We start from the raw sequence: 57,671 nt of genomic DNA, 5'->3' as shown, positions 1-57,671 counted from the left end.
ACCTCTGAGGCACTGTCACTCCACACTTCTATGAGTCCTGCTTCGTGGATGTCTGATGCAGGTATCTCTGCACCTGTGGATGGATCGAATGCTGTGATCATTATCCTTGCAGTGGAATTAGGTGCCACTGTAGGACTGAACCATCCCATCTTGTTCACGGGCTCTCCGTGCACGAAGAGATCCTGTACTGTGATACTCCTTCTTGCTGTGTTCCAGCCGGAGATGTTGACCTTGAGGATCGTGTCATAGACGCCGTTCTCTGCAGGTGCTGTGAAATTAATGATCGTAAAGGAATCTCCAAGATCCTGTTCGATCTCGTCCTGTATGTCGGTCGGTACTTCCAGATACTGGTAGAAGGATGTAGCGTTCATCAATGACCAGCTGGTAGTATGGTCATCTCCTGTGCTGTCAGTGATGTTCAGCAGGAAATTTGCTGTGTCAAGTCCGGTAGTAGCTTCAAGATCAAGACTTTCTCCAGTGCTAAGGTCAGTTCCGGCAATTATAAGGAATGCTTCTTCGCCGGGTGCGAAACCGTCACTTTCTCCTTTGTTCTTGGATGCTACCTTCAAAAAGAGATCATATGCTTTGATGTTGTAATATGTGTATGCTTTCTGTGTCTGGCTGCCTGAAGAAGCTTCATATTCAATATAATATGTGTCTGTCTCAGCGCTGCCGGGAATAGTATAATTGGTAATGTATGCACCTATGCTACTGTCGTATGCAAGGTCGAGTTCATTGAGATATGAGCCGTTCTCCTTACTTGTTATGGTTGCAGTCACCGTTGCATCGTCCATTGGTGAGCCGGAACTGAGGTTGTTGAGGTATACAACAGGTACCATTACCTCTCCTCTGGCAAAGGTGTGTTTGGGAAGGTTCTCTGTGGATAATACGTCCCCGAACATTGTCATTGTATTAACAACGAATGATATGTGTCCTATGTCCTCTGCAACAAGGTGGTATGTTCCTCCGGTGCTTTGGATCTCGAACTCTGTTGTATTGATGCCATTGGCATCGGTCATAACTTCAGTTGTGGTCACTGCAGTACCGTTCTCTCTCAGATACTCGATACCTATGGTGTCCTGCACAGGATATCCTGTAGCGTTAAGTGTCATAACGGTGACATTGACCGTTTCTCCGCCTGCGAATGTGGGAGCTATTGTTCTGGCCAGGGTTATTCCGTTGTAATAATTGATATGGATCAATCTATAAGTGATATCATTGAGCTTTACCTTTGCCCCTTCTTCAAGGTTACCTATTACGGCCATGCCTGAATTGTCAGAGGTGATGTCCATTTCAGAGTCATCGTCCACGTAAGCTATGTTCTGTCCTGATACCAGGAAATAATAGGTGGTACTTCCAAGGAGCACACTTCCTCCGCTCTTGCTCTGGTTGAGGTTACCTGTGATCTCGTGGCTCTCTGAAAGTGGTATGTTGATGATGTCCCCTTCAGTGAATAGTACTTTTATGTTCTGGGTGTCGTTCATTCCCACAACGTCCATGTGCAAATATGGGGAGATCGCACCGGTCTCACTTTCAACAGCTATGATAGTATAATCGTCTGCTTCTTCAGGGGCCGTCATTGTTGTAGAAAAGCTTCCCTGGTTTGCAGTTATTGTTTTATTTGCCGTATCGTTCCCGGTGAACTCATCACCTTCGGGCCAGATAGTTATCTCGACATCTCCCGAGCTATTACCATCCAGTATCTCTCCGGTAATGGTTATTGTGTCTCCGGGACTGTATGTTCGTCCATCTATACTGAATTTCTGGATAGATGCCGCAGAACCTATGGAGGTTGTGAGCAACATTATCACAAAAAATACTAATAACAGGAGTTGGATCCTGTCGTTTTTAGAAAAGAAGTTATCATTATCTCTCATACTTTTTTCACATCCAGCATGTGATTTCATCTATTGAATTAGCAGCAAATATAGCTTGCAATATTATATAAATAATCTGTAAAATAGTAACATTTGCACAAAACCACTGCATGCCGGTTTCTTCCTCAAATTCTACAATGAATGGTGCAAAAAGATGATGTATCTTCGATGGGTCAGTACTAAGGCTTCATATCAGTATTTTCATAATAGATCGTTAAGGATCATGGTTATGTTTTTATTGAATGGTGTACGACATTTAATTGGGTAATAGCGTGGTACAGTCTGCAAACGGGAATATGAGCTCTTTTGCTCATCTGGTGCACTCACTTCCGGACTATTCGGAACTGATAATTGTGCTGTTGATACTTTTGTTGCTGCTGGTGTCTATCGATGATATCATAGATTTCTTCTATGTGGTCAAAGATATATTCAGTTACAAGGGAATGCCATTCAACTAAGAATGCGGAGGCTTGAGCTATAGCTTCATGCATGTCTTTAGCTGAGTTCATCTGTTTCTGAAAGGTGCCCATGGCAGGACACACATAGGACACTCTGGCCCGTATCCTGCGGCTGAATATCCTGTCATTCCTCCTGAAACATTCTTCACATCATTTGCTCCTTTCTGCAACAGGATACTGCATCCCATACTCGATCTCTGTCCAGACCCGCAGATGAGTATTGTTTCTAGCTCCTTGTCAAGTTCACTGTGGCGCTCCCTGAGCTCGTGGACCGGTATGTTGATCGCTCCTTCGAGATGCAGGTCCCTGTATTCCGAAGCAGATCTGACGTCAAGTATTATGGCTTCTTTTCCATCGGTGATCCGTGTGTGCAGTTCTGACGCAGATATCTGGGGTACATGTTTTGTAGGAAGTCCATCCGTGACCCATCCATACATGCCCCCTTCAAGATATCCTGTTATCCTGTCATGTCCTACTCTGTGTAGTTGCTTGCATGCTTCAAAAGCCTGTGAATAGCTGTCAGTAACGAGAAGTATGTCTTTTTCGGGTGGCAGCAGCCATCCTGCGTAGGTAGGGAAATTAGAGTTAAGGTCAATGTTGTATGCCTGTGGGATGTGCTGTCCTCCAAAGGATTCGAAACTGCGTACATCAAGGATAATTGAATCCTTCATCTTCTCTTTGAACCTGTCATTGTCCAGTGCATCAGGAAATGTAAGCTCTTTTACCATTTGCGGCCCTTTTCGGTTGATCTCGGTGCAGCGGCTGAAATGGTCCGGTGCATCTGGCATGTTAGTGGTCAGTGCCTCTATGAAACCTGCCCTGTCCTTTATTTCCAGTGCGTAGTTGTACTTCTTTTCATATCCCAGTATGCTGGTCCTTTTGGATGCCATTGCTCTTCCGCAAAGTGATCCTGCACCATGGGCGGGATGTATCTCACAGAAATCCGGTAGTCCCATCAGTTTGTCGTGAAGTGTGTCATAGAGTCCTGATGCAAGTTCTTCCGCTCTTCCGGGGAACAGGTCCGGTCTTCCTACATCTCCAACAAACATTGTGTCTCCACAGAAAAGTGCAACAGGCTCTTTTCCTCTGGATGTGTCGGTGACAACGTAGGAAATATGTTCAGGTGTGTGTCCGGGAGTCTCCAGTACCTTCAGTTCCATATCCTCTATAGTGAAAATATCTCCTTCTGACAGGGGGATGTACTCGATCTCGTAGTTAGCGGATCTTGGTCCGTATATCCTGGCACCGGTCCTTTGGGCAAGGTCCATGTGTCCTGAGATGAAATCTGCATGTAAATGTGTTTCAAGGATGTGAGTGATCCTTATTCCTAGTTCTCTTGTCATTTCCAGATAGATCTCGATATCTCTTCTTGGATCGATCACGGCACATGTTCTCTCTCCTGCCAGTATGTATGAACTGTGCGCTATCTTCTCAGTGAATATCTGTTGTATTAACATTCTGAACCCCTTTTTTGTTTTAGTCCGATTCAGTAATGTATCTTTTCATTCCTGTGTGGTCTTGTAGGGACCTGGTTTTAACTTTCTATTATTTGGTGTATATGCAAAAATATGGCCTAAAATCCGGTCAAATTGAAAACTAATATATACTTCCTGTTAATTATGAGGTAGCATGCAGGAGATCACAGGATTGGAGTTATCTCCAAAAAAGGTAGAATATCTGAAGTTCCTTTTGAAGAAAGGGGATCTTGTAAAGACAACTGACATCTCTAATGAGTTGCATGTGGATCCATCCACTACAACAAAGACCATTACCGATCTTTCGGAATCGGGGTATGTGGATCATGTTCCTTACAGGGGGGTCCGCCTGACCGCGACAGGCAGGGAGTATGCTGAGTTCTTCGTTAATCGTCACAATATACTGAGCCTGATGCTCAGTCATTATGGGCTTTCTTCCGAAGAGGCATGTAGCGAAGTGTCTCGTTTTGAGGCTTTTGTTTCTAAATCTGCTATCGATCGCATCTGTGGTTCTATGGGGCATCCTACTGTAGGTGTTTGTGGAAAGATCAAGCATTCTTCGTGTAGTTCTCTCTGATAATGTGTCTACATTTATTTTATCTCTAATCTTTGGTATGGCACCAAACAATTTGGATATATTACAAAACAATGTGGAGTTATTAAATGAATAAAAATATGATGGTTTTGATGTTGCTCCTTATAGCGGGTATCATTCTTACAGCCGGTTGTGTAGATGAAAGCGATCCTGTGGATGAGACCTCTGGAACAACTGGCATGGTGGTAGCTGTAAGTATACTTCCTCAGGCCGAGTTCGTAGAAAAGATCACAGGCGATAATATAGAGGTTATTGTGATGGTACCTCCGGGTTCTGATCCTCATTCCTATGAGCCGACACCGGGGCAGTTGAGAGATCTCAGCGATGCGAAGATGTATGCAATGGTGGGCTCAGGGATCACGATAGAGGATGTTATGATCGACAAGATCGCAGATCTGAATCCTGATATGATGATCATCGATTGCTCCGAGGGTATCACCCTGAGGGAAATGGAAGCTCATGAGCATGAAGAAGAGGAAGCAGATGAACATGAAGGAGAAGAAGAACATGATGAAAGTGGGCTCGATCCTCATATCTGGACATCACCGGACAATGTTGAGATAATGGTGGAGAATATCTATGAAGGTCTGGTTGAACTTGATCCTGAGAATGCTTCTGTCTATCTTGAGAACAAGGATGCATATCTTGCAGAGCTTGATGCACTGGACGAACAGATAAGGTCAACACTTTCTGATAATGAAGGATCCAGCTTTATGGTGTATCATCCTGCATGGGGTTATTTTGCAGATCAGTATGGTCTGACAGAGGTGCCGGTGGAGATAGAAGGCAAGGAACCAAGTGTCAGGGATATGCAGAATGTTATAGATGAAGCGAATGAAAAAGGCATAAAGGTGATCTTTGTCCAGTCCGGTTTCAGTACTGTTAGTGCACAGGCCATAGCAAATGAGATCGGCGGCGAGGTCGTAGAGATCGATCCGCTAGCAAAGGATTATATAGATAACCTTTCAAAGGTAGCAGAAGCATTTGAAAAAGGACTGGCTTGAAATGGAAGATGTGATCGATCTTAAGGATATATGGGTAAGCTATGATGGTGTCAGGGTACTGGAAGCTGTCACTTTGGCAGTGAAGGACAAGGACTTCCTGGCCATTATCGGCCCGAACGGAGGAGGCAAGAGCACTCTTCTAAAAGTTATCCTTGGATTGATCAAACCCGATAGGGGTACTGTTAAACTCCTGGGTGATACTCCTAAGAACATGCGGAAATATGTGGGCTATGTTCCGCAATATCATTCCTCAAATCTTGATTTTCCCATCACTGTGTGTGATGTTGTTCTCATGGGTCGTCTGAGCCATAAAGGTCCTCTTCAGAGATATAATGAGGAAGACCGTCAGGCTGCACGTGATGCTCTTGATACGGTTGGGATGCTGGAGTTCAAGGACCGTCAGATCGGTGAGCTCTCAGGTGGTCAGAAACAGAGGGTGTTCATTGCCCGCTCACTTGTTACAAAACCGAAACTGTTAATACTGGATGAACCGTCCACTGGTATAGATTCCAGGACCCAGAAGGAGTTCTATGAACTTCTCAACAAGCTCAAATCCCAGATCGCTATCGTAATGGTGACACATGACATAAGTGCCATTTCTGTATATGTGGATAAGGTCGGTTGTCTGAACCGTAAGTTCCACTATCATGATGACAAGGAATTGAGCCAGCATGACCTGGAAGTATCGTATCAGTGTCCTGTAGAACTGATTGCCCATGGTGTGCCACACAGGGTATTGAAGGAACACTGAGGGTGAACAGTATGCTTGAAATACTCCAGTATGACTTTATGAGGAATGCCATCTTTGCCGCTATTCTGGCAAGTATCGCATGTGGTATAATCGGCGTTTACGTGGTCGTCAAAAAGATCGTTTTTATCAGTGGCGGTATCACTCACGCTTCATTTGGTGGTATAGGTCTTGGATATTATCTTGGTATCAATCCTTTATATGGTCTGATTCCTTTCAGTTTGTTCTCGGCACTTGTTATGGGTCTTGTGAGCAAGAGGTCGAAAGTAGCAGAAGATACTGCAATTGGTATCCTCTGGTCCCTTGGAATGGCCATTGGTATTATTCTTATATACTGGACACCGGGCTATGCTCCTGATCTTATGACCTATCTTTTCGGTAATATTCTTACCGTTCCTATGTCAGATATCTATCTGATGCTGGCACTGGATGCTGTTATCATATTCACTGTATATGCATATTATAAGCAGTTCATGGCACTGTGCTTTGATGAAGAGTTCACAACAGTTGCGGGTCTTTCTGTGGAGAAGCTCTACTTGCTTCTGCTCTGTCTGATAGCACTGACGATCGTACTGCTGATAAAAGTTGTAGGTATTATCCTTATCATTGCACTTCTCACCATGCCTGCATCACTTAGCAGGCATTACACCAACAATTTTGCCAAAATGATGTATCTGGCAACATTCTTTGGTATATTCTTCAGTATCATAGGGCTATTTCTTTCATACCTGGCCGATGCTCCATCCGGTGCAACGATAATCCTGGTAATGTCCAGTGTGTATATCCTTCATTTCCTTTATGACGGGCTGAAGCCAAAAATAGCAAGCTGATCATTCATTTATGATCTGCCTGACCTTTTCAAGAACAAGAAGCGCATCGTCTCTTTTTACATCGCACTCGTTCTCTGTGCAGAACTTAAGAAGCTCTTTGGACCGTTCTTCAGGAAGTATGCCTTCTCTGTGAGCCTCTTTTGTGATACCAAAATAACTTCTTTCAGAATAGTGTGTTCTTTTAGCAAGTAGGGTTATGCTCGTGCATTCTTCCTCAGAGAGTATCCCTGTGTGGAATGCAGATCTAAGTGTCTCTCTTATATTCACCATGGGACTTGAAGCAGGTTCGAAAGTATCCGGGTATGTAGCCACTGCAACTTCATCGTCATCCTCTATGACCCCGTCCCTGTACCATTCATAGACCTTGCCGACACCGATCATCCCGTGGACATCAAGTTCTGATGCCCGGAGTGCTCCCATGCTACATCCACCAACAATGGTTGCTCCTCCCTTCATCGCTCTTATAACTTCTTTGTGGGCAACGGCTGCCCTGCTGAAGAATATGCCATCGATGATCCCTATGATATTATATCCCTGTTCCATGGCCCTGTCAAGGTCACCTCTGGATATTGGCGGCCAGTATGTGGCATCCAGCACCTTTGAGGCATCCTCGTGGCTGATACTGCTGCCTGCAAATATGAGCACTTTCTTTTCTTCGCTCATTTCCTGCGTCCTTTTCTCCATGGCCTGTCTTCCCTGGCAAGTTTCTTTCTCTGGCCTGACCTTGCTCTTTTACCCACACGTTCTCTGTCGAGTGTGTAAAGTTCAAAGGAAGGGATAACTACTCTTACAACAGGTACGGGTACACTCTCTCTGGACAGGTCCACAACAGCAGCACAGTCTGTCACGCCTTTGAGCTGTTCCAGTACAGCATCTATACTCTCTGCAGGTGTGCTCTTTGAGATATCTTTCAGGTCACTGGAGGATATCTTCTCTCCTTCCTCATACCAGTACCTGTTCATGCGCTTGATCCTTTCATAGCCAATATCTCTGACAAAGCTCTCACGTTCTGTATCCTCACGTGCACCGTGTATCTGGACGACCCTTGACTGTGCAGCTTCTGTCAGGGCTCTGCGGATAGCTATATCCGGGTTAAGATGTGCTCCTGCTCCCATCACAAGGAGTGCCGCATCTCTGAGCCTGGTGTCATCGGTTGCTGCAACCACTGTTGTGATATTTGTGTCATGCTGAAGTGCCCATATCTTTACCACGATCTCGTTATCCCTGAGCTTGCGCATAAGCTCATAGTTCTCCCCGTCATCCTCTGTGAGGATTATCTCTTTCCCGGGGTTGCGATTGAATTCTGCAATACTGAGGGCATCCCTCTCAATGACCTCGAGAAGTCCGTGGAAAATGGCTTCCTCTATGGTGTTCCCTGCTGCCAGTCCATTTGTATTGCTCCTGAAAAGCTTCTGTGTCCTTCCGGGGGCATCATAAGGGTGATATACAGCATTGGCGGGGACGAGTATCTCTTCATTCTTAATAAGGTCCCATCCACTTACCCACTCCACTAGTGATTGAGGGTCGTATTCCTCTGCAATAAGGAGTGATAGGGGGTCTACCACACTATGTTCGTATCTGGCGTTATCGTAACTTTCGATGAGATGCTCAGCCTTTATATCCTCTTCCACATCGTTGTTGGTCCCTCTCCTTTCTGCAAGACATCGTTCAAAAGCTTCCATCATGGAGGATATCCTTGCCTGGGTCTCAGTATTACCTTTTCCTGAATATACTGAGATAGCCCCATCTGCAGAACTGGGCCTGATACTTGAAAATACAGGTATGCCAACCCTGTCGAGGTCTGTGATGCTTGCGATCCTTGTAACTCCTATGGTTCCAAGTTCATCCTTTGTTCTCTCAAGGGTGCTCTTTTCATCAAGGACGCGCTGCGTACCTTCGATGTATTTGAGTGATCTGTCGATGTTTATCTCTGGCATGATTCGTGAAAGTCTCCTGCATATATTATATCTTTTACGACAAAGATGTCCGTGTATGTCTGCTCTATTTCCAGTTATTGTTATATAGTGAGCAGTAAGTGTCTTAATGGGGTTACTATATGATCAAGAAACTTATACTTTTACTGATAATATGTGTTATCGGTATTTCCGGTTGTGCGGATACAGCTACTGATGAAGGAACAATGGCCGAAGATACTGGTGCAGATGATGCAATGCAGGCGGAAGATATGGAAGAAGATATGGTTGAGGAGGAAAGCATGACTCCTGATGCCGCTGATCTTTTCTCTATGTTCGCTGAAGAGGACAGTTACAAGGAATGGAGTATCTGGCCGGGTGAAGTGGCTATGATGGATGGTAATGGTGTCCATGGTGACTTTGTCTCTATCTATGTTTCAGATAATGCGGTCTCAGCCGCTGAAACCGGTGGTGAGATAATGCCTTATGGAACAATGGTCGTCAAAGAAGGTTTCGATTCTGACAAGGAGTTGACCGGTATCTATCTAATGTACAAGGCCGAGGATTTTGATCCGGACAATAATGACTGGTTCTGGGCAGCCTACTCGCCGGATGGTGTCGTAAAGTCAGAAGGTAAGCTTGGGGGCTGTATTGGATGTCACGAAGGTAAGGCTGAGGCAGATTATATATTCACCAATGCGTGATCTTTCCTCCTTTCTTTTATTTTTATGTCTATATGATTAAATAGATATGTTTTTATACTATGTGTGACTACATAGTAGTTTAGCCCAATATCACTAATAAATATTCTTATTATGTGTATATAATTGGTGATCCCAGTATGGGCAGGAATCAATTAAAGAGAGACAGGAGGTAAAATTTTGAGAGACTCAAAGAAAAATAGAAAGGTCGATTCCTTCAATAACTACCATGCGGTAGTAGGTGGAGTGTCGGCAGACAAACTCGACGCCGAAGAAATGGAGCTTTATCGTTTCATGGTTGGCGGAGTGCAGGCAAAATAGCCTGCAAAACCTATTTTTATGTTCTTTGCATACTGGTTCCTATGTATGATGTCCTTACCCTCAGGGAAGACTTTCCAGTATTAAGCGATGTAATATATCTGGACAATGCAGCTACAACGCAGACGCCGAAGCCGGCTGTTTCTGCAATGCTCGATTACTTCTATAAGTATGCAGCGAACCACGGGCGAGGTGCCCATAGGCTTGCAAGGGAGACGACCGATCATTATGAGGATGCCAGGGAAATAGTGGCAGCGTTCTTCAATATGGGTGTCGAGAACACGATCTTTACAAAGAACGCAACTGAAAGTATCAATATCGTGTCGAGGGGTTTCCCCTGGAAAAAAGGTGACCATGTCATAGTCACACTTGTGGAGCATCATTCCAATCTGCTTCCGTGGATGAGGTTGAGGGACATGGGTATTGATGTCTCGGTTGTAACGCCTGATATTCAGGGCGTTGTAGATCCTGATGACATCCTTTCATCGATCAATGAGAATACAAAGCTCATAGCTGTAAATCATGTTTCCAATGTGTTCGGATCTATACAGGACATCGAACAGATCATTGGTATAGCAAAGGAACATGATGTGAAGATATTGATAGATGGCTCCCAGTCCGCAGGCAATATGTTCATAGACATAAATTTCCTTGATCCTGACTTCTTTGTATGTCCCGGTCACAAGGGCCTGCTTGGTCCTCAGGGTACGGGTGTGTTATACATAAAGGAACCCGAAACTATCGAACCTGTATTTCTGGGCGGTGGGATGGTAAGTTCTGTAACCTCAGATGATTTCAGGATGGAACCAAGTCCTGCTAAGTTCGAGGCCGGTACTCCGAACATCCCTGGTGTGATAGGTCTTGGACGTGCTGTAGAATATGTAAGTGAGATCGGTGTCGACCAGATAGAGAAGCATGAACTGTCCCTTGCAAAGGAAACAGCTACTCGTCTTGGTGAGATGGATGGTGTGGATGTCTATGGTCCAGAGGATCGGGCTGCTGTGGTATCCTTTAATGTGGTGGGAATGAACGCCCATGATGTAGCTATGATACTTGATCAGACGCGCAGCATCTGTGTAAGGAGCGGTTATCATTGTGCAATGCCGGGTATCGGTCATCTTGGTGTAAATGGCACTGTGAGGGCATCATTTGGATTGTACAATACCGAAGAAGAGGTCGAAACACTTGTCAGGACGGTTTCTGATATAACTTCACTTGTCTGATCATTCTGTGGCAGGTATCAGTTCCATGTGAGATCAAAAGCAAAAAGTTATTATGCGCAGATAATTATATTAGTGTTGCAAGCTGACCACTTGCAATTAATATTGTTTCCTTATGGTCATTATTACAGGTTTCAGTTAAATGCGGTAAAAGAGGGGATTAAAAAGTGAGCGATGATATGCTTCTGTGGGATGAGACTCTTTTTAATAACGGTGAGGTACTTGAGTTCGATCACCTGCCGGAGTATTTTGCACACAGGGAATCCCAGATGCAGGCTTTGCGCTTCAGTCTGAAACCAGCATTAAGAGGTATGCGACCTGTCAATTGCCTTGTGAAAGGTCCTCCTGGTACTGGAAAGACCACAGCGGTCATGAAAGTATTCAATGAGATGAAGGAATACACTGATAGTGTGGTCCTGGTCAAGGTAAACTGCCAGATGGAGTCCACAAGGTTCGCTGTCGTTTCTAGGATATATGAACAGCTCACCAGCATAGCTCCTCCTTCTTCAGGTATATCGTTCAGGAGACTTTTTGAGAAGGTCGTCAAATTCCTGATCGATTCGAACAAGACCCTTGTAGTGGCTCTTGATGATATCAACTATCTTTTCCCGGAAGGGCATGCTGATGAGGTTATGTACTCGCTCCTGAGGGCACATGAGCAGTATCCCGGAGCTAAGATATCCGTGATCGCTATCATCAGTGATGTGGGTATACCTTACAGTTTCGACCCTCGTGTAGGTTCGGTATTTTTGCCAGAGGAAGTGGCTTTTCCCAGATACGAGATCGGTGAGATCGCTGATATTATTGCCAATCGTGTGAAGCACGCTTTCTTCAAGGATGTAGTATCTGATGAAGCTCTGGACAAAGTTGTTACCTATGTGGACAGGACAGGCGATCTGAGAATAGGTATCGATCTTCTGAAGCGTTCTGCTCTCAATGCTGAGAGAAGGGCAAGCAGGACCGTTTCTGTGGAAGACGTGGACAAAGCCTATGAAGCTTCACGGCTGCTACATCTATGTCGTAATATCAGGTCACTTTCTGACAATGAGAAGACATTGCTAGGTCTGATCGCAAAGGACAGTAGTCTTCAGGCCGGGGAACTTTACAAGTCATTCCATGACATTACCGGACTTGGTTACACCCGTTTCTATGAGATGATCGAGAAGATGCACGTATCAAGGCTTATCGATGCAGATTTCTCTGGTAAGGGTATGCGTGGACGGACCAGGTATGTTGCTCCTGCATATGACTCAAATGATATACTCAAATGTCTTGAGTGAGTCAAATATCTCTTCTAATTTTGAATTTAACAATTAATTAGCAGTTAGCTAATTGAAAAAAAGAACATTTTTGCGCAGAGTTCAGGTGAACCTGCGCAAACGAGTTTGTGGTTTATATTTATTGTTTACAGGACATTTACATGTCCATTCCGCCCATCATTCCTGGTGGCATGCCGCCTGGAACCATGTCTTCTGCGGAAGGTCCTGCTGGTCCCTGCTTGGATGCGATGATGTCATCGATCCTGAGGATCATGACTGCGGATTCTGCTGCTGCATTGATAGCCTGGGTCTTTACCCTGAGTGGCTCTACTACGCCAGCTTCCCACATGTCGATTACCTTTCCTTCGTAGACGTTGAGGCCTGCTGTCTTTACGCCCTTCTCGTGGTGTGCACGGAGCTCCATGAGCATGTCTATTGGGTCAAGACCTGCGTTCTCTGCAAGGGTCCTTGGAATTACTTCAAGAGCCTCTGCGAATGCCTTGACTGCGAGCTGCTCTCTTCCGCTGAGTGTTGCTGCGTATTCCTGGAGTCTGAGTGCAACCTCTACTTCAGGGGATCCGCCACCAGCTACGAGCTTCTCGTCCTCGATAGCTACACCAACTACTCTGAGGGAGTCGTTAAGTCCTCTCTCGATGTTGTCGATAACGTGCTCTGTTCCGCCACGGAGGAGGATTGAAACTGCCTTTGGATTGTCACAGCCTGTTACGAAGGTCATTGGGTCGCCGCCGATCTTCTTCTCTTCTACAAGGTCTGCCTTACCCATGTCAGCATCGGATATCTCGTCAACGTTTGTGATGAGCTTTGCACCTGTTGCTCTTGCGAGCTTCTGCATGTCACTCTTCTTTACACGTCTGATTGCGAAGACGCCTGCCTTTGCAAGGTAGTGCTGTGCCATGTCATCGATTCCCTTCTGACAGAATACGACGTTTGCACCACTGTTGGTTACCTTGTCAACAAGGTCCTTGATCATCTTCTCTTCCTGGTCAAGGAAGGACTGGAGCATCTCAGGGGATGTAATTGATATCTCAGCATCGACCTCTGTGTCTTTGAGTTCGATAGCTGTGTTGATGAGTGCGATCTTTGCGTTCTCGACCTTCTTTGGCATGTTAGTGTGTACACGCTCTTTGTCGATGATCATACCCTCGATAAGTTCGGTCTCTTCGATACGTGCACCGACCTTCTTCTCTACCTTGATGTTGTCCATGTCGACCTTACCGTCTTCATCGACAATGCTTACGATAGCGTCAACTGTAACATTTGCAAGGACTTCCTTTGTTGCTTCTGCACCCTTTCCGGTCATTGCTGTTCCGGAGATGTTGATGAGTACGTCCCTGTCCTCTCTGGTGACTGACTTTGCGAGTGTCTGGATGATCTCTCCAGCCTTCTCTGAAGCCATTCTGTAACCAGATGCGATTATTGTTGGGTGTACGTCCTGCTCGATAAGCTCTTCTGCCTTCTTGAGGAGTTCTCCGGCAATTACAGCAGCTGAGGTTGTTCCGTCTCCGACCTCATCGTCCTGGGTCTTTGAAACTTCCACGATCATCTTTGCTGCAGGGTGCTCGATGTCCATCTCTTTAAGGATGGTTGCACCATCGTTTGTGATGACCACATCTCCGAGGCTGTCTACAAGCATCTTGTCCATTCCTTTTGGACCAAGTGTTGTTCTTACAGCTTCAGCGACTGCTTTAGCAGCCATGATGTTGTTGCTCTGTGCTTCTCTGCCTCTAGTTCTCTGGCTTCCTTCTCTTAATATGAAAATTGGCTGTCCTGCCATCTGTCCTGCCATAATTGTCTATCCTCCTATGTATATGAAATTAGAATGACATTTATTCTCAAGTCGTTTTTTAATGTTTGTAGTTCTATATAAACGTATCGGGACGTTCCTATTGCGAACAAAGAAAGAATAAGCTATTATGATAACTACAAAAAAAGCCAACCGGCTGTAAAAGAATAAAAAAAAGTAATTTAGGTAAAGTGAGTTAGATCACTTTACGAGTGCTTTTGCTGATCTGCGAAGGAATCTTCTCTTAGCACCAGATGATGTGTATCTCTGTGCTGGACCAGGGTGAGCCTTTCCTTCCTTGCACTTACGAACTTTAATTGTTCTTCCGTTACGTCCTTTTACCTTTACCCATTCAATGCTGCCTGTCTTACCCATGATATAATCCTCTTGAATAATTGTAATTTAATTAGTTTAAGTTTAACCTAGATATATAATTCTAGTCGTTGAGTTTACTTCTAGACGTAATGCTTATTATTAAAGCTTGCGGGGTGACCAGAGCAAAATTACTTGTAGACAGCAGAGTTTATGGCACTTATCATAACAGGAGTATATCATGGTTACATCGGCAATTGAGGATCAGCTTGGAACAGTGAACGAGGAGCTTGAAGGTGTGCAGGATTATCCAATGGATGGTCTGGTATCTATTATAAAGGAAGTTGGTTTTGAATGCGACTTTTGTGCACGTTGCTGCACCCGTCAGTTCAATGACCATGTTTTCCTTCTCACAGATGATGCCCTTCGAATGACAGAGATCTCATCTGATGTACTGGAACCTGCACCATACTATGAGCTATGTGATCAGAAAGGACGTTTCTATGTCTCAGGCTATGCACTCAAAGCGAAAGAGGACGGTTCCTGTATATTCCTCAAGGACAAGAGATGCACCATCTACGAGCAGCGTCCAATGATATGCAGTCTTTACCCCTACATGCTTCATCGTGAACCGGATGAGGACGGTAATGTGGACTGGAGGCAGATAAGTGGTCTGAACCAGCACGGTCTCTATCATACAGAGATAAGCGATGAAGAGGCTCAGGATATAGCTCAGCAGATAAAGACCTATGAGACCGCTTACCTCAGGCAACTGATAGCTTTCTACAAAAAGGCACAGGAACATTTCAGTAGAAATAAGCTCAAACATGTGCAGGGCGTTTACGACAGGGAGATGCGTAAGTTCAAAAAAGGAGAGGAGATCACGGTCCTTGTACTCTTCAATGGCGAGTTCATAGAACATAAGGTCAGAAAACAATGAATGGGAAACTAAACCTTCCATTGATCTGTCTGGTAGCATTCTTCGCGATGTCAGCAGGAGCTTTGCTTGGTCCGGTACTTCCCTTCATGGTGGAACCACTTAACACTACCCGCGAAGCAGTAGGTCTGATACTTGGAATGTACACATTTTCCACGGCACTGGCAATGATCGGTGTCAGTTTCATAACTGATCGGGTAGGTCGAAAAAAGATCCTTGTTCCATGTCTTCTCATAAACGGTATTGCAGGTCTGGCATGTTATTTCTCCACCGATATGACAACACTCCTTGCATTGAGATTCGTTCAGGGTATCGGAATAGCAGGGATGCTACCAATAGCCATGACAATGATCGGTGAACTGTACACAGGTCTTGACAGGGTCAATGCCATGGGAAAGATGAGCATGACAACAGGCATCGGTGCAGTATCCGCACCACTGATCGGCGGTATCCTCGCATCATTCGCATGGAATGTCCCGTTCCTTTTCTACGGCCTCAGTATTCCTCTTGCTATCATAGTTGCATTTGTCCTTCCAGAAACGAATCCTCATGAGAACAGGAGCAAAGGCAGGAACTCTATCTTGAAAGCACTAATGGAGTTTCGTATCCTTTACACAATAATACTAAGTTTTTCCATCTTCTTCCTGCTGTATACAATGGTCATCTATGTTCCGTTCATCCTGAAGGACACTTATGGTTTCACAGCGAGCCAGGCCGGTCTGGCACTTGGTATTCAGGGAGTAGCAATGGCAAGTATATCATCACGCGCCAGATCCCTTGCAGCAAAATATGGTAAGCAAAAGATACTCATGGCAGGTTTCTCTATAGCCGGTGTTTCTCTGGGGGGTCTTGTAGTTGCAGGTTCCCTCTATCAGGTACTCATCCTCATATTCATCTTTGGTATTGGCTTTGGTATGGTTCAGCCTCAGCTTAACACTCTTGCAACCCAGGTAGCTCCTCCGGGAATGATGGGAAGTATAGTCTCAGTTTTCAATATCATGAAATATGCAGGACAGACCGCAGCTCCGCTTATACTTGCGGTAATATTGTTCCATAGTGATCTGCATATGGTGTTTGCCACATCATGCGTATTCGCATTCGTTGTGGTAGTGACATCTTACTTCTTCAAGGGGGTATATGCAAACCTGGACGGCTAGTATATCAGCTCATTCCCATGAACCGGTAGCCTGACCTGTTAATGCCAGCTTTCCCATCACTCTCTTGTAACGCTTGCTCACAGGTGATGTTTCCACATCCTCATAAGGCGTACCTGGAAGTGGTGTCAGGTAATGTGAATGAACATTCCCGCCCTTCTTACATATCCACTGAATGAGCTCAAGGCTCATATCCTGTTCTTCCTCTGTCTCATCAGGGAAGCCTACCATGAAATCCACCATCGGTGTTATTCCGTGGTCAAAACAGAGTTCCAGACTTCTTACTACATCGTCTACGGTATGTCCCCTGAGTATCTCTCTCAGGATGCGGTCACTTCCGGATTGTGCCCCAAGGCTCACTTTTGTGTTAGTACAGTATTTTGTGATAAGTTCCAGTGACTCATCGGTAACGAATTCCGGTCTGACCTCTGAAGGGAAAGTTCCGAAGAAGATGTCTCTGGCTCCGGTATCCTTTAGTGCTGAAAGGAGTTTCTCCACTTTGTCCAGACGAGGATGAATTCCGTCACTTCCATAAGCAAGAGCATTTGAGGATGTGAACCTGAGGTCACGATAGTATTTTGCAAAATGGACGATATTATCTATGCTTCGATGTCTCATCTTGTTGCCAAAAAGGCGTGGGGTTTGACAGTACCTGCATCTGAAAGGACATCCCCTGCTTATCTCAAGGGGTGACATCACGATATTGGGGTCAAAGCAGGGATACTTATCGAGGTCAACAGGGTCGCGTTTTTCAGTGATCACTGTGCTTCCGTTCTCGTCCTTGTAGGCGATGCCTTTCACACAGGAAACATCCTTGCCTGCAACGATAGTATCTATAAGTTCGGGTAAGGTTTCCTCGCCCTCACCTATTACTACATAGTCGAAGTGCTCCAGTGTATCTTCAGGTGCTCCGGATGGATGGGGACCGCCTGCTATGAAAATAGAATCTGTGTCTGCCTTCTTAATTTCACTGAAGATCGGTTTAGCCTGCCTGGTGGCAAAGCTGTATATCATTATCCCGTCATGGGGTGCTTTGACCTTCAAAGCTCCCGGTACAAGCGGAGCCAGAGCTGCAAGACTGTAAGTGTTCTTCTTGTTCCAGCGAAAACAGACATCCATAATTAGTCTCTATTCTTACTCTTCCCTTTTGATCTCTACAAAAGCATCGGTGCTGTTAACAACAACAACGTCGCCATCTTTCAGCAATTCATAAGGGTCCTTCTCAAGCTTGTCAACAAGAGGGATCTCGGAAATTATCGCACCAACGGCCACGATCGGCTCGGAATCAAGATTGATCATTGCAACAGGTGCTACGCCATTCTTGAAAAGCTGATAGATGACATAGGAACCTACTGTTGATCCTTTTCCGTGTGGGAATACAAGGACCTTTCCGGCAATGGACTGTCCGTAGAGTTCGTGCTGAGGTTCAACGACCTCTCCTGTCTCAGGGTCAACGTTACCAAGGAATGATATGGCATCGTGAGTAAGGAGCACTTCTCCTTCTGCGACACCTCTGGATATTGTCCTGCATTTAATTTTCATCGATGACACCTGCCTCTTTGATACAGTCCTCGATACTCGCATATTTTGCAGCCACTTTGCACATGCTTGGTACATATGCAAGAGCCTTTCCTGAGTTCACTGTCATGGAAGCGTACTTGTTAGTTGCAGGTGAGACCACCATGCAGGTGTCGCACACGACCTTTGCACCGCTCTTCTCGATCCTCTGCACAAGGTCAGGATACCTTTCAGCAACTTCCCTTGCTGTGCAGACCCACATCTCTTTCAGGAGTTTCTTTCCTTTAACAAGGTCAGCTATCTCTTCCAGTTCCTCAGGTGAGCAATGTGGACATCCAACGGTTATTATCTCGCTGGATTGTATGTCCTTGTTAGTTTCATAGACCTCGTCTATCTGTGATCTCTCAACAGGGATCACTTCATCGGGTCTTGTAAATGTCTTTCTGGTAGCTTCAGGTGTTACACCATCTATATGATAGAGTGCCACAGCCCCGGATGCTGCAAGTGCTGCACCGAGGGATTTCATCTCGTTCTTTGAAGGTTCGTTCTTCATGTAGAATATTGGTACTCTGCTTCCGATGGTCTTGCCAACACTGTATCCGAGGGCTCCAAGGTCGGAGCCTGAAAGTTCGCAATCTACTTCCACTGCTACTACCGGTTCTCGCATTTCATCAAGGTGATAGCCGTAGTTTGCGGTCTTTCCTACGAGTGCTGCTGAGAGCGCAGAAGGTCCGCCTTCACGGTTGGTCCTTGCACCGATCACGGAATTAGCATATGAAACTGCTGATGATTCGCTCCATGCGATGTGGTCATCCAGTCCGATATCGAATCCTTCAAGATAATATGGAGTGCATGTGCATTTTGTCTGGATGCCGAGTTTTGCATAGGCTTCGATGATCTCCTGCTGTTTCTTTGCAAAAGCTGGTTCAATTCCCATTTCTTCCCATCTGGCAATGTCCATGCCAGCAGGGTTGAGAACAGAAGGTATCTTCACCTTTCCTTCGAGGTCGGAGATCCATTCAAGTCCGGCATCTCCCATTGTCTTATATGATACTCCGGCGATCTGTGCGCTTTTCACAGGTATGAGCCTGTCAGCACCGTAGATATCTCCAAGTGCAACAAGGATCTCTATGGCTTTCTGGAGACTTTCTCCGAATTCCCCATTCAGTGTCTTCTCTTCTTCAGGTGTGAGGTACATTTTTGTTCCGCCGTTTCCCTTTATTTCTCACTCTGGCATCTTTGCACGTTCGAAGTTATGAGCATCTTTCAGAACCTTGGTGGCATCGATTCCCATTTTGGTGGTGGTTCCGTCAGGCGCTCCTCTTGGATCGAGTGAACTTCCTCTCACATTTGGTATTATCATTACGTCCATGTCACCCTTCACTCTGGTGGCAATGGCAAATTCAACGTCATGCAGGTCAAAGATATCGATGTCATCATCAACTACGACCACATGCTTCAGGCTCGTGTGGGCTGCAAAGGCTGCCATGATGGCGTTCTTTCCGTCACCTTCTGTCTGTTTCTCTATCTGCACAACTGCATGCAGGTAACAGCATCCGCCTTCTGTGAGCACTACGTTCTTCACGGTGGTTACTTCGCTGACAGCGTTGAATATCCTTGGCTCGTATGGTACTCCCATCATGAGCAGGTGTTCAGGACCGGCAGGGAGTATCCCGTGATAGATCGGGTCCTTGCGGTGCAGTATCCTTGTAATATGTATGACAGGTTCCTGTCTCACAAGGTCGTAGGTTCCTGTGATGTCCACGAATGGTCCTTCATCTACTCTTTCGGTAGGGTCGATGTAACCTTCAAGGACTATCTCTGCATGAGGTACTTTTATCCCGTTGCTGCATTCAAAGAGTTCCACAGGTCTGCCACGAAGTGCTGCTGCATAGTGGAATTCCTTTCCGGCAGGCACTCTTGTGGTTGATGCGAATGTAACTGTAGGGTCTGCACCAAGAACGATAGCTATAGGGAGTTTCTCTCCTTTGTCGGATGCTTTCTTGTGCATGACGTAGCTATGCCTTGGTGCTACAAGACGTGCTGCAAGTCTTGTCTTATCGACTACAAGGAGCCTGTGGATAGCTGCATTCATGACACCGTCATATTCCGTAACAACAATACCTGCTGTGAGGTAGGGTCCTGCATCCTTCTCGAAGTGTGTCATTATAGGGAGTTTTGTCAGGTCAACATCATCCTCGATGACTTCCATTGTAGGTGAATCCTTAACAACAACGACCTCGCCATCAGGTGAGACCTCTGAAAGTCTCTTGATGATCTTATCCTTGTCCACACCGAACATCGTTGCAAGTTCATCCCTTGAACCGAGCACGTTCATGATGGCCTTGTTGCCGTCAATATCATGGAACAGCACCGGTCCGGGTGTCTTCTTTGCAATACGTGGTGCTTCGAACACCTTTGAAACAGGCTCTGTGATCTCAACGAGTTTCCCGTTCTTCCTGAGCTGGTCGATAAATTCCCTCATGGTATCATCCGTGTAAAAGTTGTAATATAATAGTGTAATCTCATTTTTGGGCTAGAATATGAGCCAATTATATTTGAATGCATATACTAAAAGGGGATTTTTAGAATTGCTCGTTTTCCTATTTTAGAGATTAAATAGGAAATTATCTTTCACAAATTATAGGATAGCATAAAAACAGATTTTGCATATAAAAAAGTTTTTTTTGATATGTTGTTGAAGATATCCTTTATTTGACAGTTTAGGAATATAAGATATCATCACCATCAATAAAAAAACTTATAAGTTTATGTTCGTTTAAAGTATTAATATAGTGTTATAAGTGGAGTAAGCACATGAATATTTTTAAGCTCGCAGGTTTATTGCTGTTTTCAATACTTATTTTGCCATATTCAGTCTCTTCAATCTCAAATGAAAGCAGCCTTTACAATAATACTGCGATAAATAATACTACAATGCTTCACTCTGGTATAGCTGTAAGTTCTTCTGGGAATGATTCGAATGTAATGGATGAACAGGATTGCTTAGTTCTTGCAAATCAAAATCTAGATCGTTCGTTGAATCTCTTAAATTCGATTCTTAATTCAATAATGCTGTTACTTGCATTAATCAGTATATTGGTAGTTGTTTTATCTGGTGCTGCTACTTATGTACTTAATGATTTCCGTAAAAAATTCAAAGAAGCAAGGACAGAAGCTCAAAAATCAATTAATGATGCAACAGAATCCAGTAAATCGTTAGATAAAATATTATTTTCTGCTAAAGAGAGATATGAAAAGGAAACTGCTGATATTGGTATTATTTCTATGGAAAAAACACCATCCAAAGATGTGTTGCAGAAAGTTAAAGAGTTCGATTCATCGGCAGAAACTGCAAATGTATTGGATACTTTTGGTATAAAGCTCAATTTTGATGATTATTTGAATTTTGCATCTTCTAATTATTACAAAGGTAATTACAAAAGAGCACTTGAATTTTCGAACAGAGCACTTGAAATTGACCCTGCTTCACCTCTTGGCTGGATCTATAAAGGAGCTTCTCTCGACGAGATGGGCAAGTATGGGGAAGCGATAAAGGCCTATGAAAAAGCACTTGAAATCGACCCTAAAAATGCTGATACCTGGAGCAATAAAGGAGTTTCTCTCAACAATCTCGGCAAGTATGAAGATGCGATGAAAGCTTACGAAAAAGCACTTGAAATCGACCCTGAAAATGCTGATACCTGGTACAATAAAGGAGTTTCTCTTGACGAGATGGGCAAGTATGAAGATGCGATAAAAGCTTACGAAAAAGCAATTGAAATATATCCCTATTATGCTGAAGCATGGAGCAATAAAGGAGTTTCTCTTGACAATATGGGCAAGTATGAAGGTGCGATAAAAGCTTACGAAAAAGCAATTGAAATAGATCCTGATGATGCTGACGTATGGTCCAATAAAGGATTATCTCTCACAAATCTTGGCAAGTATGAAGATTCGATAAAAGCTTACGAAAAAGCAATTAAAATAGACCCTGATTGTGCTGGTGCATGGTTCAATAATGCATGTATTTTTTCTTTAACAGGACAAACAGAAAATGCCATTAAATTCTTAAAGCGTTCAATAGAACTGGATATTTCATTTAAGGAAAAGGCACAAACAGATGAAGATTTCGATAATATTAAGGATGAGCCTGAATTCAGAAAATTGGTGTATGATGAGTGATTTTGTTTATTTTTAAGTATCAATAAAGAATGTTAAAATCAAGCATAAAGCAAATTTTTTACCGTCATTTGACGAGTATTCTCAAAGCAAAATACCCTCTCAAAAAACACTTATTTTCTTTTATTGACAAAAAAAGGATTTTGTTTAAAGCAAAGAATTATGGCAAAAGAAAATTAGTTCCAGGTTTGCATTTTTCTGACATTCAACTATGCATCAAAAAATGAATATTAGTGTTCTCAGCACCATGCATGATAATATCCTTTATCCTTACCAACCTCGACCGGAATGCCAAATAACTCCGTCAGTTTCTCAGCAGTGAGTATGTCCTCGATATTACCATCAGCAAATATCTTTCCATCTTTAACTAATACTACACGGTCGATCTCAGGGACGATATCCTCAAGGTCGTGGGTCACGAGGATCATGCTCTTTCCGGAAGCTGCGATCTTGCTTACAGTTTGTCTGAACTTATGCTTGCTTTTCAGGTCAAGACTGTTCGTTGGTTCATCCAGTACCAGTATCATTGGGTTATGGACCAGTGCTCTGCCGATAAGCACTCTTCTTGCTTCTCCGGTGGATAGTTCGGATATGTTCTTGTCAGCAAGATGTCTTATTTCCAGAAAATCAATGACATCGTCGGTAATTTCCAGCATATACGGTCTGACCCTGAGATTAGGGTAGATTCCAATACTGCTGAAGAAACCGGAAAGAACCACATCTGTTACTGTAATATCCCGCATATATTCAAGCTGGAGTTCTCCTGAAACTATTCCCATGAGCTTTTTCAGGTCTGAGACCACCCATCGGTCCTTTTCCATGAGCCTGAAGACCATATTCGGTGTATCTGCAATTGGGCGGTAGTCGCCTGTTATGGTCTTGATGATGGAGGACTTCCCGGAGCCGTTCGGTCCTATTATGGCGATATTCTCACCATTCCTTATTTTGAAATCTATGGAGTCAAGGATCGTCCTGTCATTCTTTCGAACTACTATATTCTCCATTTCGACAAGCAGACCGGCTTTGCCATCTTCTGTATTTTCTTTGTTTTTGTGCATCAACAGACCACGGAATTCCTTTTGAATATCTGCTTTCCGTTAATGGGTCAAGACTATTAATTCTTTCGTCAGTATGCTATTTGCTCATTAGCACACAGTTTTTCGATCTGTATAATGACATGGATTATATATGAGAAATTATTATAGAAATCTCGCTTACCAGATCATTGGACATGCTCGATGAATGACCGGAACGATATAGATGTGTTCTTCAAAAAAAATAATTAAAAAACTGTTTTTAACATTATTACTAGTCACTTCTTTGCTGTTCTCTTCTTCTTCGGTTTTCGGGGCTGAAAACACAGTTTTGGTCAGTTCTTCGTATTTTCATCAATATCAAAATGAGATACTTCTGATATTTGTCGCACTTATTGTCCAGTTCGCATTCATAGCTTTGCTTTTGATCAATCGTAGGGTCTTGAAGAACACTCAGGCAGAGTTGATCGTCGCAAAGGAGAAAGCAGAAGAAGCAGATCTACTTAAATCCCGTTTCCTTGCTAACATCAGCCATGAACTTCGAACTCCTCTCAATGGTATACTGGGCTTCTCTGATATAATCCAGTTCTCAGACGTTCCTGAGGAAAAATGCAGGCATTATGCCAGCCTTATCAAAAAAAGCGGAGAACAGTTATTACTGATCATCGATGACGTCCTGGATATCTCTAAGATAGAGGCAGACCAGTTGGTGATACACAACGAAGCATTCAATGTGAATCATATGCTTGATGATCTTTATTCTCTTTTCAAGGTGCAGTTCGACATGAAAGAGCCACCTGTAAACCTTGCTCTTGTGAAAGGACTTGATGACATTGATTCTTTCCTTTATTCCGATGAGCACAGAATAAGGCAGATCTTTAACAATATGGTTGGTAACGCTTTGAAATTCACTCATGAGGGCACAGTTGAATTTGGTTATTCACTCAATGATGAGTATATGGATTTCTATGTAAGGGATACAGGTATTGGTATCCCTGAAGAGAAGTTCGATTGTGTCTTCGGACGTTTCAGGCAGGTCAATGACTGCTCCACCAGAAAGTACAAAGGAACGGGACTGGGTATGTCTATATCCAAGTCTCTGGTCGAATTACTTGGTGGTGAGATCCGGTTTAAATCTGAAGTGGATGTAGGCACCACGTTCTATTTCTCTATACCCTATGTACCAGTTCCGGTGTAAATTTATTTTCCACTTGATCTGTTTTATTTCACTATAAATTTGATCGCAGATCAATATAACAATCTTTATATAATTATTAGTATATGGTTTCTATAACGTCATCCTGAGTTGTTTAAACAAAATGGTACATGGTGGTATTCATTGATCGGATGGCAAGGAGGGTTACTATGGACGACGAAGTGATCGGAATAGTTCCAAATATGAGAAAAAGCAAGATGTTAGGTCTGTCATACGATGCGTTCACGCTTGTTGCAACACCGGATACGACAATATTTGCCAAAGTGACAAATGATGTTATGAAACAGGTCGTAAAAGAATCACGTGATCAGGCCAAGGCCGAAGGAAAGGGGTTCTTAGGTCAGTGGGGTGCACAGATAAAAGGTTCTTTCAGATATGCTGAAAGGTATGCCGGAATGAGTGCACAGGCAGCACTGGCAGAGAACGAGGCAAACTTTGCGATCCCAAATGCAGGTATAAAATCAATTAAAGTAAAGAAAAAGAGCAGTTCAGATGATGACCAGGTCCAGAATATATGGGAGGTCAACATCCAGTCCAATTCAGGTAAATTGAAGTTCAAGACCGATTTTGACCCGAAGGACCATTTCAAAAAGATATATGGTGACAGGGTAAAATAGTCTGGTATTCTATGTTTTTGTTATTTCAGCCTCATCGGCTGAATTATTTTTATCCTATCTTAAAGCATCTCATGGAAACGGATGCATGCTGGAATCCTTCATGAGTGAACTCCAGAGTCTCACCTTTTTCCTGTAATGCGATCGTATATATCATGGGCAGATAGTGGTCCAGTGTCGGCACTGCCAGCTTTGCAGTCTCACCCATGTTCAGGTATTCGATAAGGTCCCTGTGGTTTCCGGACAGAAGGTTGGCCTTTACCTTCTCATCAAATTCTACAGCCCATTCATAGGGCTTTGCATTTACGTTCATGAAATCGATGAGGCCCAGGTTATGTACAATATTACCACTTCCGATAATAAGTACTCCCTGTTCCCTTAGTTCTCTGAGCTCGGTTGCCATGTCGTAGTGATGCTGCATCATCTTTGGATGCCATTCATTGAACGAGTAGTCAATGCTCATCTCAAAGACCGGAATGTCGGCTTCAGGATACATATGTCTGAGAACTGCCCATGATGCATGGTCCAGTCCCCACTGGTCACTGCACTCCACAGGTTCCTTTTTCACAGTTCTGCATGCCAGCTCAGCCTTCTCAGGTGAACCCGGGCTGGGGTAATCCACATTGTACAGTTCCCTTGGGAATCCATAGAAATCATAGATGGTCCTGGGTTTTTCATCGCACGTAACATATGTCCCATCGGTCATCCAGTGAGCTGAAACGACCATAATTGCTTCAGGTCTTGGAAGCTCCTTTCCCAGCTTTACAAGGCTTTGTGTGTAGCTGTTGTCCTGAATTATGTTCATTGGTGATCCGTGCCCGATGAATAGTACAGGCATCTTCCCGTTATCTGATGTTTCTCCACTCATGTTATCCTTTTCAAACTATGTTTTTAAGGGTATTAATCCTTTTTTTAGGACCGGGCATCTGTCTGGTCGAAGTTATTTGGTGCGTGAGATCATTACTTAAATTATATCAAAGAATTCACAATTGTAATTATAATAATATTTATATACTATTTTTGATGTATATACATCTGTTCGCACATAACATTGTGAACTATTGAAATTTATGAGAGATAGGGTCTGCACGTTAGTATATTTGAGTTTATTCTACTGTTTTTGTATATACACAAATGTTACTCGATATTGTAAATAACGTAACAGTCCATAAAACGAGGGACATCAATGTCAGATGAAAAAAACGATTTTGTGGAAATCAAGCAAAATAATTCCAATGCTGTTGAAGAGATACTCAGGCTTGTAGAAGCTGCACTTGAGGGTAAACTGGATACACGTGCCAGAGTTGATGGCTATGAAGGGACCGATAGGGAAATTCTGAAAGGTATCAACACTCTTCTTGATCTGCTGATCGGACCTTTGAATGTTTCTGCAGAATACATCTACCAGATCTCAAAAGGCGAGATCCCTGAAAAGATCACTGAAGACTACAAAGGCGATTTAAATGTGATCAAGAACAACATCAATGAATGTATTGATAGTCTTGGTGGCATGGCAGAAGTGAACACTGTGCTGCAAAGAATGGCAGTGAACGATCTCACAGTGAATGTAGAAGGGAACTACCAGGGTATCTATGCTGAAGTCGGTAGTGCGGTAAACGAGGTTCGTGACAGATTAATGCATGTTACAGATACTGCACAGAACATAGCAAGCGGGGATATCAGTGACCTTGAAAGATATCGTCAGATAGGGAATGGAACAGGCAGACGTTCAGAGAACGACAGACTGGTCCCTTCATTTATCAGGATGATGGAAAATGTCGAAGGCATGATAGATGCAACTGTTGAGTTGGCAAATGCGTCAAAAGAAGGAAAACTCGATTTTAGGGCGGATTCTTCCCAATATGAAGGTCAGTTCAAGCTTTTGATTGATGGTATCAATGAAACATTGGATTCCACGACAGGACCGCTTAATGTTTCTGCAGAATACGTGGACAGGATCTCAAAGGGTGATATTCCTGAGAAGATCACTGATGAATACAAAGGCGATTTCAATGAGATCAAGAACAACATCAATCAGCTCATAGACGAATTCAACACGTTCACAAGTGAAATGGCATACATGTCAGAACAGCACGATGCCGGTGATATCGATGTTGTCATTCAGGAAGACAAGTTCAATGGTGTCTATGCTGAAATGGCTAAAGGTGTCAACGATATGGTCAATGGTCACATCAGTGTCAAGAAGAAGGCAATGGCCTGTGTTGCCGAGTTCAGCAAGGGTAACTATGATGCTGAGCTTGAACAGTTCCCTGGCAAGAAAGCGTTCATCAATGAGACCATTGAGGAATTACGTGGCAATGTCAAGAGCTTTATCCATGAAATGAACAACATGTCCGCACAGCACGATGCTGGTGACATTGATGTTATTATACCACTGGACAAGTTCGAAGGTGCTTACTATGAAATGGCCGAGGGTGTCAACGACATGGTCAACGGTCACATCAGTGTCAAGAAGAAGGCAATGGCCTGTGTTGCTGAGTTCAGTAAGGGTAACTATGATGCTGAGCTTGAACAGTTCCCTGGCAAGAAAGCGTTCATCAATGACACCATTGAGGAATTGCGTGGTAATGTCAAGAGCTTCATCCATGAAATGAACAACATGTCCGTACAGCATGATCTGGGTGATATTGATGTTGTTATCCCGCTGGATAAGTTCGAAGGTGCTTACTACGAAATGGCCGAGGGGGTCAACAACATGGTCAATGGCCACATCAGCGTTAAGAAAAAGGCAATGGCATGTATCAAGGAATTCGGAGAAGGTAACTTCGATGCTGAGCTTGAACAGTTCCCTGGTAAGAAGGCTTTCATCAATGAGACCGTAGAGCAGGTCCGTTCAAATCTTAAATCCCTGATAGTTGATACCGATTCATTGATAGAGGCGGCTGTAGAAGGTCAGCTCCATTTCCGTGCAGATGCATCAAAGCATAAAGGTGACTTCGGAAAGATCGTAACAGGAATAAACGATACCCTTGATGCTGTCATCGGTCCGCTCAACGAGGCTGCAAGGGTCATCAATGCGTATGCAGACGGTGATCTCACCACAAGGTTCTCAATAGATGCGAAGGGAGAGTTCAGAGAACTCAGTGATACACTCAATGGTCTGGGTGATGAGCTTCAGAATGTTGTGGGTGTCATGCGTGAGAATGCCGAATTGATCGCTTCAACGGCACAGGAAATGTCTGCATCTACTGAGGAACTTGCAGCTACATCCGAGCAGGTGACCAGCACTGTAAATGAGATATCAAGAGGTATGCAGCTACAGTCTTCAAAGACCGAAGAGGTTTCATTATCAATGGCTGACATGAGTCGCACTGTTCAGGAAGTAGCGAGAAATTCCGATGAGGCTGCACAGAATGCTGTTGACTCTAACAATCTTATACAGAATCTTGGTACAATGTCGCAGGAGCTGCGCTTAAAGATGAACAGCATCAAATCTGCGGTGGATGATTCTTCAAATGTTATTCAGGACCTTGACGGTAAATCCAAACAGATCGGGGAGATCGTCAGTCTGATCACAAAGATAGCAGACCAGACCAACCTCCTTGCGCTGAATGCTGCTATTGAGGCTGCAAGGGCAGGTGAGCACGGACGCGGATTTGCTGTCGTGGCTGATGAAGTAAGAAAGCTCGCTGAGGATTCCGGTAAGGCTGCAAAGGAGATCGCACAGCTGATCCAGCAGATGCAGGAAGGAACACACAATGCAGTGTCATCCATGAAGAAAGGTACCGAAGAGGTTGAAACAGGAGCAGCTTCTCTGGAACAGTCTGTCTCTGCTATCGAAGAGGTTGTTAAGGCAGGAGATACCATCGTGAAGATGTCCCAGGAGATCGCCGCTGCTGCAGAGGAACAGTCCGCATCGATCGAACAGGTTACATCTGCCAGTGAAGAGGTATCTGCCATTGCAGAGCAATCCGCTGCAGGGGCACAGGAAGCAGTTGAGTCTGTCCAGTCCCAGGCAGACTCCATGCAGGAGCTATCCAGGTCCGCCCAGGAACTTGCTGCTGTCTCGACCAGTATGCAGGATGTAGTATCAAGGTTCCGTCTGGAAACCCAGAATTCCACTATGGCAAGGAGATCGTTCAGTCCTTCGAATATGAGATTGGTCTGATACGGTGGCTTCTATAATGACAGGATCAAGTACACAGGAAAGCAGCTCTTCTACAGAGCTGCTCCAGATGGTCATATGCCAGCTTTCCGATGAAGAGTTCGGTATTGAGATATACAAAGTAAAAGAGATCATTCGCATACCCTCTATCACTAAGATCCCGCAGATACCGGATCATGTGAAAGGGGTGATAAACCTTCGTGGAAGCATAATCCCGATCATCGACCTTGCAGCAAGGTTTGGGATGGTCCATAAGGATGCGAGTGAGAACTCACGTATTGTGGTACTGGAAATAGGTGACCTGACCGCAGGAGTGATCGTTGACTCGGTTAATGAGGTATTGAACATACCAGGTGAAAATATTGAACCTGCACCTGATATCCTTGTTTCCGGAATTGCCGGGAAATATGTACAGGGTGTAGGGAAGGTTGACGACAGACTGCTTATACTGCTTGATATTGACAGGATATTCAAAGATGAGCAGAAACTGCAACTGAGCCAGGTGGAAAATGCGGGTGCTGTACCCGCATGATCACTTTTTTATTTTTACGCTTTGGTCTGAAATAGCTTTACTTATATGCTGTCCTTCCATACTCTTATTGTGGATACTGAACTTACTTGAAGTTCCATGATATATTCATCGAGAAGTATGAATTTATTTTACATTATTCTTAATTGATAGCACCGGTTATTTATACCATAGGCCCGTCTTATGTACTAGTTCGATTGCTCAACGATTTAATAAAGGGTTACTCTATTTTTGCGTGCTTCTTTTAACAATTGCTGACAGTAAGAAGTAGCCGTATCGGAATGAGCGATTTGGTAAAAACAGGTAAAACTGTTCATGCGATAATTCTCAGTATCGGTTCTGCTGTGCGGACTATATAAATATATTAGGAGATAAACAAATGGGATACAATAACAGAGGCGGAAACAGTAGAGGCGGCGGCGGCGGTGGCGGCTTTAGGTCAAACAACGGTCCAAGAGAAATGCACAAGACAACATGCTCTGACTGTAAACAGGAGACCGAAGTACCTTTCAAGCCATCTGGTGACAGACCTGTATACTGCAGGGAATGCTTCCAGAAACACAGACCAGCCAGATACTAATTTCATATTACAATTCTGGAATATTTTATTAAGGCAGATACGACCGATCTTTTGATCGGCATCTGTCTGACCGACATCTGTCTGACCGACTTTTTCTTTGTCCTTATTTTTAGACGATCTATCTCGTAAGCTAAGCTAGAGAGGAATATATCTATGAAAATCGAAAATGTGTTATGTCCGGGGTGTGGAACTCCAATAATTGCAACAATACCTCTGGGACAGAGCATCGTATGTGTTTCAGTCACTTCCGGGAAACCGGTAGACTTCGGAGCAATTTATAAGTCCACTTCAAAATGTACAAGCTGTAATAAGAGTTTTGCATGCTATACTAAGAATTCCTGAAAAGGAACAAAGAATCTATTCACTCACCGGAGTGAATTTCCTTTACTCTTCCAACACGACCATCTTCCAGTTGAACTTTTATTCCGTGAGGATGGGATGAGGAATTTGTCAGGATCCTTTTGACAATACCTCTGGTGATCTTGCCATTTTTCTGATCCTGCTTCAGGACTATTCCCACGTCAAGTCCTATTTTGATGTTCTTTCTGGCACTGCCCGGGTTCATGGTGATAGGTGCGTGTGAGTTTATTTAAGGTTGTTTGTCCAGAGAATATTTGAACTAGCCACTGGTCAGCAGCTACAGATCCATTTCTATATTAATATGGTTTCGTTCACTATGTCTTTTCCAACCATTTGCTTCAGGACAGGTTTGAGTATAAGGCCAACTTTAATTCCCAATCTATCAGAAAGGTACTTCTCATGCTCAATGAATCCAAGCAATCCGGGCATTTCACTGTATTCTATAAGCAAGTCGAGGTCACTTTTTTTGTTCTCTTCATTTCTTACATAAGGACCAAATATCGCAAGAGAGCTCACATTGAACTTTTTCTCCAGCTCTGGTAATAGCTCGCGAAGCTGCTTGATATGCTCTTCTGTTGTAGTGTTATTTGTATTTTCCATGGGCATTTGTCCAATTCTCAGCAATCTTCAAAAACTCTTCGTATCCATTCTCTCTGATAAACTCAGTTGCCTGCCTGTATTTTCCATATTTGTACCCGTTCTTGCCGTAGAACTCATTGATCATCGGACATGACCCAATTTCAGGACAGTCAGCACAGGTCGTATAACCTTTCCCAATGCAGCATACCTTCATCTGGCATTTTGCTTTAATTATGTCCCTTTCACCGGTGTCATAGCCGAGTCTGCATCCCTTGCACGAGCCGGTGTTGAATGGTTTACAGGTTCTGCAGTATGCACCGCAGCAGCCGATATGATCGATGGACATGGATCAACCTCTATGTTCAGTTGATGAGTTTATTGTTAATAAACATCAACGAAAAAATGATCTGTCTTTGTAGGACACGATATATGAACAACTGTGAGGACCGTGTTCATCCATCGATAAATCATATATCTGTTCAGAATGATCGTTTGTTGATACTTCCAGGTGCAATTTTTTAAATATAATTGGGTCAGAATATTATCAATTGGATATGGGGGAGTTATCTGGCGAAATATGCTTATTTAGCACTGGGTGTAGTACTCATTTTAACTATGACATCCGTTGCAGGGCAACCTGAGGAATGTAAGAGCTGTCATTCTGGTATATACAATGCATGGAATATATCTGTACATGCTGGATCAGAAGCAACAATTGATCCTATATCATGTGAGGTGTGCCATGCTCCGCCATCAGGGGGCTATGATGTTCACATTGGTAGTCCTTTTGGTAACGTGCCGGAAGTGAACCTTTCTGCTGAGATATGCGGGACCTGCCACAGGGGTGACAGTCATCCTGTGATCGAGGAATGGGATGAGTTCGGGAAAGAAGGTTTCGACATAGATGGTGCGATGAGTCATTCAGAACCTGCCGACGTAGGAGAGCCGTTCATTCTCGAAATGGATAATTCATGTGTGTCATGCAAGTCCACAGACGGTGCAATTCCAAATCTGGCTGATGAAGATGTTTACGGGCTGAACCTTGATGAGGTTCCTGAAGCATCTGATGTTTCTGAATGGAGTATAACATGCGTCGCCTGCCATGACCCTCACTCTGCAGATTACCGGATAGAGGATGAGGTGTTGCTGTGTGGGAACTGTCACAATTCACAAAATGTATCACCTGATGGTATGACCACTTCAGTGCTTCATCCAAATTGGGAGATGTATAACAACTCTATCTATGACAATGGCGTGCATCCTGTGAACATAGGCTGTTCAGATTGTCATATGGCCACTCGTGAATTCAATGATACTTCAGGAGAAACTGCCATAACCGGACATACCTTTGATCTTGAACCGGAATTGTTGTTCAGTCCTGATTCTTCCAATGGCTGTTATGATTGCCATAAGGAATTCTTCACTCCGGTCCTCGAAGCAAAGCAGGGAATTGTTGCTGAAAGACTTGATGATCTTGAAACTCTGAAAGCAAATGCAAGCGTATCGCTTGAAAGGTTGAACGGTACTTCTGAATACAATGCTTCACTGGCAGATTACAACAATGCCATTTTCTATATGGAAGCGGTAAAGGGGGATGGAAGTTATGGGATACACAATAAGGAGCGTACCTATGAATATCTGGATAATTCCAGGATACTTTTCAATTCAGTAATAGGGCGCAAGTCAGCACCCTCACAACCAGGTTTTGAAGCGATCCTGGCCGTAGCCGGAACAATTGCAGCACTGACGTTCATAAGGAGGAGAGACTGATCTCTCTCCTTGATCCTATAAAATGAAGCAGCAAAGACATGGTTCCATAGGTATGTGCTACGATCATGATAAATGTCTGGAGAAAGCTGGTATTTATTTCTGAATGTACTGCTCAGTAACTGCTCCTGAACCAAGTTCATCAAGGATGGATGTCACAATTTCATTCAGGGAAGCTTGCACCCTGTCGGAGATGCAGAGTGATATATCATCTGTCCTGTCAACCTCAACAGCAAATATAATGAGTTCCTCTGGAATTTCCTGTATATGTTCAGCCATGCAGAGTACATCTGCAAGACATGTCCCATGGAGCGATAAATGACATCTTGATGTGGCTTTCCTTATGTCATCCATTACGAATCGATGTATCGATCCAATGTCTCCCACACCTTTTACCGAATCAACGATTATCAGTTTTTCAGCACCTTCCAGCAGACCAAGTGCATCAAATCCGCAGACTCCGGCATCTATAACTTCCACATTATCCGGAAGTTCTGCGTGCATCTGTTTCAAATGCTCGATCACATGGATGCCGATACCATCGTCCCCCATAAGGGGATTCCCAAATCCCAGTATGCGTATCGTAAGATCAGTCCTCAGAATTAGTTCCTTTCCGGGTGGCTTTAAAAAGAATATTCTTATGCTACCGTTCTTACTATTTTTTGTGTTCCTTATCCCTTAAACGATATCAAAGACACGTTCGCCTTTGCCATCTTTCTGTCTCAGGTCAATGGTATGCACGGCACATGCAATACAGGGGTCGTATGCTCTTGAAGTGTGCAATATACCTGTGGGATTCGAGTTGTCGATACCAAGCATATTTTCAGCCGCTGATACTTTTGTACCTATAAGGGCCTGTTCTATAGGACCCGGGATCCCGTTACTGTCCCTTGGGGATGCATTCCATGTGGTAGGCACAACCATCTGGTATTTTGAGACCTTAGAATCAGTGCCGGTCTTTATCCAATGGCCCAGGGCACCGCGGGCACCTTCCCAGAGCCCGACACCCTGAGAGTCCTTTGCCATGCTCATATCTATCGGAACACTGAACCTTCCATCAGGGTCAAGGTCAGATGTTACCCATTGGATAAGTCTTTCTAAAAGAATAAGCATCTCCTGCACTCTTGCCACCATCCTTATGTAAGTATTGACCGCAGGATGACCATTATCTGAAAACGTATTCATCAGACCCGTGGTCAGTGGCTCTTGCATTGCTATCATGCGGGCAATGGGGCCTACTTCACAGGGAACACCCTCGTATCGTGGTGCCTTTATCCACGTGTATTTGCTTTGACTACCGCCATGGTAATCTATCTCATCAGCATTTCTCACAGGTTCTGTGTCTCCATCGAAGGGATGATCATCACCCTCGCCTGTATAGAATGAGTGGGATACCTCTTCGGTTATTTTCATGTGGTCAAACTTTTTGTGTTCAAGTGAACCGGTAATAAAAGCAGCTTTATGAAAACTGTTCTGACCAAATTTCAGAGGATCATATCCATCTCCATTCTCCACGTCATAATAGGCACCATAGGACAGGAACCCTATATTCGCTGGATCACTGTAGGTTCCTGTTCTGTCAAATTTAAAACTGACAGGAAGGCCCAGGATATCTTCACCTATAGTCTCAGAACCAAATGCTAACAACATGTCAATGTCCCCCCATCCGGCAGAATATGAGAAGTCATTTGAGCTCATTGAACTCTCTGTGAGTTCCTGAAGGTGCCCGGTGACAAACTCCACCGCACGCTGGGGCGAAGATGCTCTGTAAGTGTTGTCCAGCCATGTACTGTGATCGATACCTAGCGTATATTTGTCAACAAAATCCATTAACTGTTGATGGTAGTAGGTGAGTTTTCCAATATCTGCGACCGTTGGCTTATAGGTGACACCTCCGAAAATGGTCGACATCTGGTGAGGCATCTTTCCGGCAATAAGAGCTATGGATCCATGAAGTCTTCTCTTTTCTTTGATAGCATTCACATATGCCTGACCCGGTGGTATGGATATACCGTCTATCTTGTAGCTTAAAGGAGCAAAACGATGAAGTAATTCCCTCCACAGCATAGTTCCCATATTGTCAGCAGTGGCAAAGACGTCCCTGTATGCAGGGTTCACCAGATCGGGTAGCCAGAGCGCATAGGTATGCGTGGCATGGCTGTCTATCATATTCAGGGACTGCATGATATTCCTTGTAACAAGGGCATCCTTTGGTATCTGGTCCGCGATCCCAAAAAGATCCTCCAGAGCATTTGCAGATGTTATTGCATGAGCTGTCGGACAGACACCACATACCCTTTGCGTGATACGTGCTGCATCCCTCGGGTCGCGGTTCACAAGTATGCGCTCAAGTCCCCTGAAGAGCATTCCTGAGCTCTGTGCATCTGTGATGACCCCATTCTCATTTACTTCAGTGGACAAACGAAAATGACCCTGAATACGTGTTAATGGGTCTATTGTGACATTGGTCATTGATCCATCTCCTTTTTGTTATCATCTTTTTGAACTATCCGGCGGGCGGCATAAGCTGCAGAACCGATGACTGTGGCCCCTGCTGTGGCACCCAGGCCAATTGCAGCTGGTGTGATCGTATCTTCGTTATTTTCATTGGAAGGAAATGAGCTGTCCGTTTCACTGTTAGAAGGAGCTACGGTCTGGACATTTTTATAGAAAGGAGTTGAATTATCGAAAAATCCGGGTTCACAGCAGGAAATACATGGAGACCCTGCCTGTGTGCACATATTCACTGAGCCGTTCCATTTTCGAAGAGCACAATCTGAATGAGTGTAGGGTCCTTTGCAACCAAGCTTCCATAGACATGCATCTCCTGAGAACTCAGTGTCGAACTGTCCAATATCATAATATCCTCTGCGTGGGCAGTTCCAGTGCAGAGTAACGTTTTCAGGGAAGAATACAAGGGGTCGTTTGAATTCATCCAGAATTGGATCAGGATCATTGATGTCGATCTTTCCAAGTATCACGGCGGCAAGTGTCAGAAGTACCCAGTCAGGGTTAGAAGGACATCCGGCTATATTTATCACCGGTCTGTCAATGCCAAGCTCTGTCAGCATTCCTTTTGAAGGGTCTCTTCTAAGGAACGCCACGCCCCTGAAGTCCATGAGGTCAACGATCTCACTGTTCGCTGAATTTATCCCGCCGTATGTGGCACACATCCCTATGGCCAGTACAAAAGTTGCGTTACTTGCAGCTTTGGTGAACAATTCCTTGAAAGTACGTTCTCCGTACATGCAATATTTTCCGGTGCCATCAGGTCCGTTGGCAATAGCACCCTCGACAACAAGTATGTAGCCGCCTTCCTCGATAGCTTCATCCAGCATGATCTCTGAGTTCAGCTCGGATGTGGATGCAAGTTCACCGTCAACAAAGATCCCTTGTTGTTGGATCAGCATTTCATGGTAGGCAATATCAACACTTAGTTTTTGTATCGCCTGGAAAATATCGGGATCCCTGCCATTCAGAACGGATTCGGAACAGCCGGTACATTCAGCCCCATGTATCCATATGACCCTGGTCTTTGATAGTTCAAGCGCTTTTGATATCTCTGAACGGTGCAGTCCCAGGAAAGCCGATGCTCCCATGGCACCCACGACCTTGAGAAATGTTCGACGGTCCATGCTCAAAAAGTCAGTATTCTCTAATTCACCCACGGATCAATTGCCCCCATGATACTATGATCATATGTATTTTATATTTGTTTGGACTGAATTTTTGCAGAACCCATTTGTACAGCCATCATCGATCATAGGGGAAAAAAGCTAAGCTGTACCTTTCGGTAGGATGTGAGGTCTTCCTTTTAGAGATGCACGCGATCTGTTGGAAGTTTCGTCATTCAGACATGGCAGTCGGTGAACTGATAGTAAGAGTATGATGCTTACTTTTTCAGCATTTCATTGATCTCGGCAAGGAGTTCATCCTCGTTCTTTCCCTTTGTATCAATGCCAAGGTTCAGGGCAGTTTGTTCTATTATGGATGTTTTCTCGCTCTCTGAGTCTGCATCCTTTATGGAGTTCTCAAAATCCCTTACTGATAGTTCTGATTCTTTCTTTGCTTTCTTGAACTCTCCCATGGAAGATCCCATGGAACGTGCCAGTTCAGGAAGTTTGCTTGCACCAAAAAGTAAGAGCAGTACTGCAAATATGATCAGAAGTTCACTGGGTCCCAGTCCACCTATCATTTTCCACCATCCACTTGTTCTTTATTTTTAGTTGTTTATCCTGTGATAATAGTTTAGTTTTCAATATAGTTAATTCTTCACATTATCTATATTTATTATAATATCAAAGGAGATCTTTATTCGAATGCATTGAGTGGAAGTCCCAGTGAATGAGCTTTTTCAGCTGCTCGAAACTTCCTTATCCTGATGTTCAGTTCGCTTGATCTCAATTCGAAAAGATCCTCTGATCCATTCGGCTGATCATCAGATCCCCACATACTGGCTCCTCTATTGGTGGAATATGTGAAATTCTTGAACCTTACAATTGGGGGAGACAGATAGTGGCCTAACAAATGCCGGTAGTGTGGCTGACCCGGTAGAGCAAAAATGATCCACGGGTCTTGTGCCGCTGCTTGTGTTATTGCATGTTCTTCAATATGCTCCATGGATATCTCAGATAATTGCGCTTCATCTTGTACATCGAGCATATTTGCCAGCTTCACAAATTTCCATAATACTTGCGCTTTTTCAAGATATTCGCTATATATAGGATGAGTTCCCAGTGTTCCTCTCTGAAGCACATCAAAGCCACTTGTATAAAGAGGTAAGTTCTTCTCTTCGATCGTTGGCAACACTATCTTATCCCAGGCAAATGTCCAGCTATTGATCCAGTCAAAGTTAATATTGCCGGAACGATGTTCCATTATCTCATTTGTTATATCTTCCTGTGTTGCACGTTCAAAACAACCAGTAAAAACACCGACAGGGTCAGGACTGCCAAAAGAAGCATGGGTTATTACTGGAAATAGGAGTGAGATCAGATAACTATTCCCTGATGCTCTGTCCAGCAACCATCTGTATGGTCGGGCATAAAGATGGGAATCCTCTCCTTTTTGCATTACTGTGTCATATTCTATCCATGAATAGGTGCCGAATGCTCCATTGTCATTATTCTCCGGGTCATCGGTCCCAATTCCTTCTTCCTGTATGATCCGTGCAGGACTGCGAGTATGTACGTCCCAATATCGAGCCCAGCATTCTGTAAGTTCATATGGTGAAAAAGGTCTGTCACCAGTACGACTGGTATAGTTATTTGAAAGGTCACTTTTCGGAAGTATCTCTTTATTTTGTTCAAAATGGTCCAGGCGCCTCCATTCATCACTGACCAGGTTGGCCAGGTAACCTGAGGCAAGTAATTGCCAGAAATGGATGGATTCATGATAGAGGACACGGCAGAGCATATCACCCCATTCATCGTTGTTGGGGTCTTCATAGAATGGGTCCAGTCCTTTTTTCTGCAAAATATCAGGCAGCGGTGCAGAAATATTTATGGATCCGCTCAGGTATTCAAAATTATTGCTCATTGGGCTTTGATCCCCTTATTGGTTCAATGCCAGGTTCAATACGGACATCATGGATCTCAATGCCTCATCATCGCCTTTATCGTACTCCACTTTATGGGTTGTGGCCTGTCCGTCCTTGTCAATGATCACAAGAAAACCAGTTGGTATGCCAGCAATACGGGATATAAGGGGTGGCACTTCTCTCAGGTCCATCATAACTCCCTGTTCCTTTTCTTTGAACCAATGGTCTATCATACGCTTTGCGAGGTACAGGACGGTTGCACCAACAAGCGCAGTTATCGGTTCCACAAAACGTGCTTCTTCCAGCGGTTCCCCTGGCAGACTTGTAATGGGTTCGATATTATCTATGTTGAATTCGTCTGTATCTCTGGAAAGTTCCTGCTCTGTTCTCAGGTCTTCTTTTGTTATATCCAGACGAAAATTGATCACACTACTCATTCTACTCCCTCCTCCCACTTTGATAATGAGCTATATGAAATTATGTGGTCGGCAGTATATAGCGTTTTTGAGTTTTCTGTATCACTTGAACAACAACTTCACTACAGCCATTATTCCCAGAACTATGATAGTGAATACGACAAGAAGATTCACAAAACTGAATGCCAGATGGTAAAATGCACCTATCAGGCCAAGGAAAGCATCCAGCAGGAAAAAAGCGGCCAGAATTATTACTATTACCAGAATGATCTCTTTAACATTCAATGCTATGCACCTGCAAGTTACTGTTTCATAGTTGCAGGATAACCTATATGAGATCTTGGTTATCAGAAGAATTAGAGTCATGAGCCCCGGGCGGGCTTAATGCACTCAGTGCAATGCCTACACGTTCACTGTATTACATTAAGACCTCATAGCACATATATTTAATTGCAGAATTAGTAATTGTGATTCTCAAATAGGCTTCTATTCACCAGGAAAATGCCGAGGTTGGGGGCCGGCAATATAGTTAAAAGCCTACATCGTAAAACAGGATTTTTGTTTATATATAAGTTGTGGGTAGAACAGACTGCTTTTTCCCTCAACAAAGTACTAATCATTTGACTAAAAACAAAGTAAAGTCTACAATTTAAAATGTGTTCGTACTTATATATGAGTTGTGGATTAAGCGATCTGCTTGCTTCCTTCAACAAAATACAGATGTTTTCTGTAAGGACAATACATGTCTAACTCGATCATCGGCTGCTGGATATCACAGCAATTAATTTTCTACTTTTGAAGAAAAAGCGGATAAATACATTTTCTGTAAATCACTAGGTACGCTGCCTATTGCATGATTGATAACACGTTGTATTCTAGAAGGGGTGCCTTGGATACCTACACGTTCTCCCTCTATATCTATGAAACCAGGCACTAATACCTTTAAGCTTTCAATAAGTGACTGTAATTCTTTCTTAGACAAAGAATTACCATTAATAGAGTTTACTTTTAGACGTACCGCTGCAAACTCCGGCGGCTCGGTATCATTTAGTTGTAAATCATAAATCGCTTCCAAGATATCTCCTATGGGGCCTATGGTTATTTCTTCAGATTCAACACTATCAATCCATTCAGTAACTTCTGCAGGAGTATGACATGTTTCAAATAAATCTCTTATTTTTAAAAGTCCAATCTGCTTAGGTACAGATAGCAATAAAAGTCTGCTCAAGTCCTGAACAGTCATAATAGTCACTTTTTGTTGTTTTGATTCTTTTGAAATAGCACTATTCGGATCGTTTCTACCTTCATAATCAATAGCAATTACAACAGAGTAGTCAGCATTATAATCAGTCTGATGTCTTTTTATCGAAGAAATCCTAGCAGTGCCTGCTGTAATTTTCTCTTTTGATGTGCTTTTTGCATCATATGTTAGAGAATAATTATTGTGCATAGTTTCATTTATATATCCAAGAACTGCATCGGCTTTACCATCAGGTTTTCCAGGACCACCTATTTTTGTAGACTCAAAACCCAATGAAAGAAATGCTCGATGTACCGCATCTTCAAGACCGGTTGAATCAACTTGTGCTTCTCTAAGCATCTGAGCTACCGCAGGGGCTCCTTCACGATCAGACAGTGATAGTCTTCTTAAAGTATTGTCTCTTCGCCTCATAATAGTATTTGCTATTGATTCGTCAACCCCAAGTTCATACAAATGAGCTTCAGTTAAGACCTCTGTAATGGCGACAAATTGAACGGGTAATGTATCTTTATAAGAATCACTATAGTTAGCAATATAGGGGTGGAGAAGATTTATTTTTAAATTTCCATTAGTCAAATCAAGTTTACCAATTGGGTCACCAGAACCTAAAATACTCCATTCGATGTTTTTGATGATTGACTCCTCACCGGATACATCTCTTTTAAGTTCTTCCAACAAAACTTCTTTTTTATCAAGAGGAGGCTTTTCTATGAGAATAGGATTTACTATTGCACCATCATAGAATTTTTCTGCAAATGTATAGAGAGGTCTCTTTGAAAGAGTCAGTGAAGTCTGAGATAGCCTATAAGAAATACTTTGTTCCTTCGACAAACGATTTTGCTCTTCAAAATGGTATTTCTTGACTTCGTTATTGAATTTCTTTTTAAGATACGCCTTTAATTGATCAAGGGGCAATGATTCTTTAATTGATTCACGAGTAGAAGTCAGATTATCATCCAACCCATCAGCATGTATCTCTATTCTTGATCTGTTAAATGGTCCATGGGAAAATGCTGGCATTCCCAAAAGTGGATCATCTATATTTACAAGACGGCCTCGGACGATTAAAAAAATACCATGACTTCTTCCCAACTCATTTGACTTACTGCGGTCCACTAGAGAATCTTCGTATAACTCTATTTTACCATTGACTCCTGTAAGATTATCAAAATCAACAAAAAAGTCTCCATTTTCTTGTCTTATAGATGCGAAATCTAATTCTTCTGCAGTCTGATCATCTTCGCCTATAATCCATGTTTTGCGTATAGGTCTCTTTATTTTTGATGATTCTATTAGATTACCATTATAGTGAAGTGAAAACCCGGGGTTAAGTGGTAAAGCTGTACTTAGAACCCATCTGAGGCGTCCTTCTTTGATATCATGTACTTTTGGTTTCAATTCAGTTAGAAGCGAAAATGTCCATGTTTCAACAGCATTATCTCCAAAAAGATCAAATGGTAGCAGATTAGTGTTAGATGAAGAGAGATAAGGGGCCAATACCATTTGCACTTCCTCTTCTGTAATTTCTCTTTCATCTAATTGTAGCTTCTCAACATTAGCAGTAATGTCCCCATAATCCATTGTAGTTGCCAGAAATTTACCATTCTTTTTACAAATATATGTTAATTTATGTGCTAAGATATATGTTGCTAATTTACCAATTCCAAATCTCCCTATTTGAAGACGCTTTTTATCAACAAATTCATTGTTTCTCTTTAGTGATTGACCTATGTTCCATAAATCTTTCAAACCTTGTTGATCCATACTTTCGCCGTTATCACACACCCATATATATGCACCATCCACATTTAGATCAGGAGGAACATAGACTGCAACCTCATCTGCAAAAGCATCATATGAATTACAGACGAGTTCTTCAAATGCTTTATTCGGACTTGAGTACAAGCCGCCAGAAAACAATTCGATAATTCGGTAGCTTATTTTTACATCAATGCTGTCAACTACATTCCCACAAGTTTCAATCGATTTCATTTTTTTCCAACCAGAATAAACTCTTCATTGTAAACTTTTCTACCATTCCCATCTGCAGTGAATCGACCCTTACTATCCCTGTAAGGAGTTAGTATTTTATTACTAATTTTACGTTTTGTAACAAGGATCTCATTGAATCCACTATTCTGGAGAGATTCCGCAAGATGACGTGCATTGTCTATCCTAACACCCTTATACTCAGTGTTTCCAATGATGAAGATTGCAAGACCATTTTCGGAAAGCATAGAGTGGCAGTTTTTAGCAACCTGTTGCATATCCAAGAAATATTTGGCAACTGAGTAGGCTTTTGATTTATACTGAGTTAATAGTTGTGTTACAATATGGGCGCCTACATTATTAAGATATTCTAACTCCCTATCAAAATCATAAACATGGTGAAGACTTCCTATCGAGCCGTCTCTCAATTCTCGATAATCTTCAGCAAATCCAAGCCAAAGGGATGACAATTGATGTAAATCTGCGTATTCATAAGAAGTTACATACGGAGGGCTTGTGATTATTACATCTACTTCAGGTTTAACAATACGATTATCTAAAAAATTCCCTTTTACAATGCAGGTTTTTGTTTTATTTAATGAATAGATTTCTTCGTTTGCAGCAAACATGAAACTGCATTGGTTTTCAAATGCTTCTAGGACATCAGACGGCTCTTTATCCGGATCAACTTGTGGTTTTATTGATTTTGTAAGCCAGCGAGACGTAGGTTTTAGAATATTTGAAAATGCACAAATGAAAAATGAACGGTATTGTCCTTTTGCAGGGGTACAACTTTCAATAGCAGCCTTCAACCGCAATAAATGCCCATAGTGAGATTCATCATACCAATATTTCAATCTCTCGTTTGCATAATCATAGGAATTGTATTCAATAATCGATGTTTTGTAAGTATCTATAATATCATCAAAATACCGTTGAAGTCTAGATACTTGGTACTTATGGCTTTTCGTTTTTGCAATCATGGTTGCTACAGGATTGATGTCACAACCCCAGAAATCAATTCCTGAACGTTTTGCTTCAAATGCAACGGTTCCACAGCCACAAAAAACGTCAGCTACTGTATTAACCTCGATAGAATTTTCTTTCGCATAATCGAATGCTTTGCTTGCTATAAATGCTGGGAACTTAGCAGGATATGTATGAATCTTATGCATTTTTAGCTCTTTTTCGTCACCAGTGTTCCAGAAAGGATCAATTGGTATTGAATCAAAATCAGTTTCTGTAACATTGGATATCGTCATCATAAAACAAATCACACCCTCTCAAAAAGAATCGTTTTCTAATCTGCTATAATCATGTGATATAATATTATCAAATTATATAAGTATGTACAAGAGCAACGCTAGTTTCTTTTTGAAGTGAATTCTTCCTCGGTCAATATAGACCATTACCGTCTGTGAGATCTATTCTGAGAGAGTACTTTTCGTCCATATTCGAATAAATATAAATTTTAAGTATTCATGTATTTATTTAGCTATCTTTGATATACTTTTTGTTTTTAATCACGCGGAAAAACATGGCTGTTAAAGAATATTCTCTGGTTCGCATCGTTTGAAAAAACTGGGGGGGGCAAAGTTCAATTTATTTAAATAGATATTTATACAACATTACTACTATACTATTATATGCATGATAACGATAGTCCATTTTCCCAGCTGCCTGAAGCATTAGTGGAAAATATGCTATCTGAATGCGAAAATATTAGTAGCCAGCTATTTACCTCATTTGACGAGCTTATAAGTAAGAAAGAAGATTATCGACAAATTCTGATCGATTCAGAGTTATTAAAACCTGATACTTACTATATCCAATCCCCTACTTATCCTACAGTTTGTGGAGTAGATGGTGCATATTCACTCGAGAAACTACTTTTTACTGATATTATTGCTGTGGCAGCAGTTGCTGTTGAAGGTTTAACTCCACCTACAGAAGAAAGGTATTGGCCTATTCCTAGGCATATTCCAAAAATACTAAACTTGTCTCACAGTGCAGCTACCGAAACTGTAGGGAGAGCTCTAATGATGTGTTTTGAATCATCACTTGCTAAAAATGCCCCTCATGACATTGTTTTACTCGATGGCTCATTCACTACTCCATTCATCCATATAAGCCAAGCATTTTATAGAATAAAGGATTCACCTGAGGCACTTTCACATGTTTTCTTGAAACAAATCGATGAGACCTTTGAAAACTACTATTCCATTTTATCCTCACGAAAAACAGACCAAATGTTCGTTAGCATTCCAAAGTACACTACAAGGAAGGAAGTCAGCAAGAAAATAAATATTCAGAATACTGAAGACAGAGGTATATTGTCTTTACTTCTGAATCCTGGAGAAGTGGTTGGACCTATGCCAATGGAAGTCCCTTCAAAGGGTTGGAATATTGAAAATTCGACTGAAAAAGTGGAGATGCTTAGAGAAAAGGTTGTTAAAGAACTTAAAGAGCTCCAAATTCTATATTATAAGCCTTACATACATTGTCCTGCAATTAGAATAGAAATATCGACTTCTATTGCAAAAAACAGGCATCGATTAGGTATACTCTTAGAGGGAATTAAGTCACAGTCTTCGATAGGACTTTTGGAACCTTATCCTCTTTATCTTGCAGATAGAATGGTAAAAAACTTAAATGTGGGTTTACCTGCGATACGCAAAACTGCTACTCAAAATATGGCAATTAATTGGGACGGTTCACTGGGTGATCTATATCTATCAATGCATGGGTATCGAACGGGGTGAGAAAAATGAGCAACGAATCAACAGTGGAAACAACGTTTGATAAAGCAGAAAGACTTGGGGTTGTCGGTTCCCCTTCGTCAACAAACGGATTTTTAATTGATATATTAGGTTCAGCTTCAAATAAAGGATTAGTTGGTTCTCTTTGTGTATTCAAATATGACCAAGATTCATTAAATCATTATGCACTTGGACAGATTACAGAAGTTCAGATGCAAAATATTTGGCTTCAGGATCCAACAATGAAAGGCCTAGTAAGGCAGAGAGGAAGAGTTGATCCGATTACAGAGCGACAGGATACTCACAATGCAAAAATGATGGTCAGTGCTGTATTTTCCACAGATACTTCACACAACGTCGAACAAAGTATGCTACGAACGGTGCCTCCCACTGGTACACCAATAAAGCAGATTGAAGAAGATTTTCTGAATATTATGCTAGATGAATTCAGTGAGGAACTATTTTATTTAGGTAATGCCTATGGGACAAATATACCTCTACCAATGTGGTTAAAACATTTTGGCAAGGGTCCTGATGGAGCCGGAGAAGCTTATCATATAGGTGTTTTTGGAAAGACAGGTTCAGGAAAATCAGTTGTTGCAAAAATGCTCCTTTCAGGTTATGCAAGACATAAAGATATGTCAATTCTGGTTTTAGATCCACAAGGTGAATTTTCAAAAGAAATAAGAGAGGGTGGAATTCTTAATAAGATTCTATCTTCATTAAACCGATCTGTAGAAGTAGTAAGTATTCAAAATCTTGTATTAAGTGGAAATGGCTATAATTTATTTAAGGAAGTTTTAATTGCATCTGGTTTTTTAAAAGAACGTATGAACATTGTAGCTGATGACAATCAAGAAAGAGCTGCTACAACTATTGTGAATATTCTTCAAAAAAGATCTTCAAATAAGCATCTCTTAAAACCTATTAAAATAGAGAAAGCCCATGAAAGAAAATCATTTGATCTCCTTCGTCTTGAACTTTTAGAGGAAAAACAGCTTGTCAAGATATATTCTGGTAAGGATGGGCAAGAAAAAGTTCGCAGTGCATTGGAATTAGACGAAGATGCCATTTATGAATCTTGGAGAAAAATTGCTAATTTGTTCAGTGATAGAAATAATAATAAATCAAAAAAAATTGAAACCCTTGTTTCTGAAATCACAAGCAATAATGAAGGAAAAATAGTAATTGTAGATCTCTCTGAAACAAGTGCACCATTAGATATTCTCTGGACAGAGAATATCAGATTTTTGGTAATCAGAGAGCTACTAAAAGAACTGACCATGCAGGCAGAAACAGAGTATAAGTCAAATAGACTTTTAAATACTTTAGTAATTGCAGACGAAGCTCATCGACTTGCACCAAAAGAAAAACCTGAAAATGACTTTTTAAGTGAAGTCCGGACAACATTTATTGATTCTGTAAGAACAACACGTAAATATGGTCTTGGATGGATGTTTGTGAGTCAAAGTCTGTACAGCTTGCACCGAGAAATTTTGAATCAGATGAGAATTAGTTTTTTTGGTTTTGGACTAGGTTGGGGTATAGAACTGTTGGCTCTAAAGGAGTTAATAGGTGGTGCTTCTGAAATGATTAAACTTTATCAACAGTTTCGTGACCCTCAAAGCAGCTTACATAAGAAAGAGTATCCATTTATGGCAGTTGGTCCAGTTTCTCCACTCTCCTTTGCAGGTACACCGTTATTTTTCATATCCTCAGACTATCTCTATGAGTTTCCCAAGTTGAATTTTGAGAGTAGTAATAAAGAGTAAAACAGCGTGAAGTATTGAATCTTTTCTTATTTTATTTAGGAAGTAACACTCCTGAAAACTAGAGAATTGGCTTAGTATCTAGTTGGAAAGCGACAGCCCTAGGAAACAGACAAAAATAAGCTTAAACTAACCTTATGGTTGATGTTCTGTATTTTATATTTCTTTCAGCCTGAAAGTTCACTCAATAATACATCTCAATATATGAGTACGACTTATCATAAACTTCCTTGTCTGTGATTTTATATTTGACACGTATTGTCTTGAGAAGGCTTTGTTTTACAGTCCTGACTCCTTCAGAAGTATTCTGCCATCCTGGGAAGCGTACTGCACGCACAATCTCATCAATATCATTAACAATCCTTTCTACAATCGCAGGTGTTTTTTCACATTTTGCCTCTATGAATAGTTCTGTAAGTGCGGATTTTGCTTTCTCCTGTTCATCTACAGGTTCTACTTTTTGTTCAGCAGCGACCACATCCTTGGCAAGTATCAGTAGTGATTTCAGAAACTCAATGCTGTTGAGCAAACCCTGTTCATGCTTTAACCGAAGCTTATCAAGTCGTTCTCCAAGTTCTATGAATACCGGATTCTGTGCATGTTTCCTCAAACGGGCAATGAGTACGATCTCTATCTCTCTGCCTTTCTTATCAGGGTTGCCAGAAAACATGCCTTCCAGCAAATCAGCGTCAACAATCATATTTTCAAGATCATCACGTACCTCGTCGATTACAACGTTTTTGTGGATTAGTTCGATGGTCTTTGCACCAAATGAATGCCAGAGCAGTGAACCCATGCCTGATACAGGTTTAAGTGATTCATAAACATGTGAAAGCCATTTGTAATCTGATTCATAGCTGGCAAGTATTGGGTCTGGAGAAAGGGCTTCCCATGCGTTGTGTAGTACTGAAAAATTTGCAGCAAAGGAATCTTTGACCTCATCAGTTTTCAAACAATTCTGAGCTTCTTCAAGAGCTTCATATCCTGATAAGGTGCGGTCTATGTCTGGGAAATAAGACAAGCATTTTACCACAAGTTCAGGTAACTTTTCTTTGATATCTGCAATGTCAGTGATTACCTTCTTCATTATTTGTTCATCAAACTGTAACGCAAATAGAGCGTTATCAAAGATGCCAAGGTAATCAACTATCAGACCGTGTGTCTTGTTCTTATAGATACGATTTGTTCGGCAGATAGCCTGTAACAGGCTGTGGTCCTTTATTGCCTTGTCCAAATACATGGTTTGCAATATTGGTGCATCAAAGCCTGTGAGAAGCTTGCTTGTTACGATAAGAAGCTGCAATGGATCTGAAGGATCCCTGAAACGGTCCAGCAGCTTCTCTTCCTCATCTTTGCTGAGTCTGTATTGAGCAAACTTATTTCCTTTGTCATTGTTTGTATGCATGACAATTGCAGAACTTTCAGGCCCTAACAGCTTGTCCAGTTCATTCTTGTACAAAACGCAGCATTCACGGTCAAAGGTAACAACCTGTCCTTTGAATGCATTTGGACGTACCTTTGTCTGGAAATGATTGGCAATGTGTCCACAGACTGCCTGTACTCTGTCAGGGGACTTGAGCAGAACTGCCATTTTTGCTGCTTTTTTTGTCAGTTCATCCTTATCATCGTCTGATAGCTGATCTGTCATAGCATCAAAAGCTTGGTCGATAGCATCACGTTTGATATGTAGTTTTGGTTCCACGGGTTCAAAATGCAGTGGCAGGGTTGCCCCATCTTTTATTGAATCAACATAGGTGTATCTGCTCATATATCCGCGCTCGTCTTCATCTGCACCGAAGGTTACGAATGTGTTCTTGTCAAGTTTATTAATCGGTGTACCTGTAAGACCGAACATGAATGCATTGGGAAGTGCAAGACGCATCTTTAATCCGAGATCACCTTCCTGTGTTCTGTGAGCTTCGTCTACCAGCACTATGATATTCTCACGTTCATTGAGTGTCTCTGTGACATCTCTGAACTTGAATATCGTTGTAATTAGTATCTTTCGTGTATCCTGCTTTAGATACTTAGTCAGCTCCGCTATTTTGCTTGCGCCTTGTATATTGGGTATGTCGACTGAATTGAACGTGGCTGTGATTTGTGTATCAAGGTTTGTGCGATCCACAACCACTATCACAGTGGGGTTCTTAAGTGCAGGGTGCATTCTTAGTTTCTGAGCTGCAAACACCATAAGTAGCGATTTTCCAGATCCTTGGAAATGCCAGATAAGTCCTTTCTTGGGCATTCCTGCTACTACACGGTCAACTATCATGTTTGCCCCTTCGTATTGCTGATAGCGAGCAATTATTTTTACTCTTTGGTGTTTCTTGTTGGTAGCAAAGGTCGTAAAGTTCATTGCCATATCGAGTATGACATCTGTTCTAATCATGGATGTTATGCTTCTTCTAACTGATTCAATGGTTCCTTCGCTATGGTCCTCATCAGAATACCATGGTCCCCAGTTCTTCAATGGCATCTTTATTGACCCATAACGGTAGCATTTGCCTTCTGTCCCAAAGTTGAACACGTTTGATACGAACATTTGTGGAATACTCTTTTCATAATTATTGATGTCCTCTGCTGCATCCACCCATGTTATTGCAGGTCGTACCGGGGTCTTGCATTCTCCTATCACCAATGGTATCCCATTGACCAATAGTGTGATGTCAAGACGTTTTCCGTTCTCCACTGCTGGATATACCCACTGGTTTGTGACTATGTACTGGTTATTGGAGTAATCCTCAAAATCAATAAGTTTGACAGGTGTGTGCTCCCCATTCTCACCAAAAGGCATTGTCTTTTCTCCCCGTAGCCATGATGTGAAGTGTTCATTTGCACGTACTATCCCTTCGCCTTCACAGGATAACAGAATAGCTCGCAAGCGATACAGAACTTCATCTGCTCTCTGTGGTTGTGCAGCTATCTCCGGATTTAATCGAATGAGTGCATCTGCAAGATATTGTTCCACCAGAACGTCACTGTACTTGCGTGGAAGCTTTTCTGCTTTAATATAGGTCCACCCATTGTTTTTTGCAGTGGCGATTATCATCTGTTCAGTTGTATTCTCTTCGTTAAACATTGGATGCGCATCCGTAGATTTTTTCAAACAAATGATTTAATAATAATTTACTTCCTAATATTTGTTGTTTTACTAGTGTCATATTTTCAGAAATATTATTAACTTTTGAAACAAAAGCTTTTTGTTCATCAAGTGAAGGAACATAACACTCATAGTCAGCTATTAATTTCCAGGACGTTCGTGGCATTTTTGTACCATATGACAAATGTGAATTATATTCTATGAATGAATTGCTTTGGATAATTTCATATAAATATTCAGGCATAATATTTTGATTTGCTCTTAGAACCAATATCTCCGAACATGCAATTCCCGTTTGAGATGCGAGCGTGTATTTTCGAAGATATGGTCGCAATTTACCAAATAATACGTCTCCTTTTGAAAATACATTGTATGAAGAAGCATTTTTATCTTTTTTGACAAAATATGTGATTTTTCCAGTATGAGGTTCTAAGCATTTTAATTCGACACAATTTTCTTCACTTTCATCTTTGCCATATTTAGTAGTGATATTGATACAATGTTCACTCAATTTTGATTTATTGGGCTTTGAATCAAAGTATGTATCCACAAATTTGCTTTTTAACGATGATAAATCATTGTAAATCAAATCATATGCTTCTATCATTTCATCTGCTGCCCATAGCAATTCAGCAATTCTCTGCTGTTCATCAAGAGGAGGGATTTCACAAACTGTACTTGCTAGTGCAGACCAGTTTAAAAATTTATTACATGATCCTGTTAAGCGTGATTTAATTTCTTGCTTAAACTTATTTGTCATCATCATGAATGGAATATACTCTTGAAGAATACATGACGAATCCTTTGTTCTCAATACAAATAATTTTTCTCCTGTAATCCCTTTTATCTCAGAGACAGCTAGTTTTTCTACGTTTCTAGAATGATACAACACATCATTTGGTAGGAATATTCTTTTAAATGTAGGAGGGATTTCATCAACTTCAGCAAAACTGGGTGTAGCATGTAAATTTCCTTCTGTAATTTCAGGTCCTGCAATGTATGGATATACTCCAGTATTGTTTCTATCAAAATACGAATTTATATTAGTGACCACATCACCAAATTGAACAGATTTCCATGATGATTTGTTAAACATTAAGATCATCTCCATCTATGGAATGTATTAACAAATCTATATCCTTTTTAATCAGATCTTTTTGGTATAACCAACGATGCAGTAGTATAGAATAATCTTGTTCAGAATATTCTTTTTTGTTTTGTGATTTTGGTTTGATATATTTTATTATGCTTAAATCCGAAGAGTTTTGAAGAATATCTGAAGTGTCTACAATCAATGAAAAAATGTTTTCTGATCTGAATTCATGATACACACTTGCGATTTTCAAAATATGCTCTTTATCTAAATATCTATATGTTCCATTTCTGGACACTTCTTTTTTAGCATCTATAAATAAGACTTTATTCCTTCGAATACTATCTTTATTTGACTTGCATATTACAATACATGCTTCCATTGCTGAATTAAAAAACAAGTTTGACCCAAGACCAATAACACACTCCACCAGATCCGTTTCTACAAGTTTCTTACGCATCTCCATTTCTTCCTTTCGGAAAAGAACGCCATGTGGGAACAATATTGCACATCGACCATTCTCTGGGTCAAGGCTTTTCAGAATATGCTGGAAAAAGGCATAATCAGCCCTTCCTTGAGGGGGAGTTCCAAGGAAATTACGACCATAAACATCGCTAGAAAAAGCATCTCTGTTCCACTGTTTTATTGAATACGGAGGATTTGCCAGAACAAGATCAAATTGCATTAGCTTATCATTTGCGATGAAATAAGGAGCCTTTAGTGTATCACCCTGCACTATTTTGAAGTTTTCAACACCATGCAGAAACAGGTTCATACGACCAATGGCAGATGTGAGCGGAGTTATCTCCTGTCCATAAAGTTTCACACTGCGCCACTCTTTGTTCTGTGATTTAAGATATGCAATGGAAGAAATTAGCATTCCAGCTGAACCGCATGTGGGATCATAGATTGACTCTCCTGGCTGAGGACGTAGAAGTTCCGTCATCAGGTGAACAATCGTACGGTTAGTGTAGAACTCCTGAGCAGTATGTCCACTATCATCTGCGAATTTGCCAATCAGATATTCGTAACCATTGCCAAGCTCATCTTCAGGACAGTTCTCAAGCGAGAGGACAAGAGAACTTAGATGCTCAATAAGCTCCTTTAGCAAATGATCTGGTAAACGGTCCTTATTTGTCCATGAAGCATTACCAAAGACACCTTCAAGCAATTTCCCATTAGCTTTTTCGAGATCTGATAATGCCTTCTTGATAGCACTGCCTATATTGCTGGTAGTCTCACGAATAATTTTCCAGTGAGCGTCTTTTGGAACCTGGAACCTATGATTTTCAGCGAACATAGCATAATCAACGTCACCATTAGATTCTTTTAAAGCATGTGCATACTCTTCATCATAGACATCGCATATGCGTTTGTAGAACAGCAATGGGAACAAATAGTGCTTATAACTTCCAGCAGCCATGCTTCCACGTAATATGACCGCAGAGTCCCATAGATATTTTTCAAGCTCAGCAACAGATATCCTACTCATTAAACAAACCCTCTCTCTTTAATAAACTAATGAACTTATCTTCTGCTGCATAAGCTGCTGCAACATTATCCTTTAGGTTCTTTATGGCTTCATTGATTGTTATACTATCTTCGGTTGTTATTTTTTCAACATAATGTGAAATATTCAGATTGTATTCATATTTCTTTATCTGATCAATAGACACTACCTTACATATACCTTCAACATCTTTCCAGTCGCTTGCCCACGCATAAAGTTTCTCGACATGCTCATCCTCTAGGAAATTTTGTGCTCTTCCAGCCTTGAAGATTGTTGAACCATCCACCATTATTGTCTTGCCTTTGTGCTCAGCCACTTTATTCCTATGTAATATCAGAATACAAGCAGCTAGATTTGTCCCATAGAACAGATTTCCAGCAAGACCTATGACACATTCTAGCATATCACTTTCAATGAGTTTCTGTCTAATTCTCCCTTCATTATCACCACGGAAAAGTACACCATGTGGCAGTACCACAGCCATACGTCCTGTATCAGAAGACATTGATTTAATCATATGCTGTATCCAAGCAAAATCTCCATTACTATCAGAAGGAACTCCAAATATATTCCTACCATACGGATCATTGACCCATATATCCTCTCCCCATAATTTAAGGGAAAAAGGAGGATTGGCAATAACACAATCAAAAGTTTTGAGTTCATCACTGGCAATGAACACCGGATTACGCAGGGTGTCTCCCTTTACTATCCTGAAATCGTTAGCACCATGCAGAAATAAGTTCATACGTGCAATAGCAGAAGTAGAGGGGTTCTTCTCCTGACCATATAATTTACCTAATGTCAGTTTCTGCTCTCCTATATGGTTTTTGGCCTCAATGAGCATACCACCAGTACCACAGGCTGGATCATATATTGTATCTCCTGCTTTTGGATCTAGTAATTTGACTAGCAGTTTTACAACAGCACGCGGAGTATAGAACTCTCCGGCACTGTCCTTTGTAAGGTCAGCAAACTTCTTAATCAAATACTCATAAGCCTGTCCCATTATATCAGCAGAGAATGAGTTATTATCTAATTTCAAAGACGAAAAATGCTCAATGAGGTCTTTTAACCTGTCATCGCTTAATTTTTCTTTATTGGTCCACTCTGCTTCATCAAAGCTGTCAAAGATACCAAACAAAGTGTCAGGGTTCTCTTTTTGAATGCCTCGCATTGCAAATTGTATAGCAGATCCAATGTTGCTGCTTTTTGCTCGTATGTCATCCCAGTGACAATCCTCAGGGATTATAAACCTGTGATTCTCGGGCATAAGAGCAAATTCTTCATCACCTTCAGATTCCTCCAGAGCTGTCCTTATTTCATCATCATACACATCAGAAAGGCGCTTAAAGAACATAATTGGAAATATGTATGTTTTGTACTCATCAGCAGATACAGGACCGCGCAGGATGTTGCATGCTTGGTATAGATGATTGAACAGAAAAGTCCCATCATCTTCAATAATCTCAGCTTTCTTTTTAGAATTGTGGTTTTTTTTGGTTTTTGCTATCTTTATGTGGTAGACACATCCATCTTCAAGGTGAATATGAGATACCTTGGAACTTACAATTGGAGTACAGGTATCAGAACATGTCCGAATTATCAGATTCTCATCATCTTTGCTGTATTCTATGCCTTCAGGAGTATTCTCTTCATTTATTCCTATCAATAGAACTCCGCCTTTGTTACCTGCAATTGAAGATATTGTACCCGCAAGTTCATTCACGTTCTTAGTCAATGAATATGATTTGAAAATTAATTTTTCATCCTCACCTTTTTTTATCAGGTTTAGTACAGCTTTTTGTGAGACCATGCACTATGAGAAAAGATAATATTGTATATATAATAAATGACACTGTACTTGCAACCACCAAGCAGACTACATTTTGTTATGTTAAAGATTGCAGTTATAATGCAAAAGATATAATTTTTAAAAGTGATTTTTTTGGACATTACCTATATCCCCTAATATGGTATGTAAAGGGCAAGATTCGAACCCCATAAATCAGTAATTTTTCATTAAACATAATACAAATGCTGCCTGTCCGGACAGTACATATCCATCTCTATCTTCAGTTGCTGGATAAGATCACAGCAATACTGTTCCAGAACACCGAACTTCTCCCTGAGGATCTTGCAGAGTTCATTAGTGGATATCCCATTGTACACATGGTCTGCCAGCACATGCAGAGCGGACCTTGCCAGTTCTTCAGGAGTGCATGTTTCAAGTACATCTATCCGGCGGATCTCTCGCTCAGATGAATCTGCTGTGATCGTCTGCTTCTCATATATCCTAAGATCGTGGAAAAGTGATTCTCCACATATTGGACAGTTCGTTTTGATGTACATGTTCCCTCCTTTATTCATATATGTGCTCTACAACGATAGGCTTATCACTTTTAGACGGCGATGAGAGCGATTCCCCGATAATTGATTTGATGAGAGCCTTGCCTTCAGGACTCTTCAGATATTCTTTGATTACACTTTCGACCATGTCCCCAGTATCTTCAACATATTCACGCGTCGATAAGAATTGCGTGTCACCATCGCGCTTTGCTTGATCGTACATTAAAATGAACTGGGACATCGCGGTCGAGATAACATCGGATACCGAACCAAATTCTTCAGCATCGACCATCGCTTTTGCCCTATTCACAAGATAGGAACTCATGGCTATTGATACCTTTTCTTTGTTTCTCTTAACTACCATGGTAGTTACTTAGTAGTAACAGCATATATACTTTTGTATAAGGCAATAGTAGGACAAAAACAAGAACATATAAATATCATGTAATTCTTATTTAGTGGTGCAATAGTAGTACCAAAGTACGGAGGTGAAATATGAGTGAAAATTATCCCACGAGTTTCCGCCTGGCACGTGCTGACAAAGAAGATCTCTGTGATCTTGTGAAAAGTGGCATTTTCACAAACGTCAGTGATGCTGGAAGAGGTGCAATGCGCAGGGGAATCCAAGCGATCAAAGAAGAAAGAGGAATGTGAATGAAAAAATGGAATATAATAGCAATTGCAGCCACACTAATGGCTGGAGAGGAGTGTTGACCAATGCCATCTGACTTTGCACGCGAGAAGGCATTGGCCGTCTATAACAAGGCACCTAAACAATGGGATGAGTTGGCGCTGATCCCTGGTGCCATGGGAGAATTGGCGTTGAGCGTTAAATTCCTTGCGGGGCTTGTGCATGGGCCGGTCTAGGAGCGGAGGCCATGCAGGCCGACCGATAGGATCCACAAAGGACAGGTTCTGGTTGAGTGAAGGTCACCAGGAACGCAGGTATAATCATGCCATGGATTTCTGTGAGCTAACGATCGGCCAGACCACAGAGTGTCCTGTCTGTAAATGTCCAACTGCAAAATGCATCCAGGCAGGTGTCACGAAAGCTCTGGGTGCAAGATCCTGGTGGAAATGTGAATGTGGTCATGAATTTACCAAATCAATCTCCCCTGAGAAGATGGCCGAATACTACTTGGAGGATCTCCAGAAGATGATTGATTCAAGAACACAAGAGGCCACAGCATGACCATTGATGATATGCCTCGTGCCCGAACAAGAATCGTCGCAGAGTGTATATGTGACCACTGTGGCCATATTTTCGATGTTGACTGGCAGTGCAAGAACCGGCCTGTCTACTGCCCGGAATGTAGTGAGGAGGTCAGACCATAAGGTCACCTCACACTCCGGGACAGCAGGGTCATCTTCGGGTTCGAGCCCCGACCGGAGCTTCGGCCTGCATAATAACTGCAGGCTTCTTCTATACAACAGTAAGGAAGTGAGATCAATGACAGAAGAAGTTGAAGTGTACATCGATTTCGACCGAGTGCCAAACGGCATAGGTCGCATGAAGGACGATCCCCTTAAACACATCGATAATGCGGACGTTGCCAGGATCCAGCAGTGGATACGGACAAAGGTCTCTGGAAATAACGAGGTGTTCGCGGTCATAACCGGCAAAGCATCCCGATTCGTGAACATGGTAGCAACTGCAGAGTTGGCATCATGCAAGAATGTCACCCGGATAGGATGGTCCCAGGCAGGGATGATACCCATTGTTGTGAAGGACCTGAGAAAGGAGGCGAACTGATGGAGCAGACCCAGACCATAACCTATGCCGAGCCCATCGAGATCTCAACAAAAGTAGGTGCAGATGTCGATTCAAAAGGCAATGTGAAACCGCATGCTGAGATCACCATCAAAAGGAAGCTGGAATCAGATTGTGATGTTTTTGCTATCATTTCAGATGATGTACACGAATGTATGGACAAGGTGCAACAAACAGTGTACGAGATGTTGGCCGGAGATGGGGTGTGAGCATGGAAGTGAAACTCGATAAGAACAAGCTTGTACCTATCCTTGAGATGATGGGATACAATACAATCAACGGTACAGATGTCTGGAAAAAGGCCAGTGAGAACCAGGACGAGTTCGTATTCTGGGGAGTGGACTTCAAGAAAAATGAGATTTTCAAATGGGTAGAGGACCACCGGGAATACGATGTGCCTGATGACCCTGCTTTCATGGAACTCAAGATGCTTGTGGAAAACTCAGTAGAACCGGGTGGTGAACCCAGCGCAGACGAACCTATCGCCGACCAAAGCAGAGAGGATTGTCAGGAAGGATTCACCAGTGAAAAGAACGCATCACCGTCTTATGAAAATGACGATACACCAGATGAAAAACCATCACAGATAATGGACCTTATCCACGGATATGTAGGGAATGACGTCCTCGAGGTATTCGGGGATACTGGTAGTGGAAAGTCAAAGTTCGCTTTGACTGTTGCAAAGGAAGCCATAGATTCCGGGAAGAAGGTGTTCTACCTCGATACCGAGAGGAATCTGACGGAAGCGGACATTGCTGGCCTGAAAGGCTGTGAGTACAAGTACACCCCGGTCATCGAGGAGATCGACACCATATGTCAGAAGCTTCCTGCGGTCGACGTGGTCATCGTGGATTCCATCGGTTTTCCTATTCTGACATCATATGCAAGACTTAGTGTCAAACAGAAGGGTGATGCTCTGCTGAAGCTTATCGCCATATTCGGGGACCTGAAGAACTGGGCCTACAAGAACAACGGAATAGTGGTCGTCACGAACCAGCCGGAGAG

Annotated in this window: 57 protein-coding genes (1 of these 57 running past the window's edge); 27 read left to right on the top strand and 30 right to left on the bottom strand. The window is 42.3% G+C overall.

Annotated elements, in window-relative coordinates; genetic code table 11:
• Nucleotides 1–1,877 carry the 5' portion of a hypothetical protein gene (locus tag BM008_RS05400; protein WP_143072291.1) on the bottom strand. The gene continues 4,168 nt to the left of window position 1, outside the view, so the window shows 1,877 of its 6,045 coding nt (coding positions 1–1,877); it begins with the start codon at nt 1,875–1,877; its stop codon lies off the left edge, out of view.
• 260 nt (nt 1,878–2,137) lie between these two features.
• On the opposite strand from BM008_RS05400, the gene BM008_RS14725 reads away from it, so the two are divergent.
• Nucleotides 2,138–2,335 (top strand): hypothetical protein, encoded by a 198-nt coding sequence (locus tag BM008_RS14725; protein WP_177187984.1) that lies wholly within the window; start codon nt 2,138–2,140, stop codon nt 2,333–2,335.
• 47 nt (nt 2,336–2,382) lie between these two features.
• Here BM008_RS14725 and BM008_RS05390 read toward each other — a convergent pair whose 3' ends face one another.
• Nucleotides 2,383–3,792, bottom strand: a complete 1,410-nt coding sequence (locus tag BM008_RS05390) for an MBL fold metallo-hydrolase (RefSeq protein WP_091934436.1) — start codon at nt 3,790–3,792, stop codon at nt 2,383–2,385.
• 172 nt (nt 3,793–3,964) lie between these two features.
• On the opposite strand from BM008_RS05390, the gene BM008_RS05385 reads away from it, so the two are divergent.
• From BM008_RS05385 to BM008_RS05370, 4 genes are all read left to right on the top strand, one after another.
• On the top strand, nt 3,965–4,387 hold the full coding sequence (locus tag BM008_RS05385) for a metal-dependent transcriptional regulator (RefSeq protein ID WP_091934433.1): 423 nt from the start codon (nt 3,965–3,967) through the stop codon (nt 4,385–4,387).
• An 86-nt stretch (nt 4,388–4,473) separates the two neighbouring features.
• The gene (locus tag BM008_RS05380; protein ID WP_091934430.1) at nt 4,474–5,409 is read left to right on the top strand and encodes a metal ABC transporter solute-binding protein, Zn/Mn family; all 936 of its coding nucleotides are present in this window, start codon (nt 4,474–4,476) and stop codon (nt 5,407–5,409) included.
• 1 nt (nt 5,410) lies between these two features.
• Nucleotides 5,411–6,160 carry a metal ABC transporter ATP-binding protein gene (locus BM008_RS05375; protein WP_091935570.1) on the top strand — a complete coding sequence of 250 codons (750 nt, stop codon included), beginning with the start codon at nt 5,411–5,413 and terminating at the stop codon, nt 6,158–6,160.
• Between the two features lie 11 nt (nt 6,161–6,171).
• The gene (locus BM008_RS05370; protein WP_091934425.1) at nt 6,172–6,987 is read left to right on the top strand and encodes a metal ABC transporter permease; all 816 of its coding nucleotides are present in this window, start codon (nt 6,172–6,174) and stop codon (nt 6,985–6,987) included.
• Here the strand turns inward: BM008_RS05370 and BM008_RS05365 are convergent, their stop codons facing one another.
• Nucleotides 6,988–7,671 carry a TfuA-related McrA-glycine thioamidation protein gene (locus tag BM008_RS05365; protein WP_245747916.1) on the bottom strand — a complete coding sequence of 228 codons (684 nt, stop codon included), beginning with the start codon at nt 7,669–7,671 and terminating at the stop codon, nt 6,988–6,990.
• Entirely contained in the window at nt 7,647–8,924 is a 1,278-nt protein-coding gene (locus tag BM008_RS05360; protein WP_091934419.1) for a YcaO-related McrA-glycine thioamidation protein, read from the bottom strand. Before BM008_RS05360 ends, BM008_RS05365 begins: the two co-directional genes overlap by 25 nt.
• 119 nt (nt 8,925–9,043) lie before the next feature.
• Between BM008_RS05360 and BM008_RS05355 the strand changes: the two genes are divergently transcribed.
• The 4 genes from BM008_RS05355 (at nt 9,044) to BM008_RS05345 (ending at nt 12,419) form a co-directional block, all read left to right on the top strand.
• A complete protein-coding gene (locus tag BM008_RS05355) occupies nt 9,044–9,604 on the top strand; it encodes a cytochrome P460 family protein (RefSeq protein WP_091934416.1) in 561 nt (186 codons plus the stop codon).
• A gap of 177 nt (nt 9,605–9,781) precedes the next feature.
• Nucleotides 9,782–9,922: a hypothetical protein gene (locus BM008_RS14865; protein WP_177187983.1), complete on the top strand. Its 141-nt coding sequence runs from the start codon at nt 9,782–9,784 to the stop codon at nt 9,920–9,922.
• 41 nt (nt 9,923–9,963) lie between these two features.
• Nucleotides 9,964–11,142, top strand: coding sequence for a cysteine desulfurase (locus tag BM008_RS05350; protein WP_091934414.1), 1,179 nt, complete (start codon nt 9,964–9,966; stop codon nt 11,140–11,142).
• Between the two features lie 164 nt (nt 11,143–11,306).
• Nucleotides 11,307–12,419, top strand: a complete 1,113-nt coding sequence (locus BM008_RS05345; RefSeq protein ID WP_177187982.1) for an ORC1-type DNA replication protein — start codon at nt 11,307–11,309, stop codon at nt 12,417–12,419.
• Nucleotides 12,420–12,555: 136 nt separating this feature from the next.
• Here BM008_RS05345 and thsA read toward each other — a convergent pair whose 3' ends face one another.
• Nucleotides 12,556–14,205, bottom strand: a complete 1,650-nt coding sequence (gene thsA, locus BM008_RS05340) for a thermosome subunit alpha (RefSeq protein WP_177187981.1) — start codon at nt 14,203–14,205, stop codon at nt 12,556–12,558.
• A gap of 198 nt (nt 14,206–14,403) precedes the next feature.
• A complete protein-coding gene (locus BM008_RS14860; RefSeq protein ID WP_177187980.1) occupies nt 14,404–14,577 on the bottom strand; it encodes a DUF5350 domain-containing protein in 174 nt (57 codons plus the stop codon).
• Nucleotides 14,578–14,755: 178 nt separating this feature from the next.
• On the opposite strand from BM008_RS14860, the gene BM008_RS05335 reads away from it, so the two are divergent.
• Nucleotides 14,756–15,454 carry a YkgJ family cysteine cluster protein gene (locus tag BM008_RS05335; protein ID WP_091934411.1) on the top strand — a complete coding sequence of 233 codons (699 nt, stop codon included), beginning with the start codon at nt 14,756–14,758 and terminating at the stop codon, nt 15,452–15,454.
• Entirely contained in the window at nt 15,451–16,608 is a 1,158-nt protein-coding gene (locus tag BM008_RS05330; protein ID WP_091934409.1) for an MFS transporter, read from the top strand. The genes BM008_RS05335 and BM008_RS05330 overlap by 4 nt, the downstream gene beginning before the upstream one ends.
• A gap of 9 nt (nt 16,609–16,617) precedes the next feature.
• Here BM008_RS05330 and BM008_RS05325 read toward each other — a convergent pair whose 3' ends face one another.
• From BM008_RS05325 to BM008_RS05310, 4 genes are read right to left on the bottom strand one after another with little or no spacing between them, the layout of a single operon-like run.
• Nucleotides 16,618–17,724: a TIGR04013 family B12-binding domain/radical SAM domain-containing protein gene (locus BM008_RS05325; RefSeq protein ID WP_091934406.1), complete on the bottom strand. Its 1,107-nt coding sequence runs from the start codon at nt 17,722–17,724 to the stop codon at nt 16,618–16,620.
• A 15-nt stretch (nt 17,725–17,739) separates the two neighbouring features.
• Nucleotides 17,740–18,147, bottom strand: a complete 408-nt coding sequence (locus BM008_RS05320; RefSeq protein WP_394328912.1) for a phosphomevalonate dehydratase small subunit — start codon at nt 18,145–18,147, stop codon at nt 17,740–17,742.
• The gene (locus BM008_RS05315) at nt 18,137–19,321 is read right to left on the bottom strand and encodes a phosphomevalonate dehydratase large subunit (RefSeq protein ID WP_091934400.1); all 1,185 of its coding nucleotides are present in this window, start codon (nt 19,319–19,321) and stop codon (nt 18,137–18,139) included. The genes BM008_RS05320 and BM008_RS05315 overlap by 11 nt, the downstream gene beginning before the upstream one ends.
• 27 nt (nt 19,322–19,348) lie before the next feature.
• Nucleotides 19,349–20,608, bottom strand: coding sequence for an anhydromevalonate phosphate decarboxylase (locus BM008_RS05310; protein ID WP_091934397.1), 1,260 nt, complete (start codon nt 20,606–20,608; stop codon nt 19,349–19,351).
• A 332-nt stretch (nt 20,609–20,940) separates the two neighbouring features.
• Between BM008_RS05310 and BM008_RS05305 the strand changes: the two genes are divergently transcribed.
• On the top strand, nt 20,941–22,308 hold the full coding sequence (locus tag BM008_RS05305) for a tetratricopeptide repeat protein (RefSeq protein ID WP_091934394.1): 1,368 nt from the start codon (nt 20,941–20,943) through the stop codon (nt 22,306–22,308).
• 236 nt (nt 22,309–22,544) lie between these two features.
• Here the strand turns inward: BM008_RS05305 and BM008_RS05300 are convergent, their stop codons facing one another.
• Nucleotides 22,545–23,363, bottom strand: a complete 819-nt coding sequence (locus tag BM008_RS05300; RefSeq protein WP_091934391.1) for an ABC transporter ATP-binding protein — start codon at nt 23,361–23,363, stop codon at nt 22,545–22,547.
• A gap of 418 nt (nt 23,364–23,781) precedes the next feature.
• Between BM008_RS05300 and BM008_RS05295 the strand changes: the two genes are divergently transcribed.
• The gene (locus tag BM008_RS05295) at nt 23,782–24,537 is read left to right on the top strand and encodes a sensor histidine kinase (RefSeq protein WP_177187979.1); all 756 of its coding nucleotides are present in this window, start codon (nt 23,782–23,784) and stop codon (nt 24,535–24,537) included.
• Between the two features lie 167 nt (nt 24,538–24,704).
• On the top strand, nt 24,705–25,172 hold the full coding sequence (locus tag BM008_RS05290; RefSeq protein WP_091934385.1) for a hypothetical protein: 468 nt from the start codon (nt 24,705–24,707) through the stop codon (nt 25,170–25,172).
• A 49-nt stretch (nt 25,173–25,221) separates the two neighbouring features.
• On the opposite strand, the gene ygiD is transcribed toward BM008_RS05290, so the two are convergent.
• Nucleotides 25,222–26,037, bottom strand: coding sequence for a 4,5-DOPA-extradiol-dioxygenase (gene ygiD / locus BM008_RS05285; RefSeq protein WP_218146694.1), 816 nt, complete (start codon nt 26,035–26,037; stop codon nt 25,222–25,224).
• A 318-nt stretch (nt 26,038–26,355) separates the two neighbouring features.
• Between ygiD and BM008_RS14855 the strand changes: the two genes are divergently transcribed.
• The 4 genes from BM008_RS14855 to BM008_RS05265 all read left to right on the top strand — a co-directional run bounded on the left by BM008_RS14855 (nt 26,356) and on the right by BM008_RS05265 (nt 30,746).
• Complete coding sequence (locus BM008_RS14855) at nt 26,356–29,298, top strand: methyl-accepting chemotaxis protein (RefSeq protein ID WP_091934382.1); 2,943 nt, start codon at nt 26,356–26,358, stop codon at nt 29,296–29,298.
• Nucleotides 29,299–29,314: 16 nt separating this feature from the next.
• Nucleotides 29,315–29,827 carry a chemotaxis protein CheW gene (locus BM008_RS05275; protein WP_091934379.1) on the top strand — a complete coding sequence of 171 codons (513 nt, stop codon included), beginning with the start codon at nt 29,315–29,317 and terminating at the stop codon, nt 29,825–29,827.
• Between the two features lie 376 nt (nt 29,828–30,203).
• On the top strand, nt 30,204–30,404 hold the full coding sequence (locus BM008_RS05270; RefSeq protein ID WP_091934376.1) for a CxxC-x17-CxxC domain-containing protein: 201 nt from the start codon (nt 30,204–30,206) through the stop codon (nt 30,402–30,404).
• A 153-nt stretch (nt 30,405–30,557) separates the two neighbouring features.
• The gene (locus BM008_RS05265; protein WP_091934374.1) at nt 30,558–30,746 is read left to right on the top strand and encodes a hypothetical protein; all 189 of its coding nucleotides are present in this window, start codon (nt 30,558–30,560) and stop codon (nt 30,744–30,746) included.
• A gap of 19 nt (nt 30,747–30,765) precedes the next feature.
• Here BM008_RS05265 and BM008_RS05260 read toward each other — a convergent pair whose 3' ends face one another.
• The 3 genes from BM008_RS05260 to BM008_RS05250 form a co-directional block, all read right to left on the bottom strand.
• Nucleotides 30,766–30,969 (bottom strand): YwbE family protein, encoded by a 204-nt coding sequence (locus BM008_RS05260; protein WP_091934371.1) that lies wholly within the window; start codon nt 30,967–30,969, stop codon nt 30,766–30,768.
• An 86-nt stretch (nt 30,970–31,055) separates the two neighbouring features.
• Nucleotides 31,056–31,364 (bottom strand): nucleotidyltransferase family protein, encoded by a 309-nt coding sequence (locus BM008_RS05255; RefSeq protein ID WP_091934368.1) that lies wholly within the window; start codon nt 31,362–31,364, stop codon nt 31,056–31,058.
• Nucleotides 31,348–31,689, bottom strand: coding sequence for a DUF3795 domain-containing protein (locus tag BM008_RS05250; RefSeq protein WP_091934366.1), 342 nt, complete (start codon nt 31,687–31,689; stop codon nt 31,348–31,350). Before BM008_RS05250 ends, BM008_RS05255 begins: the two co-directional genes overlap by 17 nt.
• Nucleotides 31,690–31,958: 269 nt before the next feature.
• Here BM008_RS05250 and BM008_RS05245 point away from each other — a divergent pair, with 269 nt between their 5' ends.
• Nucleotides 31,959–33,113 carry an ammonia-forming cytochrome c nitrite reductase subunit c552 gene (locus BM008_RS05245; RefSeq protein ID WP_091934363.1) on the top strand — a complete coding sequence of 385 codons (1,155 nt, stop codon included), beginning with the start codon at nt 31,959–31,961 and terminating at the stop codon, nt 33,111–33,113.
• A 93-nt stretch (nt 33,114–33,206) separates the two neighbouring features.
• Here BM008_RS05245 and BM008_RS05240 read toward each other — a convergent pair whose 3' ends face one another.
• The 9 genes from BM008_RS05240 to BM008_RS05200 all read right to left on the bottom strand — a co-directional run bounded on the left by BM008_RS05240 (nt 33,207) and on the right by BM008_RS05200 (nt 43,580).
• The gene (locus BM008_RS05240) at nt 33,207–33,683 is read right to left on the bottom strand and encodes a hydrogenase maturation protease (protein ID WP_281246268.1); all 477 of its coding nucleotides are present in this window, start codon (nt 33,681–33,683) and stop codon (nt 33,207–33,209) included.
• Nucleotides 33,684–33,788: 105 nt separating this feature from the next.
• Nucleotides 33,789–35,582 carry a nickel-dependent hydrogenase large subunit gene (locus BM008_RS05235; RefSeq protein WP_091934357.1) on the bottom strand — a complete coding sequence of 598 codons (1,794 nt, stop codon included), beginning with the start codon at nt 35,580–35,582 and terminating at the stop codon, nt 33,789–33,791.
• Nucleotides 35,579–36,778 carry a hydrogenase small subunit gene (locus BM008_RS05230; protein WP_245747915.1) on the bottom strand — a complete coding sequence of 400 codons (1,200 nt, stop codon included), beginning with the start codon at nt 36,776–36,778 and terminating at the stop codon, nt 35,579–35,581. Before BM008_RS05230 ends, BM008_RS05235 begins: the two co-directional genes overlap by 4 nt.
• Nucleotides 36,779–37,002: 224 nt before the next feature.
• Nucleotides 37,003–37,305: a twin-arginine translocase TatA/TatE family subunit gene (gene tatA / locus BM008_RS05225; protein ID WP_091934351.1), complete on the bottom strand. Its 303-nt coding sequence runs from the start codon at nt 37,303–37,305 to the stop codon at nt 37,003–37,005.
• 116 nt (nt 37,306–37,421) lie between these two features.
• The gene (locus BM008_RS05220; RefSeq protein ID WP_091934348.1) at nt 37,422–38,648 is read right to left on the bottom strand and encodes a hypothetical protein; all 1,227 of its coding nucleotides are present in this window, start codon (nt 38,646–38,648) and stop codon (nt 37,422–37,424) included.
• Between the two features lie 15 nt (nt 38,649–38,663).
• The gene (locus BM008_RS05215; RefSeq protein WP_091934345.1) at nt 38,664–39,086 is read right to left on the bottom strand and encodes a hypothetical protein; all 423 of its coding nucleotides are present in this window, start codon (nt 39,084–39,086) and stop codon (nt 38,664–38,666) included.
• 81 nt (nt 39,087–39,167) lie between these two features.
• Nucleotides 39,168–39,350 carry a hypothetical protein gene (locus tag BM008_RS05210; protein WP_091934342.1) on the bottom strand — a complete coding sequence of 61 codons (183 nt, stop codon included), beginning with the start codon at nt 39,348–39,350 and terminating at the stop codon, nt 39,168–39,170.
• Nucleotides 39,351–39,846: 496 nt separating this feature from the next.
• A complete protein-coding gene (locus BM008_RS05205) occupies nt 39,847–42,318 on the bottom strand; it encodes an ATP-binding protein (RefSeq protein WP_091934339.1) in 2,472 nt (823 codons plus the stop codon).
• Nucleotides 42,315–43,580, bottom strand: coding sequence for a TRM11 family methyltransferase (locus tag BM008_RS05200; protein ID WP_091934335.1), 1,266 nt, complete (start codon nt 43,578–43,580; stop codon nt 42,315–42,317). The genes BM008_RS05205 and BM008_RS05200 overlap by 4 nt, the downstream gene beginning before the upstream one ends.
• Nucleotides 43,581–43,961: 381 nt before the next feature.
• Here BM008_RS05200 and BM008_RS05195 point away from each other — a divergent pair, with 381 nt between their 5' ends.
• Both BM008_RS05195 and BM008_RS05190 read left to right on the top strand, forming a co-directional pair.
• Nucleotides 43,962–45,077 carry a DNA double-strand break repair nuclease NurA gene (locus tag BM008_RS05195; protein ID WP_143072289.1) on the top strand — a complete coding sequence of 372 codons (1,116 nt, stop codon included), beginning with the start codon at nt 43,962–43,964 and terminating at the stop codon, nt 45,075–45,077.
• Nucleotides 45,078–45,082: 5 nt separating this feature from the next.
• A complete protein-coding gene (locus BM008_RS05190) occupies nt 45,083–46,846 on the top strand; it encodes an ATP-binding protein (protein WP_091934329.1) in 1,764 nt (587 codons plus the stop codon).
• A gap of 181 nt (nt 46,847–47,027) precedes the next feature.
• Here BM008_RS05190 and BM008_RS05185 read toward each other — a convergent pair whose 3' ends face one another.
• The 6 genes from BM008_RS05185 to BM008_RS05160 all read right to left on the bottom strand — a co-directional run bounded on the left by BM008_RS05185 (nt 47,028) and on the right by BM008_RS05160 (nt 55,259).
• Nucleotides 47,028–49,922 (bottom strand): type I restriction endonuclease subunit R, encoded by a 2,895-nt coding sequence (locus BM008_RS05185; RefSeq protein WP_091934326.1) that lies wholly within the window; start codon nt 49,920–49,922, stop codon nt 47,028–47,030.
• Nucleotides 49,915–51,039: a restriction endonuclease subunit S gene (locus BM008_RS05180; RefSeq protein ID WP_177187978.1), complete on the bottom strand. Its 1,125-nt coding sequence runs from the start codon at nt 51,037–51,039 to the stop codon at nt 49,915–49,917. Before BM008_RS05180 ends, BM008_RS05185 begins: the two co-directional genes overlap by 8 nt.
• Complete coding sequence (locus BM008_RS05175; protein WP_091934321.1) at nt 51,032–52,528, bottom strand: type I restriction-modification system subunit M; 1,497 nt, start codon at nt 52,526–52,528, stop codon at nt 51,032–51,034. The genes BM008_RS05180 and BM008_RS05175 overlap by 8 nt, the downstream gene beginning before the upstream one ends.
• Nucleotides 52,521–54,362 carry an N-6 DNA methylase gene (locus BM008_RS05170; RefSeq protein WP_091934318.1) on the bottom strand — a complete coding sequence of 614 codons (1,842 nt, stop codon included), beginning with the start codon at nt 54,360–54,362 and terminating at the stop codon, nt 52,521–52,523. The genes BM008_RS05175 and BM008_RS05170 overlap by 8 nt, the downstream gene beginning before the upstream one ends.
• A gap of 206 nt (nt 54,363–54,568) precedes the next feature.
• Nucleotides 54,569–54,898 (bottom strand): hypothetical protein, encoded by a 330-nt coding sequence (locus BM008_RS05165; RefSeq protein WP_091934315.1) that lies wholly within the window; start codon nt 54,896–54,898, stop codon nt 54,569–54,571.
• 10 nt (nt 54,899–54,908) lie between these two features.
• Nucleotides 54,909–55,259 carry a hypothetical protein gene (locus BM008_RS05160; protein ID WP_091934312.1) on the bottom strand — a complete coding sequence of 117 codons (351 nt, stop codon included), beginning with the start codon at nt 55,257–55,259 and terminating at the stop codon, nt 54,909–54,911.
• 131 nt (nt 55,260–55,390) lie between these two features.
• Here BM008_RS05160 and BM008_RS14850 point away from each other — a divergent pair, with 131 nt between their 5' ends.
• The 6 genes from BM008_RS14850 to BM008_RS05140 form a co-directional block, all read left to right on the top strand.
• Complete coding sequence (locus tag BM008_RS14850; RefSeq protein ID WP_177187977.1) at nt 55,391–55,549, top strand: hypothetical protein; 159 nt, start codon at nt 55,391–55,393, stop codon at nt 55,547–55,549.
• Nucleotides 55,550–55,748: 199 nt separating this feature from the next.
• Entirely contained in the window at nt 55,749–56,087 is a 339-nt protein-coding gene (locus BM008_RS05155; RefSeq protein WP_143072288.1) for a hypothetical protein, read from the top strand.
• Nucleotides 56,084–56,230 carry a hypothetical protein gene (locus tag BM008_RS14845; protein ID WP_177187976.1) on the top strand — a complete coding sequence of 49 codons (147 nt, stop codon included), beginning with the start codon at nt 56,084–56,086 and terminating at the stop codon, nt 56,228–56,230. The genes BM008_RS05155 and BM008_RS14845 overlap by 4 nt, the downstream gene beginning before the upstream one ends.
• A gap of 115 nt (nt 56,231–56,345) precedes the next feature.
• Nucleotides 56,346–56,648 carry a hypothetical protein gene (locus BM008_RS14840; RefSeq protein ID WP_091934307.1) on the top strand — a complete coding sequence of 101 codons (303 nt, stop codon included), beginning with the start codon at nt 56,346–56,348 and terminating at the stop codon, nt 56,646–56,648.
• Nucleotides 56,648–56,875 (top strand): hypothetical protein, encoded by a 228-nt coding sequence (locus tag BM008_RS05145; protein ID WP_091934304.1) that lies wholly within the window; start codon nt 56,648–56,650, stop codon nt 56,873–56,875. The genes BM008_RS14840 and BM008_RS05145 overlap by 1 nt, the downstream gene beginning before the upstream one ends.
• A gap of 2 nt (nt 56,876–56,877) precedes the next feature.
• On the top strand, nt 56,878–57,671 hold a 794-nt coding region (locus tag BM008_RS05140; protein ID WP_177187975.1), incomplete at its 3' end, for an ATP-binding protein.

It is taken from the genome of Methanolobus profundi (assembly GCF_900114835.1).
Classification (GTDB): domain Archaea; phylum Halobacteriota; class Methanosarcinia; order Methanosarcinales; family Methanosarcinaceae; genus Methanolobus; species Methanolobus profundi.
This window is presented reverse-complemented; position numbering and strand designations above follow the sequence as displayed.

Coding starts and splice junctions, on each gene's coding strand:
- BM008_RS05390 (WP_091934436.1), bottom strand. CDS start 3,792: ATGTTAATACAACAGATATTCACTGAGAAGATAGCGCACAGTTCATAC.
- BM008_RS05385 (WP_091934433.1), top strand. CDS start 3,965: ATGCAGGAGATCACAGGATTGGAGTTATCTCCAAAAAAGGTAGAATAT.
- BM008_RS05380 (WP_091934430.1), top strand. CDS start 4,474: ATGAATAAAAATATGATGGTTTTGATGTTGCTCCTTATAGCGGGTATC.
- BM008_RS05375 (WP_091935570.1), top strand. CDS start 5,411: ATGGAAGATGTGATCGATCTTAAGGATATATGGGTAAGCTATGATGGT.
- BM008_RS05370 (WP_091934425.1), top strand. CDS start 6,172: ATGCTTGAAATACTCCAGTATGACTTTATGAGGAATGCCATCTTTGCC.
- BM008_RS05365 (WP_245747916.1), bottom strand. CDS start 7,671: ATGGAGAAAAGGACGCAGGAAATGAGCGAAGAAAAGAAAGTGCTCATA.
- BM008_RS05360 (WP_091934419.1), bottom strand. CDS start 8,924: ATGCCAGAGATAAACATCGACAGATCACTCAAATACATCGAAGGTACG.
- BM008_RS05355 (WP_091934416.1), top strand. CDS start 9,044: ATGATCAAGAAACTTATACTTTTACTGATAATATGTGTTATCGGTATT.
- BM008_RS05350 (WP_091934414.1), top strand. CDS start 9,964: ATGTATGATGTCCTTACCCTCAGGGAAGACTTTCCAGTATTAAGCGAT.
- thsA (WP_177187981.1), bottom strand. CDS start 14,205: ATGGCAGGACAGATGGCAGGACAGCCAATTTTCATATTAAGAGAAGGA.
- BM008_RS14860 (WP_177187980.1), bottom strand. CDS start 14,577: ATGGGTAAGACAGGCAGCATTGAATGGGTAAAGGTAAAAGGACGTAAC.
- BM008_RS05335 (WP_091934411.1), top strand. CDS start 14,756: ATGGTTACATCGGCAATTGAGGATCAGCTTGGAACAGTGAACGAGGAG.
- BM008_RS05330 (WP_091934409.1), top strand. CDS start 15,451: ATGAATGGGAAACTAAACCTTCCATTGATCTGTCTGGTAGCATTCTTC.
- BM008_RS05325 (WP_091934406.1), bottom strand. CDS start 17,724: ATGGATGTCTGTTTTCGCTGGAACAAGAAGAACACTTACAGTCTTGCA.
- BM008_RS05320 (WP_394328912.1), bottom strand. CDS start 18,147: ATGAAAATTAAATGCAGGACAATATCCAGAGGTGTCGCAGAAGGAGAA.
- BM008_RS05315 (WP_091934400.1), bottom strand. CDS start 19,321: ATGTACCTCACACCTGAAGAAGAGAAGACACTGAATGGGGAATTCGGA.
- BM008_RS05310 (WP_091934397.1), bottom strand. CDS start 20,608: ATGAGGGAATTTATCGACCAGCTCAGGAAGAACGGGAAACTCGTTGAG.
- BM008_RS05305 (WP_091934394.1), top strand. CDS start 20,941: ATGAATATTTTTAAGCTCGCAGGTTTATTGCTGTTTTCAATACTTATT.
- BM008_RS05300 (WP_091934391.1), bottom strand. CDS start 23,363: ATGCACAAAAACAAAGAAAATACAGAAGATGGCAAAGCCGGTCTGCTT.
- BM008_RS05290 (WP_091934385.1), top strand. CDS start 24,705: ATGGACGACGAAGTGATCGGAATAGTTCCAAATATGAGAAAAAGCAAG.
- ygiD (WP_218146694.1), bottom strand. CDS start 26,037: ATGAGTGGAGAAACATCAGATAACGGGAAGATGCCTGTACTATTCATC.
- BM008_RS14855 (WP_091934382.1), top strand. CDS start 26,356: ATGTCAGATGAAAAAAACGATTTTGTGGAAATCAAGCAAAATAATTCC.
- BM008_RS05275 (WP_091934379.1), top strand. CDS start 29,315: ATGACAGGATCAAGTACACAGGAAAGCAGCTCTTCTACAGAGCTGCTC.
- BM008_RS05270 (WP_091934376.1), top strand. CDS start 30,204: ATGGGATACAATAACAGAGGCGGAAACAGTAGAGGCGGCGGCGGCGGT.
- BM008_RS05265 (WP_091934374.1), top strand. CDS start 30,558: ATGAAAATCGAAAATGTGTTATGTCCGGGGTGTGGAACTCCAATAATT.
- BM008_RS05260 (WP_091934371.1), bottom strand. CDS start 30,969: ATGAACCCGGGCAGTGCCAGAAAGAACATCAAAATAGGACTTGACGTG.
- BM008_RS05255 (WP_091934368.1), bottom strand. CDS start 31,364: ATGGAAAATACAAATAACACTACAACAGAAGAGCATATCAAGCAGCTT.
- BM008_RS05250 (WP_091934366.1), bottom strand. CDS start 31,689: ATGTCCATCGATCATATCGGCTGCTGCGGTGCATACTGCAGAACCTGT.
- BM008_RS05245 (WP_091934363.1), top strand. CDS start 31,959: ATGACATCCGTTGCAGGGCAACCTGAGGAATGTAAGAGCTGTCATTCT.
- BM008_RS05235 (WP_091934357.1), bottom strand. CDS start 35,582: ATGACCAATGTCACAATAGACCCATTAACACGTATTCAGGGTCATTTT.
- tatA (WP_091934351.1), bottom strand. CDS start 37,305: ATGATAGGTGGACTGGGACCCAGTGAACTTCTGATCATATTTGCAGTA.
- BM008_RS05220 (WP_091934348.1), bottom strand. CDS start 38,648: ATGAGCAATAATTTTGAATACCTGAGCGGATCCATAAATATTTCTGCA.
- BM008_RS05215 (WP_091934345.1), bottom strand. CDS start 39,086: ATGAGTAGTGTGATCAATTTTCGTCTGGATATAACAAAAGAAGACCTG.
- BM008_RS05205 (WP_091934339.1), bottom strand. CDS start 42,318: ATGAAATCGATTGAAACTTGTGGGAATGTAGTTGACAGCATTGATGTA.
- BM008_RS05200 (WP_091934335.1), bottom strand. CDS start 43,580: ATGATGACGATATCCAATGTTACAGAAACTGATTTTGATTCAATACCA.
- BM008_RS05195 (WP_143072289.1), top strand. CDS start 43,962: ATGCATGATAACGATAGTCCATTTTCCCAGCTGCCTGAAGCATTAGTG.
- BM008_RS05190 (WP_091934329.1), top strand. CDS start 45,083: ATGAGCAACGAATCAACAGTGGAAACAACGTTTGATAAAGCAGAAAGA.
- BM008_RS05185 (WP_091934326.1), bottom strand. CDS start 49,922: ATGTTTAACGAAGAGAATACAACTGAACAGATGATAATCGCCACTGCA.
- BM008_RS05180 (WP_177187978.1), bottom strand. CDS start 51,039: ATGTTTAACAAATCATCATGGAAATCTGTTCAATTTGGTGATGTGGTC.
- BM008_RS05175 (WP_091934321.1), bottom strand. CDS start 52,528: ATGAGTAGGATATCTGTTGCTGAGCTTGAAAAATATCTATGGGACTCT.
- BM008_RS05170 (WP_091934318.1), bottom strand. CDS start 54,362: ATGGTCTCACAAAAAGCTGTACTAAACCTGATAAAAAAAGGTGAGGAT.
- BM008_RS05165 (WP_091934315.1), bottom strand. CDS start 54,898: ATGTACATCAAAACGAACTGTCCAATATGTGGAGAATCACTTTTCCAC.
- BM008_RS05160 (WP_091934312.1), bottom strand. CDS start 55,259: ATGGTAGTTAAGAGAAACAAAGAAAAGGTATCAATAGCCATGAGTTCC.
- BM008_RS14850 (WP_177187977.1), top strand. CDS start 55,391: ATGAGTGAAAATTATCCCACGAGTTTCCGCCTGGCACGTGCTGACAAA.
- BM008_RS05155 (WP_143072288.1), top strand. CDS start 55,749: ATGGGCCGGTCTAGGAGCGGAGGCCATGCAGGCCGACCGATAGGATCC.
- BM008_RS14845 (WP_177187976.1), top strand. CDS start 56,084: ATGACCATTGATGATATGCCTCGTGCCCGAACAAGAATCGTCGCAGAG.
- BM008_RS14840 (WP_091934307.1), top strand. CDS start 56,346: ATGACAGAAGAAGTTGAAGTGTACATCGATTTCGACCGAGTGCCAAAC.
- BM008_RS05145 (WP_091934304.1), top strand. CDS start 56,648: ATGGAGCAGACCCAGACCATAACCTATGCCGAGCCCATCGAGATCTCA.